The following is a 57,671-nucleotide window of genomic DNA, read 5'->3' as shown; positions in this document are numbered from 1 at the left end:
CGTTCGGCATCACCGGCGAGGGCGCCCGGTTCGACACCGTCCTGGAGGGGCGCCACTCCTACGAGCTGGGGCTGAAGGCCGGCCTCACCGACGCCTACCCCCACCTGCGCCACCTGGTGTTCTCGCGCACGATGGGACAGAGCCCGGACCCGGCCGTCGAGGTCCTGTCCACGGACCCGGTCGCCACCGTACGCGAGCTCAAGCGGCACGACGGCCGGGACGTCTGGGTGATCGGCGGCGGCGCCCTGGCCGGCGCCCTCTATCCCGAGATCGACCGGCTCGTGGTCAAGCTGGCCCCGTTGACCATCGGCGCCGGCATCCCGCTGTTCGGCCGCGACGCCGTCTTCGAGCCGCGCACCTGGGAGCTGACGGACCACGTCGTCCTCGGCAGCGGCGCGCTCTTCCTGACCTACGACCGCGCCGGTCGGGCGGACGCGTGACCGCCCCCGGTACGGCCACCGTCGGCACCCGCATCCCGGCCGACGAGGACGTCCCGCGCCTCCGTGCAGCCACCGGCCTGGGCGACGTGCCCATGGCGGACGCCTTCGCCAGGGCCGGCCACGTCAACGTCGAGCGCGCCGTCGACATGTCCTGGAACTGATCGCACGTCGGGGTGCCGCTCGGTGGAGCGAGCCCCCTGGCCGCCGGGGTGACGCAGCTGGTCGGGCTCGTCGGGCTCCTCGCGGTCGAGGCCGTCGCCGTCGTCCTCACCGTCGAACTGGTCGCCTGCGGCCCGCGCGGCGCCAGCACCGCCGCGGCGGCCCGGTCGCGGGCAGCGGATCCGGCCCGCCCGACCGCGGGGGCGGGCGCCGGGCGCGTACGCCGGCGGCTGCCCCGCGCGCGGCGGCTCCGGGTGCCCCGGCGGGCACAACGGCCGCCGGGCGCTCAGTGCGGGGCGAGCTTCCAGTAGCCGCCGAAGTAGACGCGCTCCTTGGCGATGCCGCGTTCGGTGCACAGGTGCCGACGGACGGTCGTGACCATGGCGGACTCGCCCGCGACGAAGGCGTACGGCGTGCCGGCCGGCAACGCCAGGTCCCGCAGCGTGCGGATCACCACGTCGCTGCCGCCCGCCGGTGCGCCGCCCCGGTGCAGCCAGCTCAGCGTGACCCCGGCCGGCGTGCGCACCCCGATCTCGTGTTCCGCGGAGCCCACCTCGATCAGCGCGATCGCCCGCGCGTCCGGCGGCAGCGCCTCGACAGCCGCGGTGATCGCCGGCATGGCCGTCTCGTCGCCGACGAGCAGCTGCCAGTCGGTGTCGGCGGGCGGGGCGTACGCGGCGCCGTCACTGAGCACGCCGATCCGGTCGCCGGGAGCGGCCCGGCGCGCCCAGGCGGAGGCCGGCCCGCCGTCGCCGTGCAGCACGAAGTCGATGTCCAGCTCGCGCCGCCCGGCGTCCAGGCGTCGGACCGTGTAGTTGCGGACCACCGGTCGCCGCTCCGCCGGCATGGCCTGCAGGGCGGGCCACCACTGCGCCGAGTCCGGCAGGTGCAGTTCGGCGCCGGGTGCGGGGGCGAGGAAGATCCGTGCCAGTTGGTCCGGCCCGTCGTAGCCGAAGCGGTCGAGCTCGGCGCCGGTCAGGGTGATGCGCCGCAGGTGAGGTGTGAGCGGCCGGTTGGCGACGACCTCGGCGAGCATCGGGCGCCTGATCACCTCGGCTTCGACCGCAATGGTGCCGACGGTCATGACGTCGCTCCTTCGTGGATCGTGAGCCCTCCTGACTCCGAAGTTAGGTTAGCCTGACCTGAGTGCGGCCGAACCCCGCCCCTGCCGGTCGGGCGGTACGGCACGGACGGTGCCGCCTCCGTAGCCGCAGGTGGAACGGCATGCGGGGGCCCTTCGTGGCGGTCCCGCAGTAGATCAAGACCGCCTCGGAGTCTGTGTTAGGTTAGCCTCCCCTTACCAGCATTGAGGTGTAGTTCTATGCGCGCAAACCGCTTCCTCACCGGGGTCGTCGCCCTGGCCGCCACGTTGACGCTCGCCGCCTGTGGCGGGTCGTCGAAGGCCGAGGACGCCTCCACCGACGGCAGCTCCTCGGCGTTCCCGGTCACGATCACGCACGCGCTCGGTACGACGACGATCAAGGAGAAGCCGAAGCGGGTCGCGACGGTGGCCTGGGCGAACCACGAGGTGCCGCTGGCTCTCGGCGTCGTTCCCGTCGGGATGGCCAAGGCCAACTTCGGCGACGACGACAACGACGGCGTCCTGCCGTGGGTCGCCGAGAAGCTCAAGTCGCTCGGCGGGACAACACCGGTGCTGTTCGACGAGAACGACGGCATCAACTTCGAGGCGGTCGCGGACACCAAACCCGACGTCATCCTCGCCGCGTACTCGGGCCTGACCCAGCAGGACTACGACACCCTGAGCAAGATCGCCCCGGTCGTCGCCTACCCCAAGGCGCCCTGGGCCACCGCCTGGCGCGACACCATCAAGCTGGAGAGCCAGGCCCTCGGCCTGGCGAAGGAGGGCGACGCGCTGATCGCCGACTTCGAGAAGCAGATGGCCGAGGCCGCCGCGAAGTACCCGCAGCTGGCGGGCAAGTCGGCGATGTTCATGACGCACGTCGACCCGACCGACCTCAGCAAGATCGGCTTCTACACGTCGCACGACACCCGGGCCCAGTTCTTCGGTGACCTCGGGATGAAGGTCCCGGGCGGCATCGCCAAGCTCTCCGCCGGCACCGACAAGTTCACCCTGAACCAGAGCGCCGAGCAGATCCAGGTCTTCGACGACGTGGACGTCATCGTCGCCTACGGCGACGAGAAGCTGCTCGCCGCCGCGCAGGCCGACCCGCTGCTGTCGAAGATCCCCGCGATCAAGCGCGGCTCGGTGGTCATGCTCTCCGGCGCCACGCCCCTGGGCACCGCGGCGAACCCCACCCCGCTGGCCATCCCGTTCGTGCTGGACGACTACGTCGCGATGCTCGCCAAGGCTGCCGACCGGGTCTCATGACCGCGCTCGACTCGCGCGCCCTGCCGGACGCCGCCGTGCTGCGGCGTCCGGCACGGGTACGCCTGCTGTGGTTCCTCGTCGCGACCGTGGCGCTGCTGGCGCTCATGCTCGCGTCGGTCGCGTTGGGCTCCCGCAACGTCGGCTGGTCCGACATCCTCGCCGCGTTCCAGGGCCTCGACGGGACCATGGAACAGGCCGCCGTCACCAAACGGATCCCGCGGACCCTGCTCGCCGTGACCGTCGGCGCGGCGCTCGGCCTGGCCGGGGGAGTCATGCAGGGCGTGACCCGCAACCCGCTGGCCGACCCCGGCATCCTGGGCGTGAACATGGGGGCGTCGCTCGCCGTGGTCACCGCGATGGTCACGTTCGGCCTCTCCTCGCCGACCGGCTACCTGTGGGCGGCGATCCTCGGCGCCAGCCTCGCGGCTGTCTTCGTGTACGCCGTCGGCTCGCTGGGACGCGGCGGCGCGACCCCACTCAAGCTCGCGCTCGCCGGCGCTGCCACGTCCGCCGCGCTCGCGTCGCTGATCAGCGCCTTCGTGCTGCCGCGCAACGACGTGGCCGGCGGCTTCCGGTCGTGGCAGATCGGCGGGGTCGGCGGCGCGACCTACGACAGCATCCGGCAGGCCCTGCCGTTCCTCGCCGTGGGTTTCGTGATCTGCATCCTGTCGGCCCGGGCCCTGAACTCGCTCGCGCTCGGTGACGAGCTCGCGGCGGGGCTCGGCGAGCGCGTCGCGGTGGTGCGTGCCGTCGCGGCGCTGGGCGCCGTGCTGCTGTGCGGCGCCGCCACGGCGGTCGCCGGACCCATCGGGTTCGTCGGCCTGGTCGTCCCGCACGTGTGCCGCCTGCTGGTCGGGCTGGACCACCGGTGGCTGCTGCCGTTCTCCGCGCTGCTCGGCGCGTCGTTGCTGACCGCCGCGGACGTCGTCGGCCGGATGGTGGCCCGCCCGGCGGAGATCGACGTGGGCATCGTGACGGCCCTGATCGGCGCCCCGTTCTTCATCTACATCGTCCGCCGGCAGAAGGTACGCGAGCTGTGAGCACCACGACTCTCCAGGCCGTCACCCGCGGCCGGGTCCGCCGTACGCACCGGCGACGCGGGGTGCTCGTCGTCCTCGCCGTCCTCGTCGTCGCGGCGTTCGCCGTCTCGCTGATGGCCGGGCGCACCTTCTACCCGCCCGCGGACGTCCTAGCCGTGATCGCCGGCGAGGACGTGCCCGGGGCCTCCTTCACGGTGGGCACGCTCCGCCTGCCCCGGGCCGTCCTCGCGGTCCTGACGGGGGCCTGCTTCGGGCTCGGCGGCGTCACCTTCCAGACGATGCTGCGCAACCCGCTCGCCAGCCCCGACATCATCGGCATCAGCTCCGGAGCGAGCGCCGCGGCAGCCTTCGCGATCGTGACGCTGCACCTCGGGGAGGCGGGGGTGTCGGCCTTCGCGATCGTCGTCGGGCTCGCGGTGGCGCTGGTCGTCTACACCCTGTCGTTCAAGGACGGTGTCGCCGGCACCCGCCTCGTCCTGATCGGCATCGGCATCGCCGCGATGCTCGACAGCATCACCGCGTACGTCCTGACCCAGGCCGCCGAGTGGGACCTGCAGGAGGCAATGCGCTGGCTGACCGGCAGCCTCAACGGCGCCACCTGGGCGGAGACCGTGCCGGTGGCCGTCGCCGTGGCCGTCCTGGCGCCGGTGCTGCTGGGCCAGGCCCGCAACCTCGCCATGATGCAGCTGGGCGACGACACCGCGGCGGCGCTCGGGGTCCGCCTCGAGCGCACCAGGATCCTGGTCATCGTCGCGGCCGTCGGTCTCATCGCCTTCGCCACCGCGGCGACCGGGCCGATCGCCTTCGTCGCCTTCCTCTCCGGGCCGATCGCCGCCCGGATCATCGGTCCGGCCGGCTCGCTGCTGCTGCCGTCCGCCCTCGTCGGCGCCCTGCTGGTGCTCGTCGCGGACTTCGCCGGCCAGTTCGCCTTCGACACGCGCTTCCCCGTCGGTGTCGTCACCGGCGTGCTCGGTGCCCCCTACCTCATCTACCTGCTCATCCGTACGAACCGCGCGGGAGGCTCGCTGTGACCACCACCCACACGCTCGCGGTCGAGAGGCTGACGCTCGGCTACTCCGACCGCGTGGTCATCTCCTCGCTCGACCTCGTCGTGCCGCCCGGGAAGATCACGGCGATCGTCGGCGCCAACGCGTGCGGCAAGTCGACCCTGCTGCGGTCGATGTCGCGCCTGTTGGCTCCCCGCGCCGGCCACGTCCTGCTCGACGGCAAGCAGGTGCACCGGCTACCGGCCAAGCAACTGGCCCGTACCCTCGGCCTGCTTCCGCAGTCACCGACGGCGCCCGAGGGGATCACCGTGGCCGACCTCGTCGGTCGTGGGCGCAATCCGCACCAGCGCGTGCTCTCCCGCTGGAGCAGGGAGGACGACGCCGCCGTGGCGGCGGCCCTGGACGCGACCCAGACGGCGGACCTCGCCGACCGCTCGGTCGACGAGCTCTCCGGCGGCCAGCGGCAGCGGGTGTGGATCGCGATGGCCCTGGCCCAGCAGACGGACCTGCTGCTGCTCGACGAACCGACGACGTTCCTCGACGTCAGCCACCAGGTCGAGGTCCTGGACCTGCTCACCGACCTCAACCTGACGCGCGGAACGACGATCGTCATGGTGCTGCATGACCTGAACCTCGCCGCCCGGTACGCGGACCACCTCATCGCGCTGGCCGCCGGGAAGCTGTACGCCGCGGGCGAGCCGGCGCAGGTGCTGACGCAGGAGTGCGTCCGCGCCGTGTTCGGCCTCGAGAGCCAGGTCATCATCGATCCGACGTCGGCGAAGCCACTGATGCTGCCGATCGGCCGCCATCACGTCACGACCCGCCCGGAGCTCGGCGTCGCCGTCGGCGACTGACGCGCCGTCGAGCCCCCGTTCGTCGCCGATATTAGGCGAGGCTAACCTGGCCCCTGATCGCTGGGAGGGCGCATCTCGTGTACACATCCACGTTCGTCCGGGCCGTCTCCGACACCAGGCGGGCCGTGACCTCCACCTGGGCCGACGCCCCCGACCCGCTCGCCGGGTCCTGACGTCATGGCAGTCGACGAGATCAGCGGCGCGACGGTGCTGCGCCGCGCCCTGCGCCGCCAGCGCGCTCGCGTGGTGGCCGGCATCGCGCTGCTCTGCACCCACCAGGCCGCCGAGGCCCTCGTCCCGGTCGCCATCGGCGTGATCATCGACCGCGCGGTCGCCACGGGGGACCTGCGGGCGCTGCTGCTCTCCCTCGCGGGTCTCGCCGCCCTCTTCACCGTCCTCGCCTTCGCCTACCGGACCGGCGCCCGCCAGGCGTACGCCGCCGTGGAGCAGGAGGCCCACCTCGTGCGGGTCGAGATCGCCCGCAGCGCCCTCGACCCGCGCGGGAACCGCTCGGGCATGCGCGACGGCGAGCTGCTCTCCGTCACCGCCTCCGACGCCGAGTTGTCCGCGCTCGTCGTACGGGTCGCCGGGCTCTGCGCCGCCGCGGTCACCGCCATCGTGGTCGCGGCCGTCGCGTTGCTCGTCGTCGACGTCCCGCTCGGGCTCGGGGTGCTCCTCGGGGTGCCGCTGGTGGTCGTCGCGTTGCAGCGGATGGCGCCGCTGCTCAGCCGGCGCAGCGCGTCGCAGCAGGAGGCCCTCGCCGCCACGACCGCGCTCGCCGTGGACCTCGTCACGGGCCTGCGCGTGCTGCGCGGCCTCGGCGCCCAGGACCACGCCGCACGCCGGTACGCGGTCGCCAGCCGTCACGCCCTCGAGGTCACCCTGCGCGCCGCCACCACCAAGGGCCTGCACCTCGGGCTCACCAGCACGGTGAACGGCCTCTTCCTCGCGGCGGTCGCCGGCGTCGCCGGCTGGCTCGCGCTGCAGGGCCGGCTCACCATCGGCGAGCTCGTCGCCGTCGTCGGGCTGGCCCAGTTCATCGCCGAGCCCGTGCAGACCCTCGGATACTGCGTACAGCTGTTCGCCATGGCGCGCGCCTCCGCCGGGCGGGTCGCCCGGGTGCTCGGCGCCGCGCCGCTCACCCGCCCGGGTGACGCGGGGCCGCCCACCCCGAGCCCGTCGCGGCTCACCCTCGACACGATCGGGTACGCCGGGCTCGACGGAGTGTCCCTGCGGGTCGACGCCGGCGAGATCCTGGGCGTGCTCGCCTACGACCCGAGCGAGGCCGAGGCGCTGGTCGCGCTGCTCTCCGGCCGCGTGCCCCGGGAGGACTACCGGGGCACGGTGTACGTCGACGGGGTGCCCGCCGAGGAGCTGCACGTCGACGCGGCGCGCAGCACCCTCCTGGTCGAGCAGCACGACGTGGCGTTGTTCGAGGGGACGCTGCGCGCCAACCTCGCCGCCGGCGCCGACGTCGACGAGGCGGTCCTGCGCGCCGCGGTGCGCGCCGCGGCGGCCGAGGACGTGCTCGCCGCGCACCCGCACGGGGTCGACCGCCTGCTCACCGAGCGGGGGGCGAACCTGTCCGGCGGGCAGCGCCAGCGGATCGGGCTGGCCAGGGCCCTCGTCGCCGACCCGCCGGTGCTGGTGCTGCACAACCCCACCACGGCGGTCGACGCGGTGACCGAGGCGCTGCTCGCCGAGGGGTTGGCCGCCGCCCGCGCCGCGGCGGCCCGCGGCACCGTGCTCATCACCAACAGCCCGGTCCTGCTGCGCATCACGCACCGGGTGGCCGTGCTCGACCGCGGGCGGGTCGTCGCGGAGGGCCCGCACGAGCAGCTGCTCGCCGGCGACGCCCGCTATCGGGAGGAGGTCCTGCGGTGACCGACGAATCGACCACGGCCGGCGTCGGAGCCAGGCAACTGCTGCCGACGGCCACCACCCGGCAGACCTGGGCCGCCCTGCGGGCCGAGTTCGCCCGGCTGCCCGGGCTCAGCGCCGCCGCCGGCACGTTGCTGGTCGCCGCCGCGGCCACCGGGCTCGTCGCCCCGTGGGTGCTCGGCCGCCTCGTCGACGACGTCATCGCCGGGTCCGACACCTCACGGATCGTGGCCTGGGCGGGTGTGATCGCGGGCGCCGCGGTGCTCGCCGGCCTGCTCACCGCAGTCGGGGCTGCGATCGCCGCACGCCTCGGCGAGACCGTGCTGGCGCGGCTGCGGGAGCGCGTCCTCGACCGTGCCCTGCACCTCCCGTCGGCCACGCTGGAGCGAGCCGGGACCGGGGACCTGGTGGCACGCGCCGGCGACGACGTCGCCGTGGTGACGAACGTGATCGCCACCAGCGGGCCCGCCTTCCTCGGCGCGCTGCTGTCCATCGTGCTGACCGCGGCAGGGCTCTTCGCCCTCGACTGGCGCCTCGGCCTCGCCGGGCTGGCCGCCGCCCCCGCCTACGCGTTGGCGCTGTACTGGTACCTGAGGCGATCGGTGCCGTACTACGCGCGCGAGCGGGTGGCGACCGGCGAGCGGGCCCAGGCCATGGCCGGGGCACTGCGCGGCGCGGCCACCGTGCGCGCCTACCGGATGGAGGACGCACACGTCGGCCGGATCGCCGACCGCTCCGCCCTGGCCCGCGACCTGTCGTTGGAGATCTTCAACCTGCACACCCGGTTCGGGCTGCGGATCAACCGGTCGGAGTTCGTCGGGCTCGCCGCCGTGCTGCTCGCCGGCTTCCTGCTGGTGCGCGACGACCTGGCGACCGTGGGAGCGGCGACCACCGCCGCGCTCTACTTCCACCGCCTCTTCAACCCGATCGGCCTGCTGCTGCTCCAGTCGGACTCGGTGCTGCAGGCCGGGGCGAGCCTCGCCCGGCTCGTCGGCGTCACCGCGCTGCCGGACACCGCTCCGCCCGACGATTCCGGACCCGCCGGTCACGGCCGGTCCGGGACGGCCGGTCCGGGCCGCACCGAGCCCGCCGCGCTGGAGGTGGTCGTCGCCCGGCACTGCTACGACGACGGACCCGTCGTGCTGCAGGACATCGCCCTGCGGCTCGCGCCGGGGGAACGCGTCGCCCTCGTCGGCGCGAGCGGAGCGGGCAAGAGCACGCTCGCCGGCATCGCCGCCGGAATCATCGCGCCCACCCGCGGCGCGGTCCGCCTGCGCGGGGTGTCGCTGACGGAACTGGGCGAGCACCGCGTCCGGCGTGACATCGCCCTGATCAGCCAGGAGGTGCACGTCTTCGCCGGGACGCTCGGCGACGACCTGCGCCTGGCCAACCCGGACGCCACCGACGCCGAGTTGACCGCCGCGCTCGACCTCGTCGGCGTCACGGCCTGGCTCCGCGCCCTGCCCGATGGCCTCGACACGAGCGTGGGGGAGGGCGGGCGGCACCTCACCGCCGCCCAGGCCCAGCAGCTCGCCCTGGCCCGCCTCGTCCTCGCCGACCCCGCCGTCGCGGTGCTCGACGAGGCCACCGCGGAGGCCGGCAGCGCCGGCGCGCGCGACCTCGATCGCGCCGCCGCGGCGGCCACCGAGGGCCGTACCACGCTGATCGTCGCCCACCGCCTCAGCCAGGCGGCCACGGCGGACCGCATCGTCGTCCTGGAGCACGGGCGCGTCGCCGAGCACGGCACGCACGGCCAGTTGCTGGCGGCCGGGGGCGGGTACAGCCGGCTGTGGCGCTCCTGGAGCACGGCCGACGTCGCGGTCCCGAAGGAGCGCGTGGGCGAGGAGTTCGCCGCCGCGCATCCTCGGCCGTCGGGCGTGTCGCCGGGCTAGGGCACGACGCGTCGTCACGCCGACTGCCGCGCCGTCCGGGCCCGCACCAGGCCCCGCGCCGCCGCGGCCGACGCCGCAGGCCAGTGCCACCCGGGAACCGTCACGGCGTGAACGTGCCGTCAGAGCAGCCGTTTCAGGGCCTGGGTCAGTCCGACTCCCTTGGCGTGGGTGAGCAGCCGCCTGCCAGGCTCCCGGTCCCCCCACGTCTTGACGCCCTTGCCGTGGGTGCCGTACTCGGAGTGCCGCTTCTCGAAGTCCATCGCCCGTACGTCGCGGTCACCGAGGTCGGCGACGGAGTGGCTGTGGGTGCCGACGTAGGTCGACTGGCCGTTCTCGGTGTGCAGGTTCTCCTCCTCCCACAGCACGACCTTCTTCAGGCTCCCGTCGGGCAGCAGGACCACCCAGCTCTGCTCGTGGGTGGTCTCCTGATTCGTGGTGTTCCGGTTCCTCGTGTTGCGCTCGATGTGCTGGTGGCGCCTGTCGAGCACCCAGTGGGGGCCGACGACGTCGATCCGCTGGTTCACCGCGACCCGTTCGGACCTGTGCTGGATCTTCGTGAACATGTTGAACAAGCCGTGTCTGACCTCCACCCGCTTTGTCACGGTCTGGTACTCGGTCCTGGTGTAGGAGATGCCGCTCTCCGTCGGCTTGCGGGTCTCCCTGGCGACGCGCCGGGCGTAGGCGCGGATGCGGGCCCAGTCGAGGGTGCTGGCCTCGTACGCGGACTTGTCGGGCATGGATGTCCTCTCAGAAGTGGGCGCCGCCGAGGGCGACGAGGCCGCCCCACAGCCGCGGGGTCAGCCGTCGGTCCTGTTTCTCGGCGAGCCAACCGAGCTTGGCGTCGCGCAGCGCCCGCACCGGGTCGGTGCCGTCGCCCATGTGCCTCCAGAACCGCTGCATGACCTGCGACGTGGTCTCGTCGTCGATCTCGTGGAGGCTGCCGATGACGGTGGTGGCGCCGCGGGCGAACAGGGCGAGCGGGAACCCCGCCAGCTCGACGCCGCTGCGCAGCCGGACGCTGGAATGGCAGGAGGCGAGCACACACAGCTGGGGAAAGGACAGCGCCATGGCCTCGGCGGCCGTGAGTTCGGTCCCGTCGGGCAGGATCTTGCTCTGCCCCCACCCGTCGGTCGCGTCGTCCGTGCCGTGCACGGCCAGCGCGAGCATGCGGTACCCGGTGGTTTCGCCCGAGCCGAGCGTGCTCACCAGCACCGCACGGGAGGTCACTTCGAACAGCGGCGGCAGGTAGCTCTCCAGCGAGCGGAACTCAGGCTCGGTGTGGGTCAGCCTGTCCAGGTCGTAGACGGCGATGGACGGCTGCGCCGGGGGCACGACGGCCCGCTTCAGCAGGTGCGTCATGGTGGTGAGCGAGGCGTGCACGCTGACGACCGCGGCGTCGACGAGCTGGCGGGACCCGTCGAGCGGCAACACGTCGAAGGCGATGTCGAACAGCCCGGTCGGCACGATCATCAGGCGTACGGGGGCGCTGCCGGCGGTCAGCCCCAGCAGCGGCTCCGGCAGCAGGATCCGGGTCAACCGTGCCAGGACCAACCAGTACCCCGGCTGGTCGGGCGTCAGCCGCGCCGGCGAGAACGGCAGCGGCACCGCGTCGGTGTGCTCGTGGACGGTTCCGTCGCCGCCGCGCCAGGTGAGCCTGCGGTAGAGCACGCGCGGCGGAGTCCCGCCCCCCAGCGCGCACACCTCCGACGACAGCAGTTGCAGCACCGCGCTCACCTCGCCCCTCGGGCACAGGTCCAGGACGGTGCGGGCATCGACGCCGGGCAGGCCCCGTCCGTCGGCGAGAGCGCTCAACACCCCGAGGATGCGGTCGGCCTGGCTGACCGAGCGGCGCCTCGTCTCCGCGATGGCGTCCGCGGTGCGGCTGAGCACCCGCGACTCGGACGCGGGCGGGATCTCGGTCTCGGGCAGGGCGGGCCGGGCCGCGTTGGCGGCGATGACCGACTCGGCGGCACGGCGTACCGCGTCGGTCACGGCCGGGTTGCGGGCCAGGTCGCTGATCAGGGCGCCGACGCGGTCGCGGCGTACCGCCTCCATGATCCGGTCCATCGCCGCCGCGTCGCCCAGGCGCACGGCCAGGTCGGCGGCCTCCCGGAACAACCCGCCGAACTGCTGGCCGAGCGCGGCCCGCTCGGCGAGGTCGGACACCCCGATGAACAGTTCGGCGACACACCGTACGGCCTCCAGGAGGCGCCGCAGCATCGTGGCGGGCACCTCGCCGGGATCCGTCCGGCCGCTGGGACCGCACGCCAGCGCCGCGGTCCACCAGCTCCTGGCGGCCTTCTCCATGTCGACGACCACGCCGTCGAACTCCAGGTCGGCACACGACGCCAGGGCGGCCGTCTCCGCGTCGGCGTAGGCCCGCGCCGTGCCTTCCGCGGTGTCGGCGTCCTCGGCGACCCGCCGGCACCAGCACGCCAGGGCGTAGTTCAGCACGCCCCGGTGCCGGGGCGTCGCCCGCTCGGACAGCTCGGTGAGCCGGCCGAACACCCGGGTGTCACCCGGAGCGCACCACTCGGCCGCGGCGACCGCCGCATTCACCATCAGGCCCGCCCGCACCCCGGTCGCCCCCGCGGCCAGGGCGAGGTCGGCGGCGCGCAGTGGGTCGCCGGCGGTGGGGTGGTCGGCCACCAGCCGCGCCCGCGTGAACCGCACCGCCGCCAGGCCGTTGCGGCCGTCTCCGGAGTACGCGGACTCGGCCACGTCCAACCACGCCGAGGCCAGCTCCCACCGCTCGGCGGTCAGGCGGGACCGGGACCGCCACAGCTGGACCGCGCAGTCGTAGGCGGAGTTGCCCACCGCTATCCGGCGCGACCGCAGGCCACGGCGGCGCAACTCGGGGACCAGAGCACCGACGGAGGCCGGGGTCGGCTCGCCGTCGAGCCCGACGCCGTGCAGGCTGACGACGAGCCGCTCCCGCAGCAGCTCGTAGGCGCGAGGGTGGTCGTGCAGGTGCGCGGCGTTGTAGGCCGCCTGGGCGAGCCACGCCCGGTGGGCCCGGTTGAGGCCGCTCTGCTCCGCCCAGGACCGCAGCCTGGCCTCGACCGCCCGGAAGCCGTCCCGGTCCCCGGTGTGCCTGGCGAGCGCCCCGCGACGCGACAACGCCTCGGCGAGCAGCGACGGCCGGACGGGGACCAGGCCCTCGGCCAGCGGGGTCATCCGCTCGATGGCGTCGCGCCACAGCTCGATGTCGCCCAGCGACGCCGCGACCATGCCCATGTCCTTGAAGGCCCGGCAGGCGAGCACCGTGCGCACCACGAGCGGCGACTCCGCGACGGCGTCCGGCGCCGCCGCCCACGGGCCCGGGGTCGGGTCGGCCGGCCCCTCCGTCAGGGCGGCGGCCTCGGTCGCCGCGGCCAAGGACTCCGACCAGCGGTGTGCCTGTCGCAGGGCCCGACCGAGGTGGCCGAGCGACCACGCGAGCAGCAGCGGGTCGCCCTGCTCCCGGGCCAGGGCGACCGCCTCGGCGCACTCGTCGGCCCGGTGGTCGATGTCAACCTCCGGGGCGGCGAGGTCGAGCCGGATCTGCGGCTGCCAGGTGCGGAAGACCAGGGCGACGATCCGTTGGCAGCGCCGTGTCCGGTCGGCGGGGTCCGCCACCGAGCCGGCGAGGGCGGTCGCCGCGGTACGGACCTCCGGCACCGGCGGACGACCCGGTGGACGGTCCGGACCGCCGGACTCGGCCATCGTCGGATCGGCGGCCAGGCAGACCCGGGCGAGCGCGGACGACCTGGTCGGTCCCTCCGGGAGGGCCAGCACGTCCGCGACGAACGCGGCCCAGCCAGGAGCCGTACCGCTAGTCACCGGCCTGCACCACCATCAGGTCGACGGCCAGCCCGGAGAGCACGTCCGGCTCGTCGGCAGGTAGGGCGATGCGGCACGTGAGACTGACCGGCCAGAAACCGTCCGCGGGCGGTTCGACGGCCGGGGCGAGTGCGCCCTCCGCCCTCCACGGGCCGTGGTGGGCCACCACGACCAGGCCGGTGCCCGCCGGTGGCCGGTTGGGCAGGGACAGCACGACCTGCAGCTCGGCCCGGTCCTGGTCGATCACCAGGGCGACGTCCGGCCACGGATCCAGTCCCGCTCGCTGCCTGCCCACCGCGGCGGTGAAGAAATCGGCGTTCTCCACGTTGCGGACGACCCGACGCTGGGCGCCGGCCGAGCGAACCGTCGCCGGGCTCAGCGCCAGCGTCCACGACGCCAGCACCTCCCGGGTGCCCGCGGCGAACGCGCGCTCCGCCTCGGCCCGGGCCAGCACCTCGGTGAGCCGGCCCTCCACGTCGAGCCGGTCGCGCAGCGCCTCGACCGCCGCGTCGTCCGCGGCCCGCACGGCCGCCTCCGCCTCGTCGTTCCATTCGTCGTAGTGGTGGTCGAACACGGTTGTCTCCTTAGCGAGAGCAGGATCAGAGCAGGTCGTCCGCGATCAGCAGCGCTTTGAGTCGCTCGCGGGCGTGCCGGAGGTTGGACCGCACCGTCTGCGCCACGGAACCGGTCTCCTCGGCGATCTCCGCGTTCGACAGACCCGCGTAGTGCAGCGCGATGACCACCCGTTGGGCGGCGGGCAGCCGGCCGACGGCCTCCAGGATCCGGCGCTCCCGCTGGCCGATGTCGAGACCGTCCACGCCGGGCAGCCTGGCTCCGATCGCGTCGAGCGACACGGTGCGGCCCGCCGAGCGCAGGCTGCTGCGGTAGCCGTTCACGACCGAGCGGTACGCGTAGGGCACCGGGTCCTCGATGCTCTCCCACCGCACGCAGAGCCGCGTCAGCACATCGCCGACGACGTCCTCGGCCTCGGCTCGGGTGGCACCGAGCCGCATGACCGTGTAGACCAGCCTCGGGTATTCGGCACGGAAGAACTCCGCGAAGTCCTTACGCCCATCGTCCGCACGCTCATCGTCTGCTTCCTCCATCAGCTGCGCACTGCCTTCCCCGTCGGCGGGCATGGTGTCCAGAGCGGAGGGGGCGATCCCCGCGAGGCCGGTCTCCGCCACCATCGCGGCCGCCGGGTCGTGCCTGCCGGAGAGCAGGTACGCCCCGGCCAGCACGGCGGCCACCGCCCCGCCGATCCCGGTCAGCCACAGCGAGCTGGTGGCCGCGTACAACCCGGCGAGCCCGACCAGAGCCACGTTGAAGATCCCGACCGCCCCGACCACATCGGACCGCCGCGACCGCGGCGCCTCCTCGACAGTCATGTCGCCTCCCGCCTTCTGCTCCAGCTCCGGACACGAACGTCACGCGCCAGACCCCAGAGGCGTGCAAACACGACTTCCGGCCACCACGGATCGGAGTAATCGTGGCCCACGCCGGCCAGCGCGGATAGGCGCTGATCGAGGAGTTCCCCTCCCTGCCGGTGTCTCATGGACGACAACGGGGTGCGGGCGGCGACCACCGGCGAGGGCTGCGGAGCGGCAGGGCCAGCCGTCGGCGGTCCTCGGCGCCGAGAGCGGGACGGTTCGGACGACGTGGGTGTCGCCTCTCCGCTGTCGGCGACACTCGGGCGGGGGCCGTCCCGCCGGTCCAGGCGTGGCCCGCTCAGCGTCACCTGCCGGCAGCGGGGCAGGATGGGCACGTGGACATCGAGCCGGTCGACGCCGCACCCGAGCAGGCGTTCCCGCGGGCGTTCCTGCGGCAGCGCTGGGACGATCTCACGTTCCTGCACTGGGCGGTCGCGCCGGAGCGCGTCGCGCCGCTGCTGCCCACGGGAACGCGACCCGACACGCTCGACGGGGTCAGCTACGTCGGGCTGATCGGCTTCCGGATGGTGGGGCTGGGCCTCGGCCGGGGGCCGGGGGTGCCGTACTTCGGCAGCTTCTGGGAGACCAACGTCCGGCTCTACTCTGTCGACGACACCGGCCGGCGTGCCGTGGTGTTCCGTTCCCTCGACGCGTCGCGGCTGGTCCCGGTGCTGGTCGCCCGGGCGACCCTGCGACTGCCGTACCTGTGGTCGGCGATGCGGCTGGAGCGCGACGGTGACCGCTACACCTACCGGTGCCGGCGCCGCTGGCCCGGGCCGGCCGGTGCGACGAGCCGGATGGTGGTGCGGGTGGGGGAGCCCATCGCCGAGCCGACCCCGCTGGAGCACTTCGTCACCGCGCGATGGGGCCTGCACACCCGGGCGTACGGGCGGACGCTGCACCTGCCGAACTGGCATCCCCGCTGGCCGCTGCACCGCGCGGAGCTGTTGCACCTGGACGACGAGCTGGTCGCAGCCGCCGGGCTGCCGTCGCCGGTCGGGGCGCCGGCCAGCGTGCTGTACTCCCCGGGCGTCCCGGTCCGGTTCGGTCCGCCGGTCACGCTGCGCCGGGCGCGCTCTGCCTGAGTCAGGCACCTACCGGTCAGGTGCGGGCAGGCGACCAGCCGGCGGGAACAAGCCGGGCGGCGTCGCCGCCCTCGCCCTGGAAGAGGAGACCGTCCCCGTCCGCCGCCACGATCCGGTCGACGTAGACGCCCCGCCCCTGGCTGGAAGCGTCGGTGGCGCTGCTGAAGCGCAGGTGGGTGGCCCCGTCGGGCAACTCGGCCGAGACCTGCCACCAGACCCGGCCGCCGTAGCCGGTGACCGTGCCGTCACTGGTCCACCGCCGGTCGGCGTGGCGCAGCAGCATTCGTCCCGGCGCCCAGGTCGCACCACCGTCGGTGGAGACCTCGAACCGGGCGCTGTCGTAGCGGGGCTCGGTGTCGTACCAGAGCAGGAAGCTCGCCGTGCCGCCCCGCGCGGCCCGCCGCAGCGGGGCGGTGAGGGTGGCCGTCGCGGCATCGCGCGGGTCGGCCCGCCAGGCCTCGCGGGACCGGGGTCGCACCGGCATCGCCTCGGCGAGATCGCGGGCGACGGCGCGCCGGGCGACGTTGTTGCCGCCCCAGCCGCGGTCGGGGTGCACCCGGTTGCTGAGCAGGACGACGAACGAGTGGGAGAGCGGGTCGACGACGATCGACGTCCCGGTGAAACCGGTGTGCCCGAACGCCACGGGGGAGGAGAGCCCCATCATGTACCAGTGCTTGTCGAGCTCGAAGCCCAGCCCGCGGTCGCTCTCCGGGTAGGCCAGCTCCAGCGGGGCGTTCTGGTTGACCAGCATCGCGCGCACCGTGTCGGGGCGCAGGATCCGCCGCCCGCCGTACTCGCCGCCGTTGAGCAGTGCCTGGCAGAGCACCGCCAGGTCGGCCGCCGTGGAGAACACCCCCGCGTGCCCGGCCACACCGCCGAGCGACCACGCGTTCTCGTCGTGCACCTCACCCCAGACCATGCCCCGTCCGGCGTACGGCTGGTACTCGGTCGCGGCGATCCGCGAGCGCCGCTCCGTTCCCGGGTTGTAGCCGGTGTCGGTCATGCCCAGCGGCGCGGTCACGCCGTCCGAGACGAGCGCGGCCAGCGGCCGGCCGGTCACCCGTTCCACCAGCACACCGAGCGCGATGAGCCCGAGGTCGGAGTACACGTAGCGGGTACCGGGCCGCGCCCCGGGCGCGAGCGGCGTGGCGAGCGCGGCGGCGAACCGCTCCGCCGGCGTCGGGTACCTGCTCCACAGGGGAGTGAAGGCGGGCAGACCCGAGGTGTGGGTGAGCAGCATCCGTACGGTGACCGCCTCCTTGCCGCCGGCCGCGAACTCCGGGACGTACCGGGCGACCGGCGCGTCGAGGTCCACCCGTCCCCGCTCGACCTGTTGCATGGTCACGATGGCGGTGAACAGCTTCGACACCGAGGCCAGGTCGAAGATGGTGTCGGGCCGCATCGGGATCTGCTGGTCGGCGGGGAGTTCCACCCCGACCAGCCCGGGCGGCGGGCCGACGGCGGCGTACTTCACCGCGGAACCCACCGCGGCGTGCTGCACGACCACGCCGTCCTTGGCCGCCAGGACCACGGCGCCCGCGTACGTGGGATGGCCGGGGTGATCCGGTGTCGGAGAGAGGTACGTTGCCAGGTCGGCGGGCAGGCGGTCCACGTGTTCGGGGAGCAGCCCGGCCTCGTGGGCGTGGCCGGGCCGCAGCGTGTCGTGTCGGAAGTGGATGTCGGCGGGGGTGACGACCGGTGGCGACTGGTCGGCCGGCGGCGGCGCGGCCCCGGCCCCGGTGGCCGGAAGGACGGCGCCCAGGACGGCCACGGCCAGGCCGAGCGCGAGGGGACGGAGCGCGGGCGGGCGGTGCCGACGCGGCGACGACATGGTGGGTTGCCTCCTACCAGCTCATGCCGTGGCCGTAGGGGTAGAGCACGGTGCCCGCGCCCTCGGCCGTGGGGATCGTGACGGGAAGCCGTCCCCGGGGGGACAACTCGCCGTGCAGCGCGCGGACGAGGGCGTCCATCGCCGCCCGGGTGTACGAGTAGGTCGCCAGGTAGGTGGTCACGCCCGGCAGGTACGCGACGTCGTAGGGATCCCGGACCGCCGCCACCACCACGGGCCTCCCGGTGGCGAGCAGGGCGGCGACGAGCCGCCGCTGGGTGCCGCGGGGATCGGTGACGGTGGTGTCCCACGCCTTGTTGGTCAGCACGACGGTGAGATCGTGCTCCGCCGCCAGGGCGGCCGTCGTGGCGATCGCCTGATCGGACGGCAGGGTGGCGGGCCGGGCGGTGGCCCGGGCGTTGCGGGCGGTGAACCCGTCGGCGACCGTCTCGACCGGTGCGAAGGCGGCACTGTTCCAGCCGGTGACCAGCACCGACCGCCTGCCGGGGCCCAGCGGCAGCAGCCCCGCGTCGTTGCGCACCGCGGTGAGGGTGGGATCGGTGACCCGCGCCACGGCGGCGAGGTGCGCGGGCGCCCCGACCGTGCGTACGGCCTGCTCGACGTCGACCAGCGGCGACCGGGCCAGGCCCTGGCGGTACTTCATGGCGAGGATGCGCCGGACCGACTCGTCGATGCGCCCCTCGGTCAGCTCGCCGGTGGCGACGGCCCGCAGCACCGCGTCCCGGGCCAGCCGCAGGTCCGGCGGCATCAGGAGCTGGTCGGCGCCGGCCTTGAGCGCGAGCACGGGCACCCGCTCGTCGCCGTACCTGCGCCGCACGCCGGCCATGTTCAGCGCGTCGGTGACGATGACTCCCCGGAAACCGAGCTCGCCGCGCAGCACGCCGGTGAGGATCGTCGGCGACAGCGTCGCCGGGTCGCCGGAGGGGTCGAGCGCGGGCACCACGATGTGCGCCGTCATGATCGATTCGACGCCCGCGCTGATCGCCTGCCGGAACGGTGGCGCGTCGATCCGGTCCCACTCCTGCCGGCTGTGGTCGATGACCGGCAGGTCGGTGTGGCTGTCGGTGGCCGTGTCGCCGTGGCCGGGAAAGTGCTTCGCCACCGCCGTGACGCCGGCGCCGTCCTGGAACCCGGCGACCTGGGCGGCGGTCAGCTCGGCCACCAGGGTGGGGTCGGCGCCGAAGGACCGTACGCCGATCACGGGGTTGCCGGGGTCGACGTTGACGTCGGCGATCGGCGCGTACGGCTGGTGGATGCCGACCGCGCGCAGCTCGCGCCCGGTGATCTCCGCGGCCTCGTGCGCGGCCCGGGCCGACCGCCCGGCACCCAGGGCCATCGACCCGGGGAACTGCGCGGCGGGGGCGGGCATGCGCAGCACCACGCCCTGCTCCTGGTCGGTGGAGATGAGCAGGGGCACCCGCCCCTTCGTGCCGTCACCGACGGCGGCCCGCTGCAACCCGTTGGAGAGCGTGGCGATCTGGCGGGGGCTGTCCAGGTTGTGCGACCACGAGAAGTAGCAGACGCCGCCGAGGTGGAACTGGTCGACGACCTCGGCCGGCGTCTCGACGCCGAACGCCGCGCGGTTGGCGGCGCGGTCGGCGGCGGAGGGCCCGGTGGCGTCAGCGCCGTAGACGTAGGTGGCGAAGAGTTGGCCGACCTTCTGCGCCAGGCTCATGTGCCGCAACGTGGAGGTGACCCAGCCATGCTCACCGGCGGGCGGGTGCTCGGGCGCGGCGGAGGCCCGGACGGGCAGCGGCGCGAGGGTGGTCGACAGGACGGCAACCAGGACGGAAGCGGTAACGAGTCGGGCCTTCATTGACGACGACCTCTCAGTCCGGATGCGCTGAAACTTAGCTACGCATCGATGAATCGTCAAGAAGGTTTGCTACATGTCCGGCGGAGGTCCGTCCCGGGCGCCGGCCGGCGGGAGGACCTCCGCCGGGCGCGACGGCTCCCGCACGCCGTGGAACCCGCAGGGCGCGGGCGGTGTCATGAAGGTGTCCCCACCGGAGGTTCCCCTGAACGACGAAGACCTCGTTATCCGCGCCCGGGCGGGTGACCTGGCGGCGTACGAGCTGCTGGTCGCCCGGCACACCGCATCCGCACACCGGACGGCGGTGCTGCTCGGCGCGGGTCCGGACGCGGAGGACGTCATCCAGGAGGCGTTCGTGAAGGGCCACCGCCAGATCTCCCGCTACCGGGGGGAGTCGTCGTTCCGGTCGTGGCTGTTGGCGATCGTGGCCAACGAGACCCGCAACCTGCACCGGTCGCGCAGCCGGCGCGACGGGCTCGTCCTGCGCGCGGCCGTGGCGAACCCGCCTTCGGAGATCGGCGAGGACGCCGCCGTCGAGACCGTCCTCGCCGGGGAACGTCGGGCCGCGCTGGTGCGGGCCCTGCGCCTGCTGCCGGCCAAGGACCGCGAGGTGATCGTGTGCCGGTTCTTCCTCGACCTCACCGAGGACGAGACAGTAACCATGCTGGGCTGGCCGCGCGGCACGGTGAAGTCGCGGACCTCCCGCGCGCTGACGAAGCTCCGCGGCCTGCTCGACGTCGCGGAGGTGCGCCGTGGATGACCTCGAACGCGAACTGCGTGATCTCTCCGCCTGGCTGGAGACGCCCGACCCGCCCCACGTGGCCGCCCGGGTACGCGCCCGGCTCGCCGCACCCGCGCCGAGGCCCCGCCGGTGGCGCTACCTCCTCGCCGCGGCGCTGACCGCCGCGGTCGTGGCGGTGCTGCCGCCGGGACGCGCCGCCCTCGCCGACGCCGCCGCCGGGCTGCTGCGCTTCGCCGGGGTCACGATCGCCACGACGCCCGATCCGGCGCTGCCCACCGGCGCCGCGTCGGCACTGCCGTCGCAGCGACCCGCCACCGTGGTCGAGGCGCAGCGGAAGGTGCGCTTTCCCATCCGCACGCCGACCAGGCTGGGCCCGCCCGAGCAGGTGCTGGTCGCCGACCCGGACGGCGCGGGCTTCTGCCGGGTGGCGACGCTGCTCTACCGCGGCGGCGCGCTGCGCATCGACGCCTTCGACGGCCGCCTCGACCTGGCCTTCCACAAGGGGGCCAGCGCGCCGGGAGCCACGTGGGTCCGGGTCAACGCCGACTTCGCCGTCTGGATCGGCGCCCCGCACGCCCTGTCCTACGTGGACCGCGAAGGCACCGTCCGGAGGGAGACCGCGCGGCTGGCCGCCTCGACCCTGATCTGGCAGCAGGCCGGCGTGAGCTACCGGATCGAGGGAGACCTCACCAGGCCCGAGGCGATCGAGATCGCCAGGTCGCTGGGCTAGTGGTACGTCGCTCACGTAGCGATCCGCTCGTGGCGGGATGGAACACCACCGGATGCGGCGCGTGCCGGTCCTCCGGGCGGCCGGCCGCCCGGAGGACCCGGATCGGGAACCCGGGAGAGCCGGCCGGTGTCCTGACAGTGGAAATGCACGAGCGGGTCATCGGGAGGCGTGAGATGGGTTCAGGGCGCAGGGTGTTCCTGGGGGCGGTGGTCCTGTTGGCCGGCTGCACGACGGCGGGGCGGCCGGCGCCGCAGGCCGCCTCTCCGGCCGTCCCGGCGGCGGCGAGCGCGGCGTCGGCCCCGCGGGCCGCCTCTCCGGCCGCCACGGCGTCGGCGAGCGCGGCGTCGGGTCCCACCGCCGGCTGCGGCTCCCGGGTCGAGACGGGGCCGCTACCCGACTGGGCGGACGCCGGGTTCAGCGGGAGCACCCGGATGCCGCACGTCCTGGGCGCGCGCGGCGAGATCGTCGCGGTGCTGTTCGGGCACCCGCTGGCGCAGGCCAGGAAGGGCAGGCCGACCAACAAGATCCTCTGGGTCGCACGCCCCGCCACGGCACCCTCCGACGCCACCGTCCCGCAGGCCCTGAGGATCACCGCGACCCTGCACCGCACCGGAACCCGGGTGACCCGGGAGGTCGCCGGCGGGCCGGGCCCGTCGATCGTCGACATGCCGCGGGCCGGCTGCTGGCGCCTCGAACTGCGCTGGGCGGGGCGCACCGACTCGATGGACCTCGTCTACGCCGACAGCTAGTGCGGCAGCCGCCGTTCGAGGTCACCGGCGGGCCGGGATCGACCCCTGTGGCGTGTCCGCCCCCCTTCGAATCGAGCGCGGTCAGCGTTTCCGCGTCTCCCAGACCGGCTCCTGGGGCTCGTCGTTGCGCACGATGATGTCGACGTGATCGGTCGGGCGGACCGTAGCGAAGTACAGTTGCTGGGCGGGGATGTAACGCTCGCGCCAGCGCCGTTCGACCTCGGCCCGCGATGACGTCCGGCGCTCCCGGACCACGGCACGATCCACTGTCTTCTCGAGCGCGGTTGACACGAAGACGCGCAGATCCCACCTGTCGATCAGCTCCGGGCGCATGAGGAAGACGCCGTCGAAGACCAGCACGGCGTCGGCGGTGGCAGTGGCGACCGGCGGGGACAGCGCGGTATCCGTTGTGCGGTCGTAGACCGCGTGTTGATAGCTTCGATCTCCGCCCGGGCCGAGCGGGTCGAGCAGAACCCGGTTCAGCGCGTCGTAGTCGTGGGTGTCGAAGTAGCAGCCCTCGGCCGAGTACTCGCCGCGTGGATAGCGCTGTGCCCGGGGGAAGAGGAAGTCGTCGATCGTCGCGCGGATGACGTCGCGGCCCTGGTCGCGCAGGACGACGGCCAGCTCGTCGGCGAGGGTGGTCTTGCCGGCGGCGGGCGGTCCGTCGATGGCGACCCGTGTCGGGTGTGCGACTGTGCTGGACCCGACGGCCTCAGCCAGGCGGCCGAGCACCTCGTTGCGGGTGCCGTGGTCCATGTCCTGTCCCGTCCTGTTCTCGCGACGGTCGCCGGGTCGAGCCGACCTCATGCGCGTCAGCCTTCTCCGCGCCCGCCACTGCCCGGTCGAGCGAGACTGCCGCGAGCGCAGGTGGCCGCGGTCGCGGCGCGAACGGGCGGCAGGACGCGCTCTGGACGACATCCTCCTCTGCCGCGATCCGCGCGGCCGTCCCGGACGGCGGCTGCCGTACCAGGCCCTCGAACACCGACGCCACGGCGGGGGCGGCCGGGTCGACCGGGGCGGGCGGCGTCGCCGCTGCCGGCCCGGGTCGACGGCGGCCGTCCTCGCCGTGGCGCGGGTGCGTGTGCAAGGGGGCTGCGGTCAGGGGGCGCAGCCGGCGAGTTCGGGGCTGGGGGGAGTGCCGGTGGAGGGTCCGAAGAAGAGCAGCGCGCAGGCGCTGAAGAAGGTCGGGTTCTCCTCGGGGATCCAGTGGCCGGTGTCGGGGGCCACGACCGTGCGGACGTCGCTGGCCACCTGCTGGTACGAGGCGGCGACGGCCGGCCCGAAGACGGACTGGGCGCCCATGGCCATCACCGGAATTGTCAGGCGCTTCGCCTGCGCGTGGGCCTGGTTGTCGGCGGCGTCGGCCTTGAGTGCCCGGTAGTACTCGTATCCCGCCGTTCGCCGGGCGGGGTCGGAATACGCGCGGTGGTAGACGCTACGGTCGATCGCCTCCGGATGCTGCGCGCGGTCGAAGAGCATTCCCAGATAGGTGGGGACGTCCTCGTTGTCCATGATGCGTTCCGGGATCGGCGCGGGCGAGGCGTTGAAGAGGAAGTGCCAGCTGACCCCGTAGAAGTTCTCCAGACCGAATCCCGGCAGCGGGCTCTCGACGACGCCGATCCGGGTGACCTCGGTGGGGAAGTCGCGGGCGTAGTTGTAGGCGACCATGGCGCCGAGGTCGTGACCGATCAGGGCCACCTGGGTGAAGCCGAGTTGGTTGACCGCCTGCCGGATCCGTCGCGCCGTGGTGGCCTTGTCGTAGCCGCCGGTCGGGACGGCGGAGGCGCCCAGGCCCGGCAGGTCGAACGTGATCACGGTGTGCTGCTGGGCGAGGGCGGGCAGCACCTTCTGCCACGCCCACGACGTCTGCGGCCACCCGTGCAGCAGCACCAGCGGCGAGCCGCTGCCGGTGGTGGTGTAGCGCAGGTTCGCGCCGTCGACCGTGACGCTGCCCTGCCGTACGGTCTGGACGCCGACGGTCGCCCCGGCCGGCTCCGGCGCCGGCGCGACGGCCGCGGCACCGGCGCCCGCCGCGCCCACGAGTGCCACTCCGAGCGCGGCCACGACGGCGATCCGCCTGCCCCGACGACGCGAATCACGGCCGACAGCTGTCTTCACCGCAGAACTCAACGCAGACAATTGCATGGACACTTCGCTTTCCGTGAGTTGGCGACCGCCTCGGACGGTCGGATCAAACAAAGCGGAAACGGCGGCGTTCGCAAGCGCGCCTCGGATGCCGATCGAGCGGCTTGGGAAATGTTACAACGGATGTCAAGACGTCGATCGATTGTGGGCTTTTCGGGGAAACGCTCCGGTCCGTGTCGCCGCCACGGACGTCGATACCCGCTTCCGCGGCGCACGCGCTGCCGTGACGACCGCGAACCATCCGGTCCGCCTGGGCGTGAGGGGCCCGGTCGAGGGTGCCGGCAGTTTGGCCGGGTTGCTCGAGATCGCCGGTCCGTTGGAGTGGGGGAGCGGTCGTGGGCCGAGACACACGCGGGGACGTTTGGTCCCGCCCCGGCGAGGAATCCGAAGGCGCCCGCCACGGTCGGCAGCCGGGCGCCGGAAGATCCGGTCGGGAGCGGCGGCCACCACCACGTACGCCCGGGGCCGCGTCCCGCGGCGGCGCTCGGCCGAGCGCACGCCCCGGCAGGACGGCACCGCCATGGCCGTGGCGGCCCCGATCGCGACCCGGCGGCCGGACGGTCCGAGCCGGTGCGAGGTTCTGAATCATGTCCGTCTCCGCGCTTTCGGCCAGCCGATCCTGCCCGGTTCTCCGGAGTTGGTGTCCCTGGTTTCCGGGGCCCGGAAATGCCACTTCGAAACTACCTGCGAATATGCCTTTGAGTGACTGTGGCGTTACCCGTGGGGCAATTGACAGCGTGCTGGCGGGCCCTTAACGTTCCGGCCGCGCCGCCCATCCGGCGGCCCTCCGAGGACGGATCGAGAAGAACGATGCAATTGCGCCTGCCGGTTTTCCTCGTCGTTGCGCTGGCCGGCGTACTCGCCTGTGCGGCGCCGAATGACCCGGAAAGGGAGAAGGGCGGACTCGGGGACGACACCGCCCCCTCGGCCCGCCCCCGGCAGCAGGAGCCGGATCGGGATTCCGACGGGTCGCGCCCGCTGGTGACCGAGGGCGGCTTCGGCCCGCACCAGGTCGGAAGGGTCTCTTCGGGCGCCGTGGAACGGGACACCGGCCTCGACCTCTCGCCCCGGCCGATGACCGACATCTGCAGCGTGGCCTGGGACAACCGGGCCGGCCTGGGCGTCACCATCGACGACGAGACCCTGGTGCTGGCCTTCATGGTGAGAACCACCGAACACCGCACGTACGGTGACGTCGGGGTGGGCAGCAGCATCGACGAGATCCGTCGCGAGTTCGGTGACGCGGTGGTCGTCCTCGGTGATCCCGTGGCCCCCGGCAGCGGGCCGTCCGTGGAGGTGGCGCCCGGCGGATCGCGGGCCGACAACACGCTCGGACTGCATTTCCGTACCGGCACCGACGGCCGGGTCACCGAATACCGCGTCGGTCTCCGGCCCTGGATCGGATACGCGGAATACTGCCTCTCCTGAGCCGGTGAATGAAATGGGCTGCCGGCCGGTCGCACCTGGCTGGAAGAGACGCATTCCGCAGCCGTACGGGCGGGCGTCACGGTCGCGCCCCGCCAGCCTCGCCGCATCGCCGAGACGTCCGGTCTGGACCGGTGGCCGCAAGCCGCCCCACCATCGGTCTCCAGGCGGAAAATGCACGGACAACGGAGGTCGCCGCGGCTTTGCCGGTGCTCCGGAGCGCGTGGCAGGATATCGACCATGACAAGCGACGAGCAGGTGAAAGCCAGCCACCGCAACACCCCGACGAGCGACGCATTCCGCGCTTTCATCGCCTCCGGTTGGGCCACTCCGGATTCGGTACCTGTCCGGCGGGCGGAGGTCGCCGACCACGCGGCCCGCCGCCGGGCGGCCTTGTCGCGCCGGTTCCCGGGGGAGCGCCTCATCATCCCCGCCGGCGGCCTCAAGGTGCGCAGCAACGACACGGACTACACCTTCCGCCCGCACACGGCCTTCGCCTGGCTGACCGGTCTTGGGTTCGACACCGAGCCCGACAGCGTCCTGGTGATGGACCCGAAGCCCGAGGGCCACGAGGCGATCCTGTTCTTCCGGCCGCTCGCCCCGCGCGATAGCGAGGAGTTCTTCGCGGACTCCCGGTTCGGTGAGTTCTGGGTCGGCCCCCGCCCGACGATGGGCGAGCTCGAGCAGCGGCTGGGCCTCGCCACCCGGCACATCGACTCGCTTCCGGACGTCCTGGCCAAGGACGCCGGTGCGACCGTGGTGCGCGTCGTGCGCGGGGCCGACGGCGAGCTCGCCCGGCTCGTCGACGAGACCCGGGCCCAGGCGGCGACGTCCGCGTCGGTGACGCAGCAGCACGAGGCGGACGAGGAGCTGGCCCGCCACCTCTCGGGGATGCGACTGCTCAAGGACGAGTGGGAGGTGGGCGAGATGCGCAAGGCGATCGCCGCCACCCACCGGGGCTTCGAGGCGATCATCGCCGGGCTGCGCGAGGCCGTCGGCAAGGAGCGCGGCGAGCGGTGGGTCGAGGGCCTCTTCGGCCTCTATGCCCGCCACGACGGCAACGGGATCGGCTACGAGACCATCTGCGCGTCCGGCGACCACGCCAACACCATCCACTGGACGAAGAACACCGGGCCGGTCCGGGAAGGCGACCTCATCCTGGTGGACGCCGGTGTCGAGGTCGACTCCCTCTACACCGCCGACATCACGCGCACCCTCCCGGTGACCGGTCGCTTCACCGACGTGCAGCGCAAGATCTACGAAGCGGTCCTGGAGGCGCAGGAGGCCGGCCTGGCGGCGGTGAAGCCGGGCAACAAGTTCAGCGACATCCACGCCGCCGCGAACGTGGTCATCGCCCGGCGGCTGCACGAGTGGGGGCTGCTGCCGGAGGGGGTGACCCTGGAGCAGACCCTGGACCGCGAGCGTGGCGGCTGGCACCGCCGTTGGATGGTCCACGGCACGTCCCACCACCTCGGCATGGACGTGCACGACTGCCAGATGCTGCTGCGTCAGGACTACATGGACGGCGAGCTGAAGCCGGGCATGATCCTCACCGTCGAGCCCGGTCTGTACTTCAAGGCGGACGACCTGCTGGCGCCGGAGGAGTTCCGCGGCATCGGCGTCCGCATCGAGGACAACGTGCTGGTCACCGAGGACGGTCACGAGAACCTGTCGTCGGCCATGCCGCGTACCGCCGACGACGTCGAGGCCTGGATCGACCGGGTGCGGTCTGCGGACGCCTGAGCGCGCCCTCGGCCCGCCGGCCGGCACGTGCGGGCGCTGAGCGCCCGGCCGTGCCGGCCCCTGCGGTCGGCGTGGTCCCGCTGACGCCTGCCGGGCGCCGGATCCCGGTGCCCGGCAGGCGGCGGTACGGGCGCGCCGGCTGACCCCCACCCCCGCCACCCGCCCACGCGGTCGACGACGGGCGCTCAGCCGCCGTGGAAGGTGCAGCCGATCTTCGCGCCGCCGGCCATGCTGACCACCCCGACGCCCGGGTCGGTGCTGCCGCGCACGAGACAGCCGGCGTACCCGTCCTCGTCGACGACGTCGCGGTCGGCCAGGTAGACCCCCCAGTTGAGGTAGAGGTCCTGCACGCCGCCGGCCCCGTCGGGGAACGGCTCGGCGGCGGGCTGCACCCGGCGTTGCAGCACGAACGGGCCGCCCATCGCGGCGTCGAGCCGGGCCTGCCACTCGTCCCCGCCCACCGTCCAGCCGGCGAGGACGCCGTTGCCGCCGTGCAGCAGCGTCGGCTTCAGGATCAGCTCGTCCTGCCGGGCGCGGGCGTAGGCGAGCAGGTCGACCTCGGCGCCCTCGGGGTCGGTGCCGCGCGGGCGTACGTGCCGGGTCCACGGCAGGATCCGGTCGAGGCAGGCCAGCTCGTCGGCGTCGAACAGGCCCCGGTGCCGGTCGTCGGAGAGCATGGCCAGGGTGCCCTTGTTGCCGTAGAGCTCGGCGTCCAGGCGGCTGAACAGGCCGACCCTCTCCTGCTCCGCGGCGACCAGCAGCGGCTCCACCTGGGCCGCCGCCGACGGGTCGGCCAGGTCCTCGGGCAGGAAGTACCGCAGGACGACGTCGACGGCGCGGCCCGCCACGGTCGGCCGGCCCTGCGGGTACGTGAACTGGCCGAGGTGGCAGCCGATGCCCTCGATCCCGTAGCCGGCCAGCATCTCGGCGAGCACCTCGAGCCGGGAACCCACGATCGGGAAGTTCTCGATCGTGTCCACCACGGCGACGACGGGCGGCCGGTCCGCGGGGATCATCGCGGCGCACTCCGCGTACATGGTCCGCACGATGCAGCCCAGTGTGTCCCGGTACCGGAGCCGGTGCTCGTCGGCGAACTCCCGCAGCGGCGGGTACGCCAGCATGGCCCGGTTGATGTCGGCGCTCTCGAAGCCGCCGAGCGCGCTGGTGATGTTGAACTCGAGCAGGCGGAAGCCCGCGCCGTCGTGGTAGAGGTCGGCGCGGCCCAGTGGGGCGAGCGACCCGGCGCGGGCGACGCGCGTGATCAGCGCCGTCTGGAGGGCATCCATGCCGACGGCCTGCGCCAGCGCGGTGAGGTCGCCGTCGAACACCCGCTCCGGCAGGGCGCGCAGCAGGTCGTAGACGGTGCGCAGGTCCCGGGCGACGGCCCGGCTCTCGGCCCCACCGAGGAAGGCGGGGCCGCTCATGAGCCGGTCCCGGTACGGTTCGAGGGTGGCCGACTCCCGGACGGCGGCGGTCGGGTCGTCCGTGGCGGCGCTCCGGGCGAGGTGCCCGGCGTACGCGCGGCCCAGTGGCGACCTGTTCAGTGCGGGGGGCCGGGTGGTCGTCATGGTGTGTCCTCTCGGGGCGGGTGGCGCGTCCGGTTCCGGGTCGGGCGGGGCCGGCAGGGGGCGGCGGCGATCGTCATCCGTCGCCGAGCGAGCTGCGCCGGTGGCGCGGCCGACGATTCATTCCGTCCCCTTTTCGATCTGCCGGTCCACCGTCGCCGACAATTCGACCGGACCGTCCGAAAAAGTCAGGACGGTGGAGCCGAGGAAGATAGTCGCAAATGGTCGTGGCGGCGTCGACGGCGCAGTGCCGGCGGTGCGGCGCGGCGGATCCGACGACCCGCCGAAGGGCCGCGCGGGCTCAGGGAGAAGGGCGCCGGATCGACCTGACGGACAACGCGCCCGAAGGTGTGCCAAAGCGCCGTAACCCGGCCGACCGGTGCCGCGCCACGGTGGGCCGCCGGGATTTCTGTGACAGTTCACACTCCAGCGTGGACTGTCGTGAGAGTGACGCAACAACCGGGTCCACTCGGCGTGACCATCTGATAGCTTCGATGCCGGCGGAGCGCTGCGGCTGACGGAAGCGCAACGGCCGCATTGACTGTCGTGCATGTAGACGGGGGCTTCTTCGGTTATTACGTCGAGACTTCTGAGATCCAGCTATATGTCCGATTGTTGCTCGACGGCGCGGCAATTCCGGCCGACCGGAATCCGCCGGACGACTCCCGGTCACGACGTGTCCCGACATCCGCCCGGCGCCCCCGCCGCCCGGCGACCCACCGACCGCGACGCCCCGAGGGCGACCGCGTCGCCGTGGCGTCGCGCGTGCCGTCCGGGCACCCGCGGCCGGGGCTGGCGCGGCTGGACGGCGACGTCCGGGGCGCCGACCCCGGGCAGCCGGCCCCCTGTGGTGCCGCGCCGGGTCCGGTCGGGCCGCGACCGGGCCGGTGCGCACATCGAATGGTGAGGACGACGTACATGAGAACCAACGACCCGGATACCGCGAGCCACGCGATCCGCACCCGCCGACCCCTCGCCCGGCGGTCGCGGACCGGCCGGCTCCGGCGCCCTGGAGGCACGCCTTGACTCTCACAGCGGACGTGACCGACGCCGATGTCCGCGTCGTCGAGCCCGCCACCGTCGCCGTCATCGGCACCGGGGCGATCGGCCAGGACCTGATCAGCAAGATCCACCGTTCCCCGCTGCTGGACTGCCGGCTGGTGGCCGGGCGCAACCCGGCCTCGGCGGGGCTGCGGCACGCCGAGCGGTTCGGCTACCCCGTCACCGCCGACGGGATCGACGCCGTGCTGGCGGCGGGGGACGCGTTCGACGTCGTGTTCGACGCCACCAACGCGGCGTCGCACCTGCGGCACTGGTCGCTGCTGGAGCCGCTGGGCACGCTGGTGGTCGACCTGACGCCGAGCAGGGTGGGGCGGATGGTGGTGCCGACCGTCACCGGGGTGGAGGCGACGACCGGACGCAACATCAACCTGATCAGCTGCGGCGGTCAGGCGTCCATCCCGGTCGCGCACGCGCTCGCGGCCCGCTTCCCGGTGAGCTACGTCGAGGTCGTCTCGACGGTGGCCAGCGACGTCGCCGGCCGCGGCACCCGGCTGAACCTCGACGAGTACGTGGCGACCACCCGGCACGCCATCACGACGTTCTCCGGCGTGCCCGACGTCAAGGCGATCCTCAACATCAGTCCGGCGGTGCCGCCGGCGACCTTCCGGACGGCCGTCCACGCGCGGATTCCCGGCGCCGACGTCGCCGCGGTACGCGCGGCGGTCGACGGGGTGGCCGAGCAGGTGCGTTCGTTCGCCCCCGGCTACGCGGTGACCGCCTGCACCGTGGTCGACGACCGGGTGACGGTCGCCCTCCAGGTCACCGCGCACAGCGACGTCCTGCCCCCGTACGCCGGCAACCTCGACATCATCAACTCGGCCGCCATCCTGGTCGCCGAGCAGCACGCGGCCCGGCTGGGCCGGACCGCCCGGACGGAGGCGGCCCGATGAGGAACGTCGTGATCCACGACCCGACGCTGCGCGACGGCCAGCACGCGGTCCGCCACCAGCTAGGGGCGGCCGCCCTGCGCCGGTACGCGGAAGCGGCGGACGCGGCGCGGATCCCGGTGGTGGAGGTCGGCCACGGCAACGGCCTCGGCGCGTCGTCCATGCAGGTCGGCCAGGCCGCGGTGAGCGACGACGAGATGCTGTCGACGGTCCGGGAGGCGCTGCGGCACAGCCGGATGGGCGTGTTCATGCTGCCCGGCTGGGGCACCTCCGACGATCTGCGGCGCGCGATCGCCCACGGTGCCGACGTGGTGCGCATCGGTGTGCACGCCACCGAGACGTCGCTGGCCGAGCGTCACCTGGGCGTCCTGCGGGAGGCCGGCGCCGAGGCGCACTGCGTGCTGATGATGAGTCACATGGCGTCCCCCGGCGAGCTGGCCGAGCACGCCGCGCAGGCCGTCGGGTACGGCGCGCAGGCGGTCGGGATCATGGACTCGGCGGGCCACTTCCTGCCCGCCGACGTCACGGCGCGGATCGGCGCCATGGCGGAGGCCGTCGACACGCCGGTGATCTTCCACGGCCACGACAACCTCGGCATGGCCGTCGCCAACTCGGTGGCCGCGGCGGAGGCCGGCGCCGGGATCATCGACGGTTGCGCGCGGGGCTTCGGCGCCGGGGCGGGCAACACCCAGCTCGAGGTGCTCGTCCCCGTGCTGGAGCGCAGCGGGTTCGCGACCGGCATCGACCTGTACGCGCTCCTCGACGCCGCCGACCTCGCGGAGCGCGAACTCATGCCCGCGCCTCCGGTGACCGCCTCGATGTCCATCGTGAGTGGCCTGGCCGGGGTGTTCTCGGGGTTCAAGCACCGGGTGGTCGAGCTGTCCAGCCGCGCCGGCGTCGACGCGCGCGACGTGTTCTTCGAACTCGGCAGGCGGCAGGCCATCGCGGGCCAGGAGGACCTGATCGTGGACGTGGTGGCGGAGCTGAGCGCCCGCAGGGCCACCACGTGACCGGCCGCGGACCGCGGCCCTCAGCAGTGAGGAAAGGCGACATGGGAGTTCCGGACGCAGTGTCCAACACGAACGGGTCGGCGGGTGTCCCTGTGGCCCGCATGACGTTCGACGAGTTCATGGCCGTCGGCCCCGGCGGGCTGTTCAAGGCCGACGTGCCCGTGGTGATCGCGCTGCCGGGCGACGTGCAGGGGCTCGGCCGGGAAGGCGTGGCGAGCCGGCTGGCCGACATGACCGTCACCCTGTTCACCGAGCCGGGCGACAAGAACCACCCGGGGCGCTGGGAGACGCGCGACATCAAGCTCCGCGACTTCTTCGCCGACGAGCGCCACCTGACCACCCCGGGCACCTGGCACCGGGTGGTGTCGAACATCCGCAACAGCCCGGCCGACGTCAACGCCGTCATCGGCTTCGACGCGGACAAGTTCTTCGGCTACGGCGACTCGCTCTACGCGGCGAACCTGTGGATCAGCCACCAGGGCGTGTTCACCAAGAACCACTTCGACGAGTTCGAGAACTTCAACATCGCGCTGGAGGGCCGCAAGCGCTTCATCATCGCCCCGCCCGGCTCCCGCGAGTACTACCCGCGCTCGGTGCTGCGCGGCTTCGGCGACAAGTCCCAGGTGTTCGACCTGGACAACGTCGACCTGGCGCGTTTCCCGCGGCTGGCGCCCAAGCTCGCCCAGCGCCGTGACTTCGTCCTCGAACCGGGCCACATGCTCTACCTGCCGCTCGGCTGGTGGCACCAGGCCGAGTCGCTGGACGAGATGAACATCAACGTCAATTTCTGGCTGAAGTCGAAGAAGATCCTCCGCAGGCCGCACGCGCTCGGCGTCGCGCTGTACACGTACGCCTACCGGAGGGTCAAGGGTGTCTACAGCTACAAGCCCACCGAGGTGAACTCCTGATGAGCGAGCGCAAGACCATCACCCCCACCCACCGCTACCGCAACAACGACAAGCTCATCGGCGTGGGGAACACGTTCTGGAACATGTCGGAGGAGCACGGTGTCGCCGGCATCGTCGGCGACCTCTCCGACGGCGTGTTCCGGATGGCCGACGGCCACGAGTTCGTGAACTTCACCGTCTGCTCCTACCTGGACCTGGACACCCATCCCAAGGTGATCGACGGGGCCGTCGAGGCGCTGCGCCGCTTCGGCGTGCTGGACCACTGCATCCCGCGTACCCGCGTGCAGACGTCGGTGCTGCTGGAGCTGGAGGAGTCGCTGGGCGAGCTGTTCGACGCGATGGTGATCAGCGCGATCTCCACGGCGGCGGCCAGCACCGGCCTGCTGCCGCTGATCGCGTCGGGGCACCTCGGCAACGGCACCCGCCCGCTGATGGTCTTCGACAAGAACGCCCACGTGTCGATGGCCAACGCCAAGCCGAGCTGCGCCGACGAGACCGAGGTCGTCACCTGCCGCCACCACGACCTCGACTACCTCGAGGACATGTGCCGCACCTACGAACGTGTCTGCTACGTCGTGGACGGCTCGGACAGCCTCGGCGGCTACGCGCCCGTCGAGGAACTGGCCGTGTTGCAGGACAAGTACAACCTCCTGGTCTTCTACGACGACTCGCACTCGCTGTCGGCGTACGGCGAGCGTGGCATCGGCTACGTCCGCTCGCACTGCCCCGTGCGGGACGACCGGACCATCACCGTCGCGACCCTGAGCAAGGGTTTCGGGGCGGGCGGCACGGCCATCCTGCTCGACGGCTTCCCCAAGGAGACGCGGCGGATCATCGAGCGCTTCGCGGGCCCCCTGGGCTACTCGCAGAAGATGAACGCCGCCGCGGTGGGCGCCGCGCTCGCCTCGGCCGAGATCCACCGCACCGAGGAACTGACCCGGCTGCAGGGCCGGCTGCGGTCCAACATCGCGCTGTTCGACTCGCTGCTCGCCACCGAGCAGTCCGGCAGCACGTACCCGATCCGGGTGGTGCCGATGAGCGACGAGACCGTCGTCGAGGCGGCCCAGCGGGTCTTCGCGGCCGGGTTCTACACCTCGCCGGTGTTCTTCCCGATCGTCGCCCGCGGCACCGCCGGCCTGCGGGTCATGCTGCGCGCGGGCCAGACCGAGGAACAGATCACCAGGCTGTGCTCCGTGCTCGTCGAGGCGGGCGCCCGCCCGGCCGCCGCGCTGCCCGAGCCGGTGGCCCCGTGACCGGCGCCGCGCGGGCGATCCCGCGCAGCATCCTGTACACCCCGGCGCTGTCGCTGGACCGGGTCGTGAAGGCCTGGTCCTACGACGCGGACGTCCACCTGATCGACCTGGAGGACTCCGTGCCGGCGGCCGAGAAGCCGGCCGCGCGCACCGTGTGCCGGGCCGCGCTGGAGAAGGCGCCACGGCCGGAGAACGTCGCGGTCCGCATCAACCAGCTGGGCAGCGTCGCGGCGGTGCAGGACCTGGTGGCCCTCACGGAGTGTTCGGTGCGGCCCGGCATCGTCATGATGACGATGGTGACCTCGGCGGCCGAGGTGGCCCTGCTGCGTCAGATCCTGGCCAGCGCGGACGCGCATCCGGAGATCTACGTGACGGTCGAGACCGTGGAGGCGGTCGCGGAGATCGACGCCATCGCCGGGGCGAGCGACGGGTTGGTCCTCGGCTCGGCGGACCTGGCCGCCACGCTCGGGGTCGAGATCAGCTGGGAGGCCATGCTCGCCGCCCGGCAGGCGATGGCGCTGGCCTGCGCGCGGCACGGCACCGCCTGCATCGACACCGCCAACTTCCGCCTCGCCGAGCCGGCCGTCCTGGCCCAGGAGACCGCCCGGGTGCGGGCGCTCGGCTTCCACGGCAAGGCGACGGTGCACCCGGGCGAACTCGACGAGATCAACCGGGTGCTGCGGCCCCAGGTCGACGACCTGCGCCTCGCGCGCAGGGTGGCCGAGGCCGTACGGGCGGCCAGCGGCGGGATCGCCGTGCTGGACGGGAACATGGTCGGCCCGCCGTTCGCCCGGATGGCCCGCGCCACCGTGGCGCGCGAGGACGCCTGGGCGGCCCGGTTCAGCACCAGCGGAGCTGCCGGATGACCGGGCCGGTGACGGTCGGCGCGGCGCAGATGGCGGGCACGCCCCAGATGGTCCGGGTGATCGACGTGCTGGGTGAGATGTTCGCGGACCTGGCCGCCGGCCGGACCGCCTCCCCGGCGCGCACCGTCATCGAGCACGGCCCCCAGCGGGTCCTGCTGGTCAGCCCCGCGGTCTGGGAACGGCGCGGGGTGGGCAGCGTCAAGATCACCACGCTCACCCCCGACAACCCCGGGCGCGGGCTGCCGCTGATCCACGGGATCGTCGCGCTCACGGACCTGACCACCGGGCAGATCACGGCCCTGCTGGACGGCGCGGAGCTGACCGCCGTCCGCACCGGCGCGGTCGCCGCCCTGGCGACCCGCTGGTGCACCGCCGACGACGCCGAGGACCTCGCGGTCATCGGCGCGGGGGTGCAGGCGCGGGCCCTGGTGCGCGCGGTGGCGGCGGTGCGCCGCATCCGCACCGTCCGGGTGTTCTCGCGGACCCGGAGCAGGGCCGAGCAGTTCGCCGACTGGGTGCGCGACGCGATGCCCCACCCGGTGCACGCGAGCGTCTGCGACAGCGCGAAGGCCGCCGTCGCCGACGCGGCGGTCATCTGCACGGCGACCTCGACCAGCGACAACGCGCCGCTGGTCGAGGCGGACTGGGTGGCGCCCGGCGCGCACGTCAACGTGATCGGCGGCACCCACCCGGACGCGATCGAGCTCGACCCCGCCCTCCTGGGCGACGCCGTGGCCGTCGTCGAGGAGCGGACCGCGGCGTTGGAGGGCGCCGGCGAGGTGCGGGCCGCCCTCGCCGCCGGTCTGCTCGGCGTCGACAACCTGTGCGAGCTGGGCGCGCTGGTCACCGGCGAGGTCCGCGTCGGCGGCCGGACCTCCGTCCTGCGTACCGTCGGAATGGCCATCGAGGACACCGCCGCCGCGGTGGCGCTGCACGAGGGGGCGGCGGCCGTGGCGTAGGTCAGGAGAAGCTCTCCCGGCAGCGGACCATGAACGAGCGCTCGAAGACGATGACGGTCTCGCCGGTGGACTTCGTGCCCGTCGTCTCCACCGTGACGATGCCCTGGCCGGGCCGGGACCGGCTCAGCCGCTTGTCGAGGATCCGGCTGGTGGCGTACAGCGTGTCCCCGACGAAGACCGGCTCCCGCAGGCGGACCTTGTCCCAGCCGAGGTTGGCCACCGCCCGCGCCGACAGGGCCTGCACGGTCATGCCGCCGATCAGGCACAGGGTGATCCCGCTGTTGACCAGCACCCGCCCGTACTCGCTGCCCGCGCCGTAGTGCTCGTCGAAGTGCAGCGGGTGCTGGTTCATGGTGAGCAGGGTCAGCCAGGTGTTGTCGGTCTCGGAGATGGTGCGTCCCGGCCAGTGCCGGATCACCATGCCGGGCTCGAAGTCCTCGTAGTCCCCGCCGTGCTCTTCGCGGTACTCGTTGCCCTGGACGTGACGCAGTGTCATCGGCAGCCCTTCCGTGTCGCGTGTGGACGGATCGGCGCGGTCCACGTCGGACGTGAATGTTAGTCTATGTCGATCATCGTTTCGGAGATACCGGCCCGCGGCGAGCACGCTCCGGCGCCCGGCCCGACGTGCAGCTCCGGGGAGCGTCAGATGACCGTGCGCGAGGACGTCAGCAGTGCGGGGCCGGCCGGGCATCCGTGGTTCGGCACCCACTGCCTCACGCCGGCCGCGCCGGCGGAGACGATCCGCGGGATGCTCCGCCACGAGTTGCGCGACACAGGCTGGCCCTACCAGCGGCTGCTGCCCGCGGCGCCGATAACCATCCCGCGCGCCTCCTACGCCGAGATCTTCCGGGCGGCCGCCGCGCTGGTCGACCTGCTCCGCCGCACCGCCCTCGAGACGGCTCCCACCACCGAGGGGCGGCTGGCGGCCTACCGCATGCCGCAGAGCGAGAACCAGCTGTTCGTGCGGGACCCGTTCGTCGAGGAGCGCTACCCGGACTGCGTCGTGCGGCCGGACGTCGTCATCGGCCCGGACGGGCCCCGGTTCCTGGAGTTCAACGTCAGCGGCGCGCTCGGCGGCGTGGTGGAGACGCGCAGCCGCCTCGAGGTGTGGCGCAAGCTCCACGCCGACGCCGAGGGCAGGACCCCGTTCAGCTCCCCGGACCCGTTCGCCGTGCGCGCCGAGATGTACCGGTCGCTCTGCACCGAGCTGGGGCTGGCGCCGCGGGTGGCCATCGTCGGCAGCGCCCGGGTCTACGGCGTGCAGAGCCGCTACTTCCAGCTGGAGGCCGACTACCTCAACAACCACGGCCTCACCGCCCGCTTCTTCGAGCCGGAGGAGCTGCCGGAGGCGTGGGACTGCCCGCCCCACCTGCGCTACCCGATCGGGCTGCGCAACTTCACCATCCCTGACTGGCTCGACGCCGGCCTCGACACCACCTACGTGCAGGACGCGCTGGACAACGGCTGCCTGCTCGTGGGCACCCAGACGTCGACCTTCATGCACAGCAAGCTGACCATGGGCCTGCTGTCGGAGGGCCGGCCGTGGATGAGCGCGGCCGAGCGGAGCCTCGTCGACAGGTACGTGCCGTGGACGCGGATCCTCTCGGACCGCCGCACCACCCGCGAGGGCCGCGAGGTCGAGCTGCTCCCGTTCGTCCTGACGAACCGGGATCTGTTGGTGCTCAAGGCGGGCCTGGGCGAGAGCGGCAAGCAGGTGGTCATCGGCGGCGAGGTCGACCAGGCGACGTGGGAGTCCGCCGTCGCCGAGGCCGCCGCCGACGGCACCAGCGTGGTGCAGGACTTCGTGACGCCGCGGACCTGCCGGGTCGCGCTCGTCGCCGACGGCGCCGACGAACCCCACGACGTCGAGGTCGCCCCGGTGATCGGGCCGCTGCTGTTCGGCGGCCGCGCGGCGGGCCTGTTCTGCCGCTACTACGGCGACGGCTCCGCCGGGATCGTCAGCGCCCGGGGGCGCGACAGCGGCTCCGACAACTGCATGGTGGCGGTCTGACCGCCGGGCCGGCCGGGCCGCGCGTCAGGCGCGGCCACCGGGGCGCGTCGTCGTCCGGCGACGGGCCGCGACGCCACGAGGGGCCGCGACGATAGGGGTTCGCGCCACGAATGAGGTGTTGTCCCGTCCCGGGCCCCGTGTCACGATCGCTGCCACCGGAAGCCCCCTGCCGCCCGACCCTGCCGTCGGCCGGCGAGCTGTCGGCCGCGCCGCCGTCGAACGGAAGGACCCGCCATGCCTGCCGATTCCGAGATGCAGGGACGGCCGGCCGGGTGGGATCCCGCCCGGGCGGTGCCCGCGCTGATCTGGGCCGCCGCGTCGCGTGCGGGCCAGCGGACGGCCGTCGTCGGCGCGGACGCGACACTGAGCTACACCGAGCTGCGGCACGCCGTCGCCGGTCTCGCCGACCTGCTGCGGCGCCACGGCGCGGCAGCGGCCCCGGTGGCCGTCCTGGCCCACCGGGGCGCCGCCCAGCTGGTGGCCTGCCTGGCCGGGCTGCACGCCGGGGCCGGCTACGCCTGCGTGGACGCCAACCAGCCCCGGGCCCGGATCGAGAGCCAGCTGCACGGCTGCGGGGCCGCCGTCGTGGTGACGGATCGCGACGACGCGCCGGTGACCGGGCAGGTGGTGCTTCCCGTCGACCTGGCCGCCTGGATCGGCGCGGGGGCGGCGGCCGAGCGCGCCGGGGCGCTGCCCGGCCCGCTGCCGGTCGCGGGGGAACAGCTCGCCTACACCGTGTTCACGTCCGGCTCCACCGGCGTACCCAAGGTCGTCGAGATCCCCCACGCGGCCCTGGCCAACTACGCGGCCTTCGTCGCCCGGCTGGTCGACCCGGAGCGGACCGACGGCGAACGGCTGCGCTTCGCATCGGTGACCAGCCTCGCGACGGACCTCGGCCACACCGCGGTCTTCCCGGCGCTCACCGCGGGAGACACGGTCCACCTGGTGCCCACCGAGACCGCGACGGATCCCGACGACTTCGCCGACTACCAGGACGCGCACGGCATCGACGTCCTGAAGATCACCCCCTCGCACCTGGCGGCGCTGCTCGACGAGGCCGAGGAGCGGGTCCTGCCCCGCCGCCTGCTGATCGTCGGTGGCGAGGTGTGCCGCTGGGAGCTGGTGGACCAGGTCCGCGAGCTGTCGGGCGTGCGCATGGTCAACCACTACGGTCCGACCGAGACCACCGTCGGCGCGCTCACCTTCGAGGTGCCGGCCGACCCGGCGGCGCGCCCGGGCACCGCCACGGTGCCGATCGGCCGCCCGATCGACAACGCGCGGGTCGCCGTCGTCGACGCCGACCTCCGGCCGGCCGCGCCGGGTGCCGAGGGGGAGTTGCTGATCTTCGGGGCGGGGCTCGCCCGGGGCTACCGCGACGATCCCGGGCTGACCGGCGAGATGTTCCCCACCGGGCACCCCGACGGCCGGTGCTACCGCACGGGCGACCTGGTGACCCGGCATCCCGACGGCCTGGTGGAGTTCCACGGCCGCCGGGACGGCCAGGTCAAGATCCGCGGCCACCGCGTCGAGCTGGGCGAGGTGGAACAGGCGGTACGGCGGTGTGCCGGAGTGCGCCGGGCGGCCGTGGTGCCGGTCGGCGGGACCGGCTCCGCCCCGCGCCTGGTGGCGTACGTCGTGCCGAGCGCGCCGCCCGGTCCGACCGCCCGCGAGCTGCGCGACCAGCTCCGCGAGACGCTGCCCGACTACCTGCTGCCCGGCGCCGTGGTGTGCCTGGACGAGCTGCCCCGCACGCCGAGCGGGAAGCTGGACGTGCGCGCGTTGCCGGCGCCCGGCCGGTCCGGCGCGCGACGGTAGCTCTCGACCCGGCAGCCCTCGGTCGGCGGGTCGGTCCTCAGTCGGCGAACGGGTCGAGCCCCAGCGCGACCCGCCCGATGTACGGGTAGGCGTCCAGGGACCCGAACGGCTGCATGAAGCCGCCCGCGCGCGCGTCCCGGTACAGCCGCGACAGGGGATGCCGGCTGCTGAACGAGGCTCCGCCGCAGATCGTCATGGCCCGGTCGACCGTGCTCACCGCCGTACGGTTCGCCAGCAGCTTCGCGGCCTGCCAGCCCCGTACGACGTCCCGGACGGCGGTCTCTGACCGCTCCGCCGGGTCGGCGGCGAAGTAGGCGTCCACCAGGCGCCCGGAGCGCTCCAGCACCCCCCGGGCGGCAGCCAGGTCGAGTTCCATCGTGGCGATCTCCCGCTGCACGGACGGGTGGTGCGCCGGCGCCGCCCGACCGGGCTGGCGCGGCGTCCTGGTGGCGTGCTCCACGGCGATCTGGTAGGCCGCCTCGGCGATCCCGAGCGAGGCGCCCAGCAGGGGGAAGTTGACCGCGCAGGAGCGCGTCAGGTCCTCCGACGTCGGCGGGCCGAACGGCTCGCCGACGGTGACCCGGTCGGCGGGGACCACGCACTCCTCCAGCAGGATCCCGTGGCTGCCGGAGCCGCGCATGCCCAGCGCGTCCCAGTCGCCCAGCACGGTCAGCCCGGGCGTGCCGGCCAGGACGACGGCCTCGGCGTGCCGCCACCCGCCGTCGGGATCGGCGACCCGCACGGAGATGTTGAACGAGTCGGCGACGGCCGAGTTGGTGACGAACGTCTTGCGCCCGGTGATGACGTACTCGTCGCCCTTGCGGACGGCCTCGGTGAGCGCGGCGTTCCACGACGCGCCCGGCTCCGTGGAGGCGCCCGCCATGATCAGGTCGGAACCGCCCAACGCCTCCAGGATGGCGTCCAGCTGCGCGGCCCCGACCCGGTCGCCGGCGGCCTCGGCCCGCTCCCATCGGCGGACCTGCCCCCAGACCGAGGCCATGTGCATGTTCGCGCAGATGGCCGTCGACCCGCAGCCCCGGGCCAGCCGGGAGACGGCCACCAGCACGTCGTACAGGGAGCGGACGCCCAGCCCGCCGTGCCGGGTCGGGGCGCACGCGGAGAGCACCCCGCTGTCGCGCAGGTCGACGAAGTTGTCGGCGACGAACGTGTTCTCCCGGTCGTGCCGGCCGGCCCGCTCGGCGAGGGTGCCGACGTGGCCTTCGGCGAGGGAGACCAGGTCGCGGCCGGCGGCGGTCGTGGCGGTGAGTTCTCCGAACACCTACAGCATCCTCAGGATGGCGAGGAACTCCTCGGCGCGTTCCGCGTGCGGTTGCTGCGGCCCGTCGAACCGGGAGCCGGCCTCGGTCGGCACCGGCGTCGGCAGCACCCTCGGGAACAGCGGGCCGCCGATGGGATCACCGGGCCGCAGGCCGTGCTCCCACAGCAGCGGCAGCACCGCGTGCTGCGGCTGGAAGGTGACGCCGTCGCCCACCCACCGGGAGACGAACGCCCGCCGCTGCCGCTCGGGCCCGGTGCCGGTGGCGCCGTGCAGCGCGGCGGGGTGGAACAGCACGATGTCGCCGGGCGTCAGGTCCCAGCTGAGGATCTCGTGCTCGGACACGTCCGGCACCGCCTCGAGTTCCTCCTGCTGGCCCAGGTGGGAGGCGCCCGGGGTGATCGGCACGTAGCGCCGGCCCCAGCGGTGCGAACCGCGCACCACCTGCAGCGCCGCGGTGTCGGGCGTGCACGGGTCGAGGGGGATCCACATCGCGCACACCTGGTCGCCGGCGATCGGCCAGGAGCTGACGTCCTCGTGGAACGGCGTCGGCGCACCCGACCCGGCCGGCTTGGCGAAGATCTGGTCGTAGAAGGCGGTGATCGCGGTGGAGCCGAACAGCTGCTGCGCGATGCGCGCCGCGGGGGAGAAGAACATGAAGTCGCGGAAGCCGTCGTGGGTCTTCCACATGAAGGCGTCCCCGGCGAAACCGCCGCCACCCAGCAACGCGGTGGCCTGCGCCAGCACGGTCGGGTTGGCGAGCAGGTACTCCACGCCTTCGGCGATCCGGCCGAGCCACCTGTCGTCGATCATGCCGGACAGCCGGACCACACCGTCGGTGTGGAAGGCGTCGATCTCGGCGGGTGTCAGGTCACGCGGCGGCGCCTCGGGAGGGCTGATGTCCATGTGTCGGTCTCCGTCAGGGGAAGCGCCGCCAGTGGGCGCCGAAGAGGGTCTCCTCGTCCGGCACGCTGAGCGGCAGGGGGTGTGAGACGTAGGTGTAGTTGAGGAAGTCGCGCCAGGTCACGTTCTCCGACCGGGAGCAGCCGCCCCAGCTGCCACTGGCGATGACCTGGGTGAACGGCATCCCGTTGTCGAAGCTGCCGCTGTTGCCCACGGCGGTCGACTGGTTGACCATGACCCGTCCGGCGCGGGCCCGCTCGGCGAGCCTGGCCACGTGGTCGGGTCGCGCGGTGTGAATGCCGCAGCTGTGGCCCTGCCCGATGCGGCTCAGCAGCGTCTCCACCGCGACCAGCGCGTCGTCGAAGTCGCCGAACGTGCACACGGTGAAGACCGGCGCCAGCTTCTCGCCGAGCATCGGGTCGTCGAGCGCCGGGACGCCGCCGGGCGCCAGGGGCGGCAGCTGGGCCACCAGGGCGGTGGTCTTGGTCGGCTCGGCCAGGTCGATCCCGGCGGCGGCGGCGAGCGCCGCGGCGGGTCGCCCGACCGCGTCCCGGTTGAGCGATCGCCCGTCCGGCCACAGCAGCGTACGCAGTCGTGCCGTCTCGGCCTGGTCGCACAGGTGGGCGCCCTGCCGGGCCAGCTGGTCGCGGAAGGCGGGCGCGATCGCGGCGTCCACCAGCACGTTGCTCTCCGACGAGCAGGATGTGCCGTTGTTGAAGCTGCCACCCAGCACGATCAGTTCCGCCGCGGCGGCCACGTCCGCGGAGGCGTCCACGATCACCGCCGGGTTGCCGACGCCCGCGCTGATCGCCGGCGTGCCGCTGCGGTACGCCCGGCGTACCGTGCCGGGTCCGCCGGCGGCGATCACCAGGTCGGCGGCGGCCATCAGGGCCTCGGTGGTCTGCCGGTCGGTGACCGGCAGGCACTGGATGAGGTCCGGCGGGGCGCCGACCGACTCCAGGCCGCGACGCAGCAGGTCGACGGTGCGGGCCGCGGAGTGCCGGGCCCGGGGGTTGGGGGTGATGACCACGGCGTTGCGGGTCTTGAGCATCGGCAGGGCGTTGCCGACGACCCCGGAGCAGGGCGCGGTGGCGGGGCTGGCCACCGCGATCACCCCGATCGGCTTGGCCAGCTTGCGCAGGCCACGCTCCGGCAGCTCCTCGATGACGCCGGTGGTGACGACACCATGCAGGTCACGCAGCGTGCCGAGGACCCGGCGCCGGTAGAGCGTGAACAGGTGCTCCGGGTCGCCGAGGCCGGTCTCGCGGTAGGCGAGGTCGGCCAGCGACCGTGCGGTGTCCTCCTGGTAGGCCGCCCACCCGATGGCCGCGACCAGGTCGTCGATGCGCTCCTGCGGCCAGAACTCGACCTCCGCCTGGGCCCGGCGGGCGCGGGCCATGGTGGCCTCGACGTCGGGTCGGGTCCCCTCGGGGGGCACGGCGCCGGCCGGCGCCTCGTCCCGGTGGTCGGCGGCCGACCCGCCCGGCGCCACCGTGAGCGTCGCCGCCGCGTCGGCCTCGCGGCGGTCACCGCTGGACACTGGCGTGCTTCCGGTTCGCGGGGTGCGCCGAGCGCAGTCGACCGATGGTCTCCTCCAGCATGTCGTCGGTGACGGTGAGGGAGAGCCGCAGGTAGCCCGGCGCGCCCATCACCGAGGCCGGCAGCACCAGGAGGCCGAGCTCCTCGAGCAGGGCCGCGTGCGCCCAGTCGTCGGCGTCCGGCACCCGGGCCAGCAGGTAGAAGGTCCCCTCGCTCGGCTGGACCTCGTACCCGGCCTCGCGCAGGGCGTCGACCAGCAGGTCGCGCCGCTGCTCGATCGGCTTGACCTGGAGCGCGTGCTGTTCCAGCTCGGGCAGGGCGAAGAGCAGCGAGTTGTTGGGGAACGCCCAGCCGGTGGTCAGGCGGGCCACGGTCAGGGCCCGCCGGAGCACCGCCGGATCGGGCATGGTCGGCGGGATCGCCACGTAGCCGACGCGCTCCCCGGGCAGCAGCAGCGTCTTGGTGTAGGTGTGCACCAGGAACGTGAACGGGTAGTGCGTCGCCGGGCTCGGGCACGGCCGCCCGCCGAACACGATGCGCCGGTACGCCTCGTCGGACAGCAGGTACACGGGCCGGCCGTTGCGGGCGGAGGCCGCGCGCAGCACCTCGGCGAGGGCGGCGAACTCGTCGTCGGTGTAGACGGCGCCGGTCGGGTTGTTCGGGCTGTTGACGATGACGGCGCTGGTCCGCGGCGTGATCGCCGCCGCGACGAGTTCCGGGTCGAGTCGCCAGGAGCCGGGGGTCAGCGCCACCGGCCGGGGGACCGCACCGACCGAGGCGATGATCGGCTCGTAGTAGAACCAGGCGGGATCGAGGTAGATCACCTCGTCGCCTGGGTCGCAGACGCTGCGCAGGCAGATGGTCAGCCCGGCGAACGCCCCGTTGGTCAGCGCGACGTCGTCGGCGGTGAACGGCAGGCCGAGTTCCCGGCTCAGGCAGGCCGCCACCGACTCCTGGGCCGGCGGGTGGTCGCGGGTGTAGGCGAACCAGTCGGTGTGCTGCGGACTCAGGTGTCGCTGCAGGACCTCGACCAGGGCCGGCGCGGGGAACTCGTGCGGGTCGCCGAAGGCGAGGTCGATCACGCCCGGGCCGCCGCGCAGCCGCGAGTAGGACGACTGCTCGAGGTAGGCCCCCAGCCGCCGGCCGTACGCGTCGGTGGCGTCGGTCATCTGCCGACTTATCCGGTGCTCCATCCTGCTCCGATCTCCACCCTGGTCCGTGGCCGGCGATGTCGCCGGGTTCACACCGTGGCGGGTTGTGCGTCGGGGACTCTTGCGGGCAGCTGACGTACGGACCGCGCGCAGAAGGTCGCGACGGTCACCAGACCGAGCACCCCGCCTGCGATGACCAGCGTCTGGGCGACGCCGATCCGGTCCGCCACCGGGCCGACGACGGCCAGGCAGAGCGGGCCCAGCACGAACGAGCCCATGGCGTCGTACGAGCTGATCCGCGACAGCGCCTCGTTCGGCACGTGGTTCTGCAGGGCGGTGTCCCACAGCACCTCGAAGATGTCGACGCAGACGCCGTTGACGAGCATCGAGGCCGCGATCAGCCAGACCGGCGCGCCGGCCGCGATCAGCGCGAACGGCGGAAGGAAGCCGAAGGTCGCGAGCACCGCCACCCGCATCGGCCGGCGGGGGCGGATCCGCATCGCCACGAGGCTGCCGCCGACCAGGCCCACCGCCTGCGCGGTGACGATCACCGACCAGGCCGTGGCGCCGCCCAGCTGTTCCTTGGCGGTCAGCGGGCCGAGCACGTAGATCGCCGAGAAGCAGCCGTTGACGAACGCGAACTGCACGACCACCAGCCAGACCCAGGACCGGGAGCTGAACTCCCGCCAACCCTCCCGCAGGTCCGCGAGGATGGTGCTGGTGGCGGCCCGGCCGGGGTGGGACACCCGGACACCGGCGAGCAGCAGCGCCGAGCCGAGGAAGGTGGCCGCGGGCACCGCCAGCGCCCAGCCGGCGCCGAGGGCGGCGACGAGCACTCCGGCCAGGGCCGCGCCGCCGATGGTGGTGCTGTTGCGGGACAGCCGCAGCAGCGCGTTGGCCGACTGGAGCTGCTCCTGGGCCACCACCTGCGGCACGACGCCGCGGGAGGCCGGCAGGAACAGCGCGGCGGCGGCGCCGTTGACGGCGGACAACGCGATCACGACCGGCAGCGAGGGCCGGCCGCTGACGAACACCACGGTCAGCACCGCCTGCGCGGCGAAGGCCAGCAGGTCGGAGCCCACCATAAGGCGGAAGCGGTTCATCCGGTCGGCGAGGACACCGCCGAACAGCAACAGCGCGACCTGCGCCAGCGACCGGGCGGCGAGCACGAGGCCGAGGTCGGTGGCGGAGCCGCCCGGCGCGTCGAGGACGGCGAAGGCCAGCGCCACCGGGATCACGGCGCTGCCCAGCAGCGACAGCGTGCGGGCCAGGAACAGCATCCGGTACGACCGGTCGGCCAGGATCCGGAGGTCGTCGCGCACTGCCATCACCTCCGGTCGGCCGGTCGAACGGGTTGCGTGCTGGCACCGGTGGCGTCACAGCCGTGCCCATCATGTGGCAGGGAAACGGGTTGCCCCAACCCCTAGGAGTCTTAAGCGATGTCGGGAATTGGGAGGTCAAACCCCTAAAACCCGCACGTTTGCTGACTGTCCGCTCAGTCGGCTGGTACAGATCGACGATCGGCACCCGCATCGGTGCGGCGCTCGCATCCGGCTGAGGCCCCGGAGCGCGGACCGGATCACCGACGGACAACGGAGGACCAGTGGGACGGCAGGAGCATCCGGTCGCGAGTGACGTCACGCAACGCGTGGCGCGGCTGTCCAGTTCGGCGCGGGCACTGCTCGACGAGCGGCTGCGCGCCGGCCGCGCCGATCCGGCACCCGTCACCGCCGCCATCCCCCGCCTGGACGCCGCCGAGGCACCCCTGTCCTTCGCGCAGGAGCGACTCTGGTTCATCGAGCGCCTGGAGGACGACGCCGTCCACCACAACGACGCCACACTGCTGATCCTGACCGGCTCGCTGGACCGGGCCGCGCTGCGGCGCGGCATCGAGGAGGTCGTCCGCCGCCACGAGATCCTCCGTACCGCCTTCCGCCAGCTCGGCGAGCGGGTCGTGCAGGCCGTCACGCCGCCCGCCCCGCTGACCCTCGACGTGGTCGACCTGCCCGGCGCCACCGCGCGCCCCGACGACGCGGTCCTGCGGGCCGCCGTCGAGCGGGAGATGCGGGTCCCGCTCGACCTGGCCGCGGGCCAGACCATCCGGGCGGTGCTCTACCGGATCGCCCCGGACGTGCACGTCCTCGGGGTCACGGTGCACCACCTCGTCTGCGACCTGTGGTCGTTCACCATCTTCTGCCGCGAGCTGGCCGCCACGTACGCCGCGTTCGCCTCGGGCACCGCGGCGCCGGACCTGCCCGAGCTGCCGATCCAGTACGCCGACTACGCCGCCTGGCAGCGCACCGCGGTCGGCGAGGAGCGGATGGCGGCGCACCTGCGCGAGCGGGTCGACGAACTCGCCGGCGTGCCACCCCTGCTCACCCTGCCCACCCGGGGCCCGCGACCGGCGGTCCAGCAGTTCGTCGGCGCGTCCGAGTGGTTCCGGATCGGCGCCGCCGACGCGGACCGGATCCGCTCCCTCGGGCAGAGCCAGGGCGCGACCATGTTCATGACCCTGCTCGCCGCCTTCACCGTGCTGCTCGCCCGGCACAGCGGCCAGCGGGACATGGTGGTCGCCAGCCCCATCGCCACCCGCGAGCAGGACGAGCTGGAGCACCTCATCGGCTGCTTCCTCAACATGATCGTGGTGCGGGCCGACCTGTCCGGCGACCCGACCTTCGCCGAGCTGCTGGCCCGGGTCAAGGCGGCCTCGCTGGACGCGTTCCGGCACCGCGACGTGCCGTTCGAACGTCTCGTCGCCGCGGTGCAGCCGGAGCGCAGCCGCAGCCACCAGCCGCTCGCGCAGGTCGCCTTCGTGCTCCAGAACGTGCCCACCAGCCGGCTGGACCTGCCGGAGCTGCGGGTCGACGTGCACCAGATGGAGACCGGCCGCTCCCGGATGGACCTGTCGATGAGGATCACCGAGACGGCCGACGGGCTGGTCGGCGAGATCGAGTACGACACCGGCCTCTTCACCGGCGAGGCGATCCGCGCCCTGGCCCGGCAGTTCGAGCTGCTGCTCGTCGAGGCGGCGCGGCGGCCCGACACGTGCGTGTGGCGGCTGCCGCTGCTCGACGACGCGCAGCGCCACCGGATCCTGCACGAGTGGAACGACACCGCCGTCGACCTCGGCCCCGAGGCGCTCGTCCACCGCCTGGTCGAGGCGCAGGCGCGGCGTACCCCGGACGCGGTGGCGGTCGTCGAGGGCAACGTCCGCACGACGTACCGCGAACTCGACGAGCGGGCCAACCGCCTGGCGCACCACCTGCGCGACCTCGGTGTCGGCGTGGAGGACCCGGTGGCGGTGTGCCTGCCGCGCTCCGCCGTCGAGGTGGTGGCGATCCTGGCGGTGCTCAAGGCCGGCGGCTATCACCTGCCGGTCAACCCGCGTGACCCGCAGGCCCGCCGCGACGCGCTGCTCGGGCAGGTCCGCCCGGCGGTCGCGATCTCCGCCGGGGACCTGTGCGACGAGGTGTGGAGCCCCGGCCGGCGGATCATCGACCTGGACGGGGAGGCGTCGCTGACCGCCACCTGCCCCGCCACCGACCCCGCCGTGCCGCTGCACCCGGACAACCTCGCCTACACGCTGTTCACCTCCGGCTCCACCGGACAGCCCAAGGGCGTCCAGGTCACCCACCGCGGGTTCACCAACCGGATGCTGTGGGCGCAGCGCAACTTCCCGCTCGGCCAGGACGACCGGGTGCTGCGCAAGGCGGCCTGCACCTTCGACGTCTCGCTGGACGAGCTGTTCCGGGCCCTGTTCAACGGCGCGGCCAGCGTGCTGATGCCCGAGACGGCGACCTTCGACCCGCGCCGGCTGGCGGAGGTGATCGCCCGGCACGGGGTGACCGACGCCGACTTCGCGCCGACCGCCCTGCGCGAGGTGCTGCTCACCGCCGACGCCGCGGACCTGAAGTCGCTGCGGCGGATCGTCTCGGGCGTGGAGGAACTCACCCCCGAGACGCAACGGCTGGTCTTCGACCGGCTCGACGTCACCATGTTCAACCTGTACGGCCCGACCGAGGTGTCGGTGTCCTGCACCGCCTGGCCGTGCGACCCCGACGACGAGCGTCCCTTCGTCCCGATCGGCCGCCCGATGGCCAACGTCCGGGTGTACGTGCTCGACGAGGCGATGGAGCCCGTACCGCCGGGCGTCGCGGGGGAGGTCTACGTCGGCGGCGCCGGGCTGGCCCGGGGCTACCTCGACAACTCCGCCCTGACCGCGGAACGGTTCCTGCCCGACCCGTACGCCGGCACGCCCGGCGCCCGCGTCTACCGCACCGGCGACCTGGCCCGGTTCGGGCCGGACGGCGTCCTGGAGTTCCTCGGCCGGGGCGACGGGCAGTTGAACCTGCGCGGCTACCGCATCGAGCCGGGCGAGGTGGAGTCCGCGCTGCGCCGCCACCCGGCGGTCCGCGAGGCCGCCGTCGTCGTACGCCGGGACCCGCCCGGCAGGGACGCCCGGCTGGTCGGCTACGTCGTCGGCGACGACCTGCCGGGCACCGCGGACCTGCGCGCGCACCTGCGCCGGCGGCTGCCGGACTACCTGGTGCCGGCCGCCTTCGTCAGGCTGCCCCGGCTGCCGCTGACCAACCACGGGAAGCTCGACGTCGCGGCGCTGCCACCACCGGGCCAGGACGAGCCCGCCGCCGCCGGCACCGACGGCCCGCGCGACGAGCGCGAGCGGGTGCTCCTGGACATCTGGTGCGACGTGCTCGGCCGCGAGGGCATCGGCATCCACGACGACTTCTTCGACCTCGGCGGCGACTCCCTCACGGCGACCCGGATCGTGGCCCTGGCCGGCGCGAAGCTGGGGGCGGACGTCGAGGTGGCGGTCATCTTCGACGCGCCGACGGTCGCCGAGTTGGCCGCCCGGCTCGCGCCCGGGCAGCCGTGACCCCCGGCCCGACCCCTGTGCAGCGAGTGGAGAGCCTGATGACCGACCACACCGGCGCGTTGACCCACGAGGCGACGGACGTCGTCAACCTGGGCGCCGCCCTGGCCCACCAGGCGCGGGTCCAGCCCGACAGCCCCGCCCTGCACCTGGTGGCCGAGGACGGCGCGGCCGACACGGTGGACTACGCGACGCTCGACGCCCGCGCCCGCCGGGTCGGCGCGGCCCTGGCCGGGCACTGCCGCCCCGGGGACCGGGTGCTGATGCTCGTCGGGGCGGGCGTCGACTTCCTCGCCGGCTTCTTCGGCTGCCTCTACGCCGGCACCGTGCCGGTCCCGCTGGCCGCCCGGCTCAACCGGGCCAGCGCCCCGGTCGTCGCGCGGATCCTCGACGACGCGCAGGCCACCGCCGTGCTGGCGGCCCGCGCGGTCACCAGCGCGGTCGACCTGGGCACGCTCATGCCCGGTCGCCGGCTGCCGGTCCTGGAGATCGAGTCCCTCGACGCCGCCCCCACCGGCTGGCAGCCGGCGGTGGCCGAGGGCGGGCTGGCGTTCCTCCAGTACACCTCGGGCACCACCAGCACCCCCAAGGGCGTGATGGTCAGCCACGCGAACCTGCTGGAGAACCTGCGGGCCATCCGCCGCTCCTTCGGCTTCGACGACGCGACGGTGATGGCCTCCTGGCTGCCGCCGCACCACGACATGGGCCTGATCGGCACCCTGCTCACCCCCGTCTACCTCGGGGTGCCGACGGTGCTGATGGACCCGGCGACGTTCATCCGCACGCCGGTGCGGTGGCTGCAGGCGATCAGCCGGTACCGGGCCACCATCAGCGGCGGGCCCAACTTCGCCTACGACCTGTGCGTGCGCAAGGTCGCCGAGGCCGACCGGGCCGCCCTGGACCTCAGCTCCTGGCGGGTGGCCTTCAACGGCGCCGAGCCGGTACGCGCGGCGACCCTGCGCGCCTTCGCCCAGGCGTTCGCCCCGCACGGTTTCGACGAGCGGGCCTTCCTGCCCTGCTACGGGCTGGCCGAGGCGACGCTGCTGGTCGCCGGTCGGGCCCGGCCGCAGCGGCCCGTCGTGACCACGGTGGCCGACCCGGAACCCCACCGTCCCGGCACGGAGGTGGTCGGCTGCGAGATCCTGCCCGAGGCGGAGGTCCGCATCGTCGACCCGACCGGCCACCCCGTCCCCGACGGCACCGCCGGCGAGATCTGGGTACGCGGCGGCAGCGTCGTCGACGGGTACTGGAACCGGCCGGAGGAGTCCGCGCGGACCCTGCGCGCCACCCTCGGCGGCGCCCCCGCCGACGGCCCCTACCTGCGCACCGGCGACCTCGGCTTCCGCCAGGAGGGTCACCTGTACGTCCGCGGCCGGATCAAGGAGACGGTGGTCGTCCGCGGCCAGAACCACTACCCGGACGACATCGAGCAGACCGTCCGTGCCGCCTGCCCCCGCCTGGGCGGGCGGATCGCCGCGTTCGGCGTGGACGTCGCCGACGACGGCCACGGCGTCGGCGAGGCCGTGGTCCTGTGGTACGAGACCCGCTCCGAGAAGGCCGCGGACGAGGCGTCGGCGATCGCCGAGGCGGCCCGCCGGGCCGTGGTGACCGTCCACGGCCTCGACCTGCACCGGGTGCTCGCCGTGCCGCCCGGCACCATCCCCGTCACCACCAGCGGCAAGACCCGACGCGGCGACTGCGCGCGGGCGTACGCCGCGGGCAGCGCGACGATCGTCGCCGACGACCCCCTGCGCCCGGCGGCGCGCCCCGCCCCGGCCGCCGCGCCGGCGCAGGCGCAGCGGTTGCGCGTCCTGGCCGGCGGGCTGCTCGACGTCGACCCGGAGCGGATCGACCCGGAGCGTTCCCTGCCGGAACTCGGGTTCGACTCGCTGCGGGCCGTGGAGCTGCAACACCTGATCGAGGGGGAGTGGGGCGTCCGCCCGGCCCTGACCGACCTGCTGGGCGACAGCACGGTGGCCGAACTGGCCGCCGCGCTGCCGTCCGCGCCCGCCCCGGCCGACCCGCCGGCCGCCCCGGCCGCCGCCGACCGGCCCTACCCGCTGTCGTACGGCCAGCGCGCGATCTGGTTCCAGGGCGCCCTCGCCGAGGACCCGGCCAACCTCAACCTGGGCCGCGCGGTGACCGTCGACGGCGAACTGGACACCGCCGCGCTGGCCCGCGCCGTGCGCGACCTCGGCGTCCGGCACCCGGCCCTGCTCACCCGGTACGACGACGCCGGCGCCGAGGTGACCCAGCGGGTGGCCGACGACGCCGAGGTCACGCTGGAGGTGCGCGACGCGGCGGACTGGCCGGCGGGCCGCCTCGACGAGGAGATCGAGGCGGAGCTCGGGGTCGGCTTCGCCGGCCCGCCCCTGCTGCGCGCCGTGCTGTTCCGGCACGCGGCGCAGCGCCACACGCTGCTGCTCTGCACCCACCACAGCGTCATGGACGTGTGGTCGCTGGCGGTGCTGGTCGAGGACCTGGCGACCGGCTACGGCCGGCACGCCGCCGGGGACGACGCGGCGCCGCCGGCGCCCACCGCCCACCCGGCCGAGTTCGTCGCCTGGCAGCGGTCCTTCCTGGACGGTCCCGCCGGCCGGGAGCTGACCGCGACGTGCCAGGCCCAGGTCGCCGACCTCGTGCCGTTGGACCTGCCGACCGACCGGCCCCGCCCGTCGGTGCGCACGTTCCGGGGCGCCGCCCACGCCTTCCGGCTCGACGCCGAGCTGTGCGCCGGGATCGACGCGCTCGCCGCCTCGCACGGGGTCAGCCGCACCGCCGTGCTCTTCGCCGGCTACGCGGCGGTGCTGTCGCGCTACGCCGGCCAGGCGACGTTCCCGCTCGGGTTTGTGCACGCCGGCCGGGTCCGCAGCCGCTTCGCCGACCTGGTCAGCTACCTGGTCAACCCGCTGCCGGTGCCGGTGGACCTGTCCGCCGACCCGGAGTTCGGCGCCCTGGCCCGGGCGGCGCACGACGCGGTGCTGGCCGCCTCCGACCGCGCCGAGGTGCCGTTCGGGCGGATCGTCGAGGGGCTCGGGCAGGCCGCCGACGCCAGCCGCGGCGCGCTGATCAGCGCGGCGTTCGCCTACCAGCACGGGCGCGGCACCGACCGGCTCGGGCTCACGCCGATGGTGCTCAACCACGAGGGGGCGCTGGGGGACTGGTCCGGGCTGCGGGTGCGCAGCCGACCGGTGCGACAGCGGGCCACCTACTACGACCTCTCCCTCTACCTGGGCGAGCACGGCGGCGAGCTGCTGGGCACCTTCGACTACAGCACCGACCTGTTCGACGCCGACACCATGGGCGTGCTGGCCGAGGCGCTGACCGCGCTGCTGTCCGCGGCCGTCGCGGCGCCGGCGACCCCGGTCGGCGCCCTGCCCCTGCTCGGCGCCGAGCGGCACCGGCAGGTGCTCGTGGAGTGGAACGACACCACGGCCGACTACGACACCGACCGGTGCGTGCCGGAGATCGTGGCCGAGCAGGCCCGGCGCACCCCGGACGCGCCGGCCGCGATCGACGACACCACCCGGCTCAGCTACGCCGAGCTCAACGCGGCGGCGAACCGGCTGGCCCACCGGCTGATCGGGCGGGGCGCCGGCCGGGGCACCCGGGTCGGCCTGCTGGTGCCGCGCTCCACCGTCAGCCTCACCGCCGTGCTGGCGATCCTCAAGACCGGCGCCGCCTACGTGCCGCTCGACCCGTCGTACCCGGTGGAGCGGCTGCGGTTCATGCTCGCCGACTCCGGGGCCCGGCTGCTGGTCGCCGCCCCCGGCGCGGCCGTCGACCTCCCGGACGTCGAGGTGGTCGACCCGGCCGAGGAGACGCTCGCGGCCGAAGACGACCACGACCCGAGGCCGACGGCCCACCCCGACGACGTGGCCTACGTCGTCTACACCTCCGGGTCCACCGGCACCCCGCAGGGCGTCCTCGGCCTGCACCGGGGCATCGTCAACCGGCAGCGGTGGATCATGGACCGCTTCCCGATGGGGCCGGACGAGGTGGGCAGCCACAAGACCTCGCTGAGCTTCTTCGACTCCGGCGGCGAGATGTTCCTGCCGCTCTTCGCCGGCGCTCCGGTCGTCGTGGTGCCGGAGGACGTCGGACGCGACCCGGTCCGCCTGGTCGACCTGCTCGCCCGGCACCGGGTCACCCGCCTGGTGGCCGTGCCGTCGCTGCTGCGGGCCATCCTCGACGGCGTCCACGACGCCGGGGAACGGCTGGCGGCGCTGCGCTACTGCCACTCCAGCGGGGAGGCGCTCACCCCGGACCTGGCCGCGCGGTGGCTGGCGGCCCTGCCCGGCTGCGTCCTGGTCGACCTCTACGGCTCGTCGGAGATCTCCGCCGACGTGACCCTGGACGTGGTCACCGGACCGGAGCGGGTCGGCAGCATCGGGCGGCCCATCGGCAACACCCGGATCTACGTGCTCGACGAGGCCATGCGGCCGGTGCCGCCCCGCTTCGCCGGCGAGGTCTACGTCAGCGGGGCCGGCCTGGCCCGTGGCTACCTCGACCAGCCGGCGTTGACCGCGGCGCGGTTCCTCCCCGACCCGTACGGGGACGGCGGGCGGCTGTTCCGCACCGGCGACCGGGGCCGGTGGAGCCACGACGGCCGGCTGGAGTTCCTGGGCCGCGCCGACCACCAGGTGAAGGTCCGCGGGTTCCGGATCGAGCTGGGCGAGATCGAGGCGACGCTGCGGGCCCACCCCGGCGTCGCCGCCGCCGTGGCCGCGCTCGCGGATGCTCCCGGCGGCGGGGAACAGCGGATCGTCGCGGCGGTCGTGCCCCGCGGCCGGGGCGGCTCGTCCGCGCCCACGCCGGCCGGGTCCGACCCGGGCGGGGCGCCCGCCACCACCCGGGTCTCCGACTGGCGGCTGCTCTACGACCGGATGTACACCGACGCCGGCCCCGCCGAGGAGGCCCAGCAGGCGATCTGGACCAGCAGCTACACGGGTGCGCCGTTCACCGACGTCGAGATGGGTGAGTGGATCGACCAGGCGGTCCGGCGGATCCGGGACCTGCGCCCCCGCCGGCTGCTGGAGCTCGGCTGCGGCACGGGCAACCTGACGCTGGCGCTGGCGCCGGAGTGCGAGGCGTACGTCGGCACCGACTTCTCCGCCGCCGGCCTGAAGGTGCTCGAACAGCGGCTCGACGCCGAGGGGGTCGACCGGGACGCGGTCACGCTGCTGCTGCGCGAGGCCGACGACCTCACCGGCATCGAGGCCGGCAGCTTCGACACCGTGGTGCTGCACTCGGTGACCCAGTACTTCCCCAACCACGACTACCTGCGCGGGGTGCTGCGCGCGGCGGTCACCGCGGCGGCGCCCGGCGGGCGGATCTACCTCGGCGACGTGCGCGACCTGGACCTGCTGGAGGTGTTCCACGCCTCGGTGGAGCTGGGCGCCGAGCCGGAACCCGGCCTGACCGTCGCCGAGCTGCGCCGCCGCGTCGCCGCCCGGGTGCTCGCCGACGACGAGCTGGTGCTCGCCCCCGACCTGTTCCTCACCGCGCCGGACTGGCTGCCGGGGGTGACCGGGGCGGAGCTGCACCTCAAGCGCGGCCGGCAGGCCAACGAGCTGAGCGCGTTCCGCTACGACGTCGTCCTGCACGTGGGCGCCGCCCCCGACCGCGACGCCGCCGAGCCGGTCGAGCCGCTGCGGCTGGACTGGACGCGCGACGGGCTGGACGTCGCCCGGCTGCGGGGCGTGCTGCGCGGCAACCGCAACCGTCCGGTCGAGGTACGCGACGTGCCGAACGCGCGGCTGGTCACGGTCGCCGGCCCCGTACGCCGGCTGGCCGGTCTCGCCGACGGGGACCCGGTGACCCGCCCGGTGGGCGAGCTGCCGCCCGGGGTCGACCCGGAGGACTGCTGGAGCATCGGCGAGGCGCTGGGCCGACGGACCGCCGTGGTGCCGTCGACCGCACGCGAGGAGTACGCGATGGACCTGCGGTTCTGGCCGGCGGCCCGACCGAACGACGCGGTCGGCTGGACCCCGCCCCGGGTGCGGCGCGCCGACTGGCCGGAGCTGGCCAACGACCCGCTGGGCGCCACCGCGCGGCGGGACCTGCTGCACGACCTGCGCACCCACCTGCGGCAGCGGCTGCCGGAGTTCATGGTGCCGCTGCTGCACCTGGTCGACGAGCTGCCCACCACGGCGACCGGCAAGGTGAGCCGGCGCGCCGTCGCGGTCGACGTCACCGAGGCGATGGCCCGGCTCGGCGCGGGCGCGACGGCCCGGCCGCTCGCGGCGGCGGCCGGCGGGCTCCAGGCCCAGGTCACCGAGATCTGGCTGGACGTCCTCGGCGTCGGCGCCGTCGGGCTCGACGACAACTTCTTCGACGTGGGCGGCAACTCGCTGAGCCTGGTCCAGGTGCACATCCGACTCCAGGAACTCCTCGGCCGGCAGTTCCCGCTGGTCGACCTCTACGAGCACACCACCGTGCGCAAGCTCGCCGAGCACCTCGGCGAGCCCGCGCGCCCGGCGGCGGAACCGCCCGTCGACCCGGGGCCCGACCGCAACGAGCAGGTGGCGAACCGCCGCCGGCTGATGCGCCAGCGTATCCAGGAAGTGGGAAGCCGATGAGCAGCGAGATGGACATCGCCGTCGTGGGGATGAGCGGGCGGTTCCCGGGCGCGGCGAACGTCGCCGAGTTCTGGGAGCTGCTCCGCGCCGGCGTCGACGCCGGCCGCCAGCTGACCGCCGCCGAGCTGGACGCCGTCCCGGCCGCGGAACGCACCGACCCGGCGTACGTGCCGGTGTGGTCCGGGATCGAGGGCGCCGACCGGTTCGACGCGCAGTTCTTCGGCTACTCGCCGACGGACGCGACGCTGATCGACCCGCAGCACCGGATCCTGCTGGAGTGCGCCTGGGAGGCGCTGGAGGACGCCGGCTACGACAGCCGCCGCTTCCCCGGCGACATCGCCGTGTACGCGGGGTGCGGCCTGAACCAGTACCTGCTCTACCACCTGCTGCCCCAGCAGGAGCTGGTCGACTCCGCCGGCCGCCTCGGCATGGCCGTCGCCAGCGACAAGGACAACCTGGCCACCCGCATCTCGTACAAGCTCGACCTGACCGGGCCCAGCATGACGGTGCAGACCAACTGCTCCTCGGCCCTGGTCGGGCTGCACCACGCGATCAGCAGCCTGCTCGACTACCAGTGCGACATGGCGATCGTGGGCGCGGTCAGCGTCAAGAACCCGGTGCCCCGCGGCTACCGGCACGAGGCCGACGGCATCAACTCGCCCGACGGCCGCTGCCGCGCCTTCGACGCCGAGGCCGCCGGCTACCACCTGGGCGACGGCGCCGGCGTGGTGGTGCTGCGCCGCCGCGAGGACGCCGAGGCCGCCGGCGACCGGATCTACGCACTGGTGAAGGGCTCGGCGGTGAACAACGACGGCGCCGGCAAGGTCAGCTTCGTGGCGCCCGGCCGGTCGGGCCAGGTGCGGGTGATCCGCCGGGCGCTGCGGGTCGCCGACGTCGAGCCCAGCTCCATCCAGTACGTCGAGGCCAACGGCAGCGGCACCCTGATGGGGGACTCGATCGAGGTGTCCGCCCTGGAGGAGGCGTACGGCACGGCCGGCGGCCCGGGCGCCGGGTGGGCGATCGGCTCGGTCAAGCCGAACGTCGGCAACCTCGACACCGCCTCCGGCGTGACCTCGCTGATCAAGGCGGTCCTCGCCATCCACCACGGCGAGCTGCCGCCGTCGATCCACTACCGCAAGCCCAACCCGCAGACCTCGCTCGACCGGGGGCCGTTCCGCGTCAACGACATGCTGCGCGACTGGCCCGAGGTGTCCGGGCCGCGCCGGGCGGCGGTCAGCTCGTTCGGCGTCGGCGGCACGAACGCGCACGTCATCCTCGAAGAGGCGCCGCCGCCCGCGCCGCCGGGGCCGAACCCGCCGGCCGTGCTGCTCACCGTCTCCGCGGCCGGCGCCGAGGCGCTGACCGCCGCCGCCGGCCGGCTCGCCGCGCACATCGGGCACCACCGGGAGCAGGCCCTCGCCGACGTCGCCTACACCAGCCAGGTCGGCCGCCGGGCGTTGCGCCACCGGGCCTTCGTGGTGGCCGCCGGCCCCGGCGAGGCGGTGCGCGCGCTCTCCGGCGTCGGCGCGGGGGAGGCGTCGCCGGAGGCCGCCACGGTGGCGTACGCGTTCCCCGCCACCTGCCCCGACCTGGCCGCGCTCCGCGACGCGCTGCCCCGGCTGCGGGCGGAGCTCGACCGGGTGGCGGGTGAGCTGGGCGTCGACCCGGGCGCGGCGGGGTCCGACGCCGCCACCGTCACCGGGCAGCTCGCGCTCGCCCGGCTGCTGGCCGCCTGCGGCGTGTCCCCGGTCGCCGCCCACGGCGAGGGCCCGGGCGCTGTGACGGCCGCCGTCGTCGACGGCCGCTGGACGGCGGCGGAGGCCGGGCGCGCGCTGCGC

General features: G+C 73.9%; 42 protein-coding genes (1 of these 42 running past the window's edge). 26 read left to right on the top strand and 16 right to left on the bottom strand.

Going from position 1 to position 57,671, the window contains the following annotated elements:
- The 3 genes in view from AB0G08_RS21650 to AB0G08_RS21640 are tightly spaced (at most 12 nt apart) and all read left to right on the top strand, a layout consistent with a single transcriptional unit that may run on beyond the window.
- On the top strand, nucleotides 1-440 hold the 3' portion of the coding sequence (locus tag AB0G08_RS21650) for a dihydrofolate reductase family protein (RefSeq protein ID WP_358090775.1). The gene continues 166 nt to the left of window position 1, outside the view; the window shows 440 of its 606 coding nt (coding positions 167-606); its start codon lies beyond the left edge, outside the window; the stop codon is at nucleotides 438-440.
- Nucleotides 437-601: a hypothetical protein gene (locus AB0G08_RS21645; protein WP_358090772.1), complete on the top strand. Its 165-nt coding sequence runs from the start codon at nucleotides 437-439 to the stop codon at nucleotides 599-601. Before AB0G08_RS21650 ends, AB0G08_RS21645 begins: the two co-directional genes overlap by 4 nt.
- Nucleotides 602-613: 12 nt before the next feature.
- On the top strand, nucleotides 614-910 hold the full coding sequence (locus AB0G08_RS21640) for a hypothetical protein (RefSeq protein WP_358090769.1): 297 nt from the start codon (nucleotides 614-616) through the stop codon (nucleotides 908-910).
- On the opposite strand, the gene AB0G08_RS21635 is transcribed toward AB0G08_RS21640, so the two are convergent.
- A complete protein-coding gene (locus AB0G08_RS21635; RefSeq protein WP_358090766.1) occupies nucleotides 886-1,683 on the bottom strand; it encodes a siderophore-interacting protein in 798 nt (265 codons plus the stop codon). The genes AB0G08_RS21640 and AB0G08_RS21635 overlap by 25 nt on opposite strands.
- A gap of 237 nt (nucleotides 1,684-1,920) precedes the next feature.
- Between AB0G08_RS21635 and AB0G08_RS21630 the strand changes: the two genes are divergently transcribed.
- From AB0G08_RS21630 to AB0G08_RS21605, 6 genes are all read left to right on the top strand, one after another.
- Nucleotides 1,921-2,949 (top strand): iron-siderophore ABC transporter substrate-binding protein, encoded by a 1,029-nt coding sequence (locus AB0G08_RS21630; protein WP_358090764.1) that lies wholly within the window; start codon nucleotides 1,921-1,923, stop codon nucleotides 2,947-2,949.
- Nucleotides 2,946-3,989 carry an iron ABC transporter permease gene (locus tag AB0G08_RS21625; protein WP_358090761.1) on the top strand — a complete coding sequence of 348 codons (1,044 nt, stop codon included), beginning with the start codon at nucleotides 2,946-2,948 and terminating at the stop codon, nucleotides 3,987-3,989. The genes AB0G08_RS21630 and AB0G08_RS21625 overlap by 4 nt, the downstream gene beginning before the upstream one ends.
- Nucleotides 3,986-5,020, top strand: coding sequence for an iron chelate uptake ABC transporter family permease subunit (locus AB0G08_RS21620; RefSeq protein WP_358090759.1), 1,035 nt, complete (start codon nucleotides 3,986-3,988; stop codon nucleotides 5,018-5,020). Before AB0G08_RS21625 ends, AB0G08_RS21620 begins: the two co-directional genes overlap by 4 nt.
- Entirely contained in the window at nucleotides 5,017-5,850 is an 834-nt protein-coding gene (locus tag AB0G08_RS21615) for an ABC transporter ATP-binding protein (RefSeq protein WP_358090757.1), read from the top strand. The genes AB0G08_RS21620 and AB0G08_RS21615 overlap by 4 nt, the downstream gene beginning before the upstream one ends.
- Nucleotides 5,851-6,027: 177 nt before the next feature.
- A complete protein-coding gene (locus AB0G08_RS21610) occupies nucleotides 6,028-7,734 on the top strand; it encodes an ABC transporter ATP-binding protein (protein WP_358090753.1) in 1,707 nt (568 codons plus the stop codon).
- Nucleotides 7,731-9,623 carry an ABC transporter ATP-binding protein gene (locus AB0G08_RS21605; protein ID WP_358090750.1) on the top strand — a complete coding sequence of 631 codons (1,893 nt, stop codon included), beginning with the start codon at nucleotides 7,731-7,733 and terminating at the stop codon, nucleotides 9,621-9,623. The genes AB0G08_RS21610 and AB0G08_RS21605 overlap by 4 nt, the downstream gene beginning before the upstream one ends.
- Before the next feature lie 119 nt (nucleotides 9,624-9,742).
- On the opposite strand, the gene AB0G08_RS21600 is transcribed toward AB0G08_RS21605, so the two are convergent.
- Genes AB0G08_RS21600 through AB0G08_RS21585 form a run of 4 tightly spaced genes read right to left on the bottom strand, consistent with a single transcriptional unit; the run spans nucleotide 9,743 to nucleotide 14,833 of the window.
- Complete coding sequence (locus AB0G08_RS21600) at nucleotides 9,743-10,360, bottom strand: hypothetical protein (RefSeq protein ID WP_358090747.1); 618 nt, start codon at nucleotides 10,358-10,360, stop codon at nucleotides 9,743-9,745.
- A 10-nt stretch (nucleotides 10,361-10,370) separates the two neighbouring features.
- Complete coding sequence (locus AB0G08_RS21595; protein ID WP_358090744.1) at nucleotides 10,371-13,445, bottom strand: CHAT domain-containing protein; 3,075 nt, start codon at nucleotides 13,443-13,445, stop codon at nucleotides 10,371-10,373.
- Entirely contained in the window at nucleotides 13,438-14,019 is a 582-nt protein-coding gene (locus AB0G08_RS21590; RefSeq protein ID WP_358090741.1) for a hypothetical protein, read from the bottom strand. Before AB0G08_RS21590 ends, AB0G08_RS21595 begins: the two co-directional genes overlap by 8 nt.
- A 25-nt stretch (nucleotides 14,020-14,044) precedes the next feature.
- A complete protein-coding gene (locus AB0G08_RS21585) occupies nucleotides 14,045-14,833 on the bottom strand; it encodes a sigma-70 family RNA polymerase sigma factor (protein ID WP_358090738.1) in 789 nt (262 codons plus the stop codon).
- Nucleotides 14,834-15,210: 377 nt separating this feature from the next.
- On the opposite strand from AB0G08_RS21585, the gene AB0G08_RS21580 reads away from it, so the two are divergent.
- Complete coding sequence (locus AB0G08_RS21580) at nucleotides 15,211-15,960, top strand: DUF2071 domain-containing protein (RefSeq protein WP_358090734.1); 750 nt, start codon at nucleotides 15,211-15,213, stop codon at nucleotides 15,958-15,960.
- Between the two features lie 16 nt (nucleotides 15,961-15,976).
- On the opposite strand, the gene AB0G08_RS21575 is transcribed toward AB0G08_RS21580, so the two are convergent.
- Together AB0G08_RS21575 and AB0G08_RS21570 are read right to left on the bottom strand one after the other, a co-directional pair.
- Nucleotides 15,977-17,791 (bottom strand): serine hydrolase, encoded by a 1,815-nt coding sequence (locus AB0G08_RS21575; RefSeq protein ID WP_358090731.1) that lies wholly within the window; start codon nucleotides 17,789-17,791, stop codon nucleotides 15,977-15,979.
- Between the two features lie 13 nt (nucleotides 17,792-17,804).
- The gene (locus AB0G08_RS21570; protein ID WP_358090727.1) at nucleotides 17,805-19,625 is read right to left on the bottom strand and encodes a glycoside hydrolase family 3 N-terminal domain-containing protein; all 1,821 of its coding nucleotides are present in this window, start codon (nucleotides 19,623-19,625) and stop codon (nucleotides 17,805-17,807) included.
- A gap of 73 nt (nucleotides 19,626-19,698) precedes the next feature.
- Here AB0G08_RS21570 and AB0G08_RS21565 point away from each other — a divergent pair, with 73 nt between their 5' ends.
- From AB0G08_RS21565 to AB0G08_RS21555, 3 genes are all read left to right on the top strand, one after another.
- Nucleotides 19,699-20,382 carry an RNA polymerase sigma factor gene (locus tag AB0G08_RS21565; RefSeq protein ID WP_358090723.1) on the top strand — a complete coding sequence of 228 codons (684 nt, stop codon included), beginning with the start codon at nucleotides 19,699-19,701 and terminating at the stop codon, nucleotides 20,380-20,382.
- Nucleotides 20,375-21,094, top strand: a complete 720-nt coding sequence (locus tag AB0G08_RS21560) for a hypothetical protein (protein ID WP_358090720.1) — start codon at nucleotides 20,375-20,377, stop codon at nucleotides 21,092-21,094. The genes AB0G08_RS21565 and AB0G08_RS21560 overlap by 8 nt, the downstream gene beginning before the upstream one ends.
- Before the next feature lie 431 nt (nucleotides 21,095-21,525).
- Nucleotides 21,526-21,843: a hypothetical protein gene (locus AB0G08_RS21555; protein ID WP_358090716.1), complete on the top strand. Its 318-nt coding sequence runs from the start codon at nucleotides 21,526-21,528 to the stop codon at nucleotides 21,841-21,843.
- Nucleotides 21,844-21,924: 81 nt separating this feature from the next.
- Here AB0G08_RS21555 and AB0G08_RS21550 read toward each other — a convergent pair whose 3' ends face one another.
- Nucleotides 21,925-22,599, bottom strand: a complete 675-nt coding sequence (locus tag AB0G08_RS21550) for a cytidylate kinase family protein (protein ID WP_358090714.1) — start codon at nucleotides 22,597-22,599, stop codon at nucleotides 21,925-21,927.
- Nucleotides 22,600-22,941: 342 nt separating this feature from the next.
- Complete coding sequence (locus AB0G08_RS21545) at nucleotides 22,942-23,907, bottom strand: alpha/beta hydrolase (protein WP_358090711.1); 966 nt, start codon at nucleotides 23,905-23,907, stop codon at nucleotides 22,942-22,944.
- A 789-nt stretch (nucleotides 23,908-24,696) separates the two neighbouring features.
- Here AB0G08_RS21545 and AB0G08_RS21540 point away from each other — a divergent pair.
- Nucleotides 24,697-25,416 carry a hypothetical protein gene (locus AB0G08_RS21540; RefSeq protein ID WP_358090708.1) on the top strand — a complete coding sequence of 240 codons (720 nt, stop codon included), beginning with the start codon at nucleotides 24,697-24,699 and terminating at the stop codon, nucleotides 25,414-25,416.
- Between the two features lie 237 nt (nucleotides 25,417-25,653).
- On the top strand, nucleotides 25,654-27,156 hold the full coding sequence (locus AB0G08_RS21535) for an aminopeptidase P family protein (RefSeq protein WP_358090705.1): 1,503 nt from the start codon (nucleotides 25,654-25,656) through the stop codon (nucleotides 27,154-27,156).
- 185 nt (nucleotides 27,157-27,341) lie between these two features.
- On the opposite strand, the gene AB0G08_RS21530 is transcribed toward AB0G08_RS21535, so the two are convergent.
- Complete coding sequence (locus AB0G08_RS21530) at nucleotides 27,342-28,724, bottom strand: hypothetical protein (RefSeq protein ID WP_358090702.1); 1,383 nt, start codon at nucleotides 28,722-28,724, stop codon at nucleotides 27,342-27,344.
- A gap of 1,019 nt (nucleotides 28,725-29,743) precedes the next feature.
- Between AB0G08_RS21530 and AB0G08_RS21525 the strand changes: the two genes are divergently transcribed.
- The 6 genes from AB0G08_RS21525 (at nucleotide 29,744) to AB0G08_RS21500 (ending at nucleotide 35,666) form a co-directional block, all read left to right on the top strand.
- A complete protein-coding gene (locus AB0G08_RS21525; RefSeq protein WP_358090699.1) occupies nucleotides 29,744-30,673 on the top strand; it encodes an acetaldehyde dehydrogenase (acetylating) in 930 nt (309 codons plus the stop codon).
- Entirely contained in the window at nucleotides 30,670-31,680 is a 1,011-nt protein-coding gene (dmpG, locus tag AB0G08_RS21520; RefSeq protein WP_358090696.1) for a 4-hydroxy-2-oxovalerate aldolase, read from the top strand. The genes AB0G08_RS21525 and dmpG overlap by 4 nt, the downstream gene beginning before the upstream one ends.
- A gap of 101 nt (nucleotides 31,681-31,781) precedes the next feature.
- Nucleotides 31,782-32,588: a cupin-like domain-containing protein gene (locus AB0G08_RS21515; RefSeq protein WP_358090692.1), complete on the top strand. Its 807-nt coding sequence runs from the start codon at nucleotides 31,782-31,784 to the stop codon at nucleotides 32,586-32,588.
- Nucleotides 32,588-33,841: an aminotransferase class I/II-fold pyridoxal phosphate-dependent enzyme gene (locus AB0G08_RS21510; RefSeq protein WP_358090689.1), complete on the top strand. Its 1,254-nt coding sequence runs from the start codon at nucleotides 32,588-32,590 to the stop codon at nucleotides 33,839-33,841. Before AB0G08_RS21515 ends, AB0G08_RS21510 begins: the two co-directional genes overlap by 1 nt.
- A complete protein-coding gene (locus AB0G08_RS21505) occupies nucleotides 33,838-34,707 on the top strand; it encodes an aldolase/citrate lyase family protein (protein ID WP_358090686.1) in 870 nt (289 codons plus the stop codon). The genes AB0G08_RS21510 and AB0G08_RS21505 overlap by 4 nt, the downstream gene beginning before the upstream one ends.
- On the top strand, nucleotides 34,704-35,666 hold the full coding sequence (locus AB0G08_RS21500; RefSeq protein WP_358090684.1) for an ornithine cyclodeaminase family protein: 963 nt from the start codon (nucleotides 34,704-34,706) through the stop codon (nucleotides 35,664-35,666). The genes AB0G08_RS21505 and AB0G08_RS21500 overlap by 4 nt, the downstream gene beginning before the upstream one ends.
- Nucleotide 35,667: 1 nt before the next feature.
- Here AB0G08_RS21500 and AB0G08_RS21495 read toward each other — a convergent pair whose 3' ends face one another.
- Nucleotides 35,668-36,162 (bottom strand): MaoC family dehydratase, encoded by a 495-nt coding sequence (locus AB0G08_RS21495; protein ID WP_358090681.1) that lies wholly within the window; start codon nucleotides 36,160-36,162, stop codon nucleotides 35,668-35,670.
- Nucleotides 36,163-36,312: 150 nt separating this feature from the next.
- Between AB0G08_RS21495 and AB0G08_RS21490 the strand changes: the two genes are divergently transcribed.
- On the top strand, nucleotides 36,313-37,677 hold the full coding sequence (locus tag AB0G08_RS21490) for a hypothetical protein (RefSeq protein ID WP_358090678.1): 1,365 nt from the start codon (nucleotides 36,313-36,315) through the stop codon (nucleotides 37,675-37,677).
- A gap of 234 nt (nucleotides 37,678-37,911) precedes the next feature.
- On the top strand, nucleotides 37,912-39,492 hold the full coding sequence (locus AB0G08_RS21485; RefSeq protein WP_358090676.1) for an amino acid adenylation domain-containing protein: 1,581 nt from the start codon (nucleotides 37,912-37,914) through the stop codon (nucleotides 39,490-39,492).
- A gap of 37 nt (nucleotides 39,493-39,529) precedes the next feature.
- Here AB0G08_RS21485 and AB0G08_RS21480 read toward each other — a convergent pair whose 3' ends face one another.
- The 5 genes from AB0G08_RS21480 to AB0G08_RS21460 form a co-directional block, all read right to left on the bottom strand.
- Entirely contained in the window at nucleotides 39,530-40,771 is a 1,242-nt protein-coding gene (locus tag AB0G08_RS21480) for an acyl-CoA dehydrogenase family protein (protein WP_358090674.1), read from the bottom strand.
- On the bottom strand, nucleotides 40,772-41,674 hold the full coding sequence (locus tag AB0G08_RS21475; RefSeq protein WP_358090670.1) for a phytanoyl-CoA dioxygenase family protein: 903 nt from the start codon (nucleotides 41,672-41,674) through the stop codon (nucleotides 40,772-40,774).
- 13 nt (nucleotides 41,675-41,687) lie between these two features.
- Nucleotides 41,688-43,211 carry an aldehyde dehydrogenase family protein gene (locus tag AB0G08_RS21470; protein ID WP_358090667.1) on the bottom strand — a complete coding sequence of 508 codons (1,524 nt, stop codon included), beginning with the start codon at nucleotides 43,209-43,211 and terminating at the stop codon, nucleotides 41,688-41,690.
- Entirely contained in the window at nucleotides 43,198-44,379 is a 1,182-nt protein-coding gene (locus AB0G08_RS21465; RefSeq protein ID WP_358090664.1) for an aminotransferase class I/II-fold pyridoxal phosphate-dependent enzyme, read from the bottom strand. Before AB0G08_RS21465 ends, AB0G08_RS21470 begins: the two co-directional genes overlap by 14 nt.
- Nucleotides 44,380-44,450: 71 nt before the next feature.
- On the bottom strand, nucleotides 44,451-45,683 hold the full coding sequence (locus AB0G08_RS21460; RefSeq protein WP_358090660.1) for an MFS transporter: 1,233 nt from the start codon (nucleotides 45,681-45,683) through the stop codon (nucleotides 44,451-44,453).
- 281 nt (nucleotides 45,684-45,964) lie between these two features.
- On the opposite strand from AB0G08_RS21460, the gene AB0G08_RS21455 reads away from it, so the two are divergent.
- From AB0G08_RS21455 to AB0G08_RS21445, 3 genes are all read left to right on the top strand, one after another.
- Nucleotides 45,965-49,255 carry an amino acid adenylation domain-containing protein gene (locus AB0G08_RS21455; protein ID WP_358090657.1) on the top strand — a complete coding sequence of 1,097 codons (3,291 nt, stop codon included), beginning with the start codon at nucleotides 45,965-45,967 and terminating at the stop codon, nucleotides 49,253-49,255.
- Between the two features lie 38 nt (nucleotides 49,256-49,293).
- Complete coding sequence (locus tag AB0G08_RS21450; protein WP_358090653.1) at nucleotides 49,294-55,833, top strand: amino acid adenylation domain-containing protein; 6,540 nt, start codon at nucleotides 49,294-49,296, stop codon at nucleotides 55,831-55,833.
- Nucleotides 55,830-57,671, top strand: a 1,842-nt coding sequence (locus AB0G08_RS21445) for a beta-ketoacyl synthase N-terminal-like domain-containing protein (protein ID WP_358090650.1), incomplete at its 3' end; no start/stop codon positions are given. The genes AB0G08_RS21450 and AB0G08_RS21445, both read left to right, overlap by 4 nt.

The organism is Micromonospora sp. NPDC023644 (genome assembly GCF_040640115.1).
Classification (GTDB): domain Bacteria; phylum Actinomycetota; class Actinomycetes; order Mycobacteriales; family Micromonosporaceae; genus Micromonospora.
The sequence above is the reverse complement of the archived record's forward strand: the minus strand, read 5'-3'. Positions and strand labels throughout refer to the sequence as shown.

Excerpts from the sequence above, each read along its gene's own strand:
- AB0G08_RS21575 (WP_358090731.1), bottom strand. The coding sequence starts at position 17,791 with ATGTCGTCGCCGCGTCGGCACCGCCCGCCCGCGCTCCGTCCCCTCGCG.
- AB0G08_RS21625 (WP_358090761.1), top strand. The coding sequence starts at position 2,946 with ATGACCGCGCTCGACTCGCGCGCCCTGCCGGACGCCGCCGTGCTGCGG.
- AB0G08_RS21450 (WP_358090653.1), top strand. The coding sequence starts at position 49,294 with ATGACCGACCACACCGGCGCGTTGACCCACGAGGCGACGGACGTCGTC.
- AB0G08_RS21585 (WP_358090738.1), bottom strand. The coding sequence starts at position 14,833 with ATGACTGTCGAGGAGGCGCCGCGGTCGCGGCGGTCCGATGTGGTCGGG.
- AB0G08_RS21515 (WP_358090692.1), top strand. The coding sequence starts at position 31,782 with ATGACGTTCGACGAGTTCATGGCCGTCGGCCCCGGCGGGCTGTTCAAG.
- AB0G08_RS21565 (WP_358090723.1), top strand. The coding sequence starts at position 19,699 with ATGTCCGGCGGAGGTCCGTCCCGGGCGCCGGCCGGCGGGAGGACCTCC.
- AB0G08_RS21510 (WP_358090689.1), top strand. The coding sequence starts at position 32,588 with ATGAGCGAGCGCAAGACCATCACCCCCACCCACCGCTACCGCAACAAC.
- dmpG (WP_358090696.1), top strand. The coding sequence starts at position 30,670 with ATGAGGAACGTCGTGATCCACGACCCGACGCTGCGCGACGGCCAGCAC.
- AB0G08_RS21465 (WP_358090664.1), bottom strand. The coding sequence starts at position 44,379 with ATGACCGACGCCACCGACGCGTACGGCCGGCGGCTGGGGGCCTACCTC.
- AB0G08_RS21490 (WP_358090678.1), top strand. The coding sequence starts at position 36,313 with ATGACCGTGCGCGAGGACGTCAGCAGTGCGGGGCCGGCCGGGCATCCG.
- AB0G08_RS21550 (WP_358090714.1), bottom strand. The coding sequence starts at position 22,599 with ATGGACCACGGCACCCGCAACGAGGTGCTCGGCCGCCTGGCTGAGGCC.
- AB0G08_RS21500 (WP_358090684.1), top strand. The coding sequence starts at position 34,704 with ATGACCGGGCCGGTGACGGTCGGCGCGGCGCAGATGGCGGGCACGCCC.
- AB0G08_RS21635 (WP_358090766.1), bottom strand. The coding sequence starts at position 1,683 with ATGACCGTCGGCACCATTGCGGTCGAAGCCGAGGTGATCAGGCGCCCG.
- AB0G08_RS21630 (WP_358090764.1), top strand. The coding sequence starts at position 1,921 with ATGCGCGCAAACCGCTTCCTCACCGGGGTCGTCGCCCTGGCCGCCACG.
- AB0G08_RS21485 (WP_358090676.1), top strand. The coding sequence starts at position 37,912 with ATGCCTGCCGATTCCGAGATGCAGGGACGGCCGGCCGGGTGGGATCCC.
- AB0G08_RS21600 (WP_358090747.1), bottom strand. The coding sequence starts at position 10,360 with ATGCCCGACAAGTCCGCGTACGAGGCCAGCACCCTCGACTGGGCCCGC.
- AB0G08_RS21475 (WP_358090670.1), bottom strand. The coding sequence starts at position 41,674 with ATGGACATCAGCCCTCCCGAGGCGCCGCCGCGTGACCTGACACCCGCC.
- AB0G08_RS21610 (WP_358090753.1), top strand. The coding sequence starts at position 6,028 with ATGGCAGTCGACGAGATCAGCGGCGCGACGGTGCTGCGCCGCGCCCTG.
- AB0G08_RS21530 (WP_358090702.1), bottom strand. The coding sequence starts at position 28,724 with ATGACGACCACCCGGCCCCCCGCACTGAACAGGTCGCCACTGGGCCGC.
- AB0G08_RS21495 (WP_358090681.1), bottom strand. The coding sequence starts at position 36,162 with ATGACACTGCGTCACGTCCAGGGCAACGAGTACCGCGAAGAGCACGGC.
- AB0G08_RS21555 (WP_358090716.1), top strand. The coding sequence starts at position 21,526 with ATGCCGCACGTCCTGGGCGCGCGCGGCGAGATCGTCGCGGTGCTGTTC.
- AB0G08_RS21535 (WP_358090705.1), top strand. The coding sequence starts at position 25,654 with ATGACAAGCGACGAGCAGGTGAAAGCCAGCCACCGCAACACCCCGACG.
- AB0G08_RS21570 (WP_358090727.1), bottom strand. The coding sequence starts at position 19,625 with ATGAAGGCCCGACTCGTTACCGCTTCCGTCCTGGTTGCCGTCCTGTCG.